Source organism: Sphingomonas sp. Sph1(2015), from assembly GCF_001970915.1.
Classification (GTDB): Bacteria; Pseudomonadota; Alphaproteobacteria; order Sphingomonadales; family Sphingomonadaceae; genus Sphingomonas; species Sphingomonas parapaucimobilis.
Genome location: NZ_MQUI01000005.1, coordinates 1 through 55,444, shown reverse-complemented (window position 1 = coordinate 55,444; position 55,444 = coordinate 1). Strand labels below are relative to the sequence as shown.

Annotated in this window: 59 protein-coding genes and 2 pseudogenes (1 of these 61 cut by a window edge); 34 read left to right on the top strand and 27 right to left on the bottom strand. The window is 62.4% G+C overall.

The window, feature by feature from the left end:
• The 3 genes from BSZ14_RS03455 to BSZ14_RS03445 all read right to left on the bottom strand — a co-directional run.
• Positions 1-800, bottom strand: partial view of an aldehyde dehydrogenase family protein gene (locus tag BSZ14_RS03455; protein WP_241823620.1) — the 5' portion only. 586 nt of this gene lie to the left of the window's left edge; the window shows 800 of its 1,386 coding nt (coding positions 1-800); its start codon is at positions 798-800; its stop codon lies off the left edge, out of view.
• Positions 801-811: 11 nt separating this feature from the next.
• Positions 812-1,213, bottom strand: coding sequence for a RidA family protein (locus tag BSZ14_RS03450; protein WP_158069163.1), 402 nt, complete (start codon positions 1,211-1,213; stop codon positions 812-814).
• 70 nt (positions 1,214-1,283) lie between these two features.
• Positions 1,284-2,498: an MFS transporter gene (locus BSZ14_RS03445; protein WP_076709810.1), complete on the bottom strand. Its 1,215-nt coding sequence runs from the start codon at positions 2,496-2,498 to the stop codon at positions 1,284-1,286.
• 605 nt (positions 2,499-3,103) lie between these two features.
• Between BSZ14_RS03445 and BSZ14_RS03440 the strand changes: the two genes are divergently transcribed.
• A complete protein-coding gene (locus BSZ14_RS03440; RefSeq protein WP_083748075.1) occupies positions 3,104-5,437 on the top strand; it encodes a TonB-dependent receptor in 2,334 nt (777 codons plus the stop codon).
• A gap of 178 nt (positions 5,438-5,615) precedes the next feature.
• Here BSZ14_RS03440 and BSZ14_RS18950 read toward each other — a convergent pair whose 3' ends face one another.
• Together BSZ14_RS18950 and BSZ14_RS19210 are read right to left on the bottom strand one after the other, a co-directional pair.
• Positions 5,616-5,981 (bottom strand): hypothetical protein, encoded by a 366-nt coding sequence (locus tag BSZ14_RS18950; RefSeq protein WP_083748074.1) that lies wholly within the window; start codon positions 5,979-5,981, stop codon positions 5,616-5,618.
• A 248-nt stretch (positions 5,982-6,229) separates the two neighbouring features.
• Positions 6,230-6,436 (bottom strand): hypothetical protein, encoded by a 207-nt coding sequence (locus tag BSZ14_RS19210; protein WP_139330284.1) that lies wholly within the window; start codon positions 6,434-6,436, stop codon positions 6,230-6,232.
• Between the two features lie 39 nt (positions 6,437-6,475).
• Here BSZ14_RS19210 and BSZ14_RS03430 point away from each other — a divergent pair, with 39 nt between their 5' ends.
• The gene (locus tag BSZ14_RS03430) at positions 6,476-6,931 is read left to right on the top strand and encodes a nicotine dehydrogenase subunit S (RefSeq protein ID WP_076709807.1); all 456 of its coding nucleotides are present in this window, start codon (positions 6,476-6,478) and stop codon (positions 6,929-6,931) included.
• A 40-nt stretch (positions 6,932-6,971) separates the two neighbouring features.
• The gene (locus tag BSZ14_RS03425; RefSeq protein ID WP_139330302.1) at positions 6,972-9,170 is read left to right on the top strand and encodes a nicotine dehydrogenase subunit L; all 2,199 of its coding nucleotides are present in this window, start codon (positions 6,972-6,974) and stop codon (positions 9,168-9,170) included.
• A gap of 294 nt (positions 9,171-9,464) precedes the next feature.
• Here BSZ14_RS03425 and BSZ14_RS03420 read toward each other — a convergent pair whose 3' ends face one another.
• Positions 9,465-9,848 (bottom strand): nuclear transport factor 2 family protein, encoded by a 384-nt coding sequence (locus BSZ14_RS03420; RefSeq protein WP_158069162.1) that lies wholly within the window; start codon positions 9,846-9,848, stop codon positions 9,465-9,467.
• An 81-nt stretch (positions 9,849-9,929) separates the two neighbouring features.
• Positions 9,930-10,427: a helix-turn-helix domain-containing protein gene (locus BSZ14_RS20275; RefSeq protein WP_415413985.1), complete on the bottom strand. Its 498-nt coding sequence runs from the start codon at positions 10,425-10,427 to the stop codon at positions 9,930-9,932.
• A 535-nt stretch (positions 10,428-10,962) separates the two neighbouring features.
• Here BSZ14_RS20275 and ndpH point away from each other — a divergent pair.
• The 7 genes from ndpH (at position 10,963) to BSZ14_RS03380 (ending at position 17,108) form a co-directional block, all read left to right on the top strand.
• Positions 10,963-11,715 carry a maleate isomerase gene (gene ndpH / locus BSZ14_RS03410; protein WP_445190532.1) on the top strand — a complete coding sequence of 251 codons (753 nt, stop codon included), beginning with the start codon at positions 10,963-10,965 and terminating at the stop codon, positions 11,713-11,715.
• The gene (gene ndpF / locus BSZ14_RS03405; RefSeq protein ID WP_076709802.1) at positions 11,715-12,536 is read left to right on the top strand and encodes an N-formylmaleamate deformylase; all 822 of its coding nucleotides are present in this window, start codon (positions 11,715-11,717) and stop codon (positions 12,534-12,536) included. Before ndpH ends, ndpF begins: the two co-directional genes overlap by 1 nt.
• Positions 12,529-13,581 (top strand): 2,5-dihydroxypyridine 5,6-dioxygenase, encoded by a 1,053-nt coding sequence (gene ndpE, locus BSZ14_RS03400; protein ID WP_076709801.1) that lies wholly within the window; start codon positions 12,529-12,531, stop codon positions 13,579-13,581. The genes ndpF and ndpE overlap by 8 nt, the downstream gene beginning before the upstream one ends.
• Positions 13,568-14,188, top strand: a complete 621-nt coding sequence (gene ndpG / locus BSZ14_RS03395) for a maleamate amidohydrolase (protein ID WP_076709800.1) — start codon at positions 13,568-13,570, stop codon at positions 14,186-14,188. The genes ndpE and ndpG overlap by 14 nt, the downstream gene beginning before the upstream one ends.
• Positions 14,189-14,239: 51 nt before the next feature.
• Positions 14,240-15,403: a 6-hydroxy-3-succinoylpyridine 3-monooxygenase NdpD gene (ndpD, locus tag BSZ14_RS03390; protein WP_076709799.1), complete on the top strand. Its 1,164-nt coding sequence runs from the start codon at positions 14,240-14,242 to the stop codon at positions 15,401-15,403.
• A gap of 134 nt (positions 15,404-15,537) precedes the next feature.
• Positions 15,538-16,350, top strand: a complete 813-nt coding sequence (locus BSZ14_RS03385; RefSeq protein WP_241823619.1) for an alpha/beta fold hydrolase — start codon at positions 15,538-15,540, stop codon at positions 16,348-16,350.
• Positions 16,351-16,403: 53 nt separating this feature from the next.
• A complete protein-coding gene (locus BSZ14_RS03380; RefSeq protein ID WP_076709797.1) occupies positions 16,404-17,108 on the top strand; it encodes a TetR/AcrR family transcriptional regulator in 705 nt (234 codons plus the stop codon).
• Positions 17,109-17,145: 37 nt separating this feature from the next.
• Here BSZ14_RS03380 and ndpC read toward each other — a convergent pair whose 3' ends face one another.
• A complete protein-coding gene (gene ndpC / locus BSZ14_RS03375; RefSeq protein ID WP_083748071.1) occupies positions 17,146-19,164 on the bottom strand; it encodes a 6-hydroxypseudooxynicotine oxidase in 2,019 nt (672 codons plus the stop codon).
• A gap of 556 nt (positions 19,165-19,720) precedes the next feature.
• Between ndpC and BSZ14_RS03370 the strand changes: the two genes are divergently transcribed.
• The 8 genes from BSZ14_RS03370 (at position 19,721) to BSZ14_RS03340 (ending at position 25,167) form a co-directional block, all read left to right on the top strand.
• On the top strand, positions 19,721-20,635 hold the full coding sequence (locus tag BSZ14_RS03370) for a hypothetical protein (RefSeq protein ID WP_076709795.1): 915 nt from the start codon (positions 19,721-19,723) through the stop codon (positions 20,633-20,635).
• 319 nt (positions 20,636-20,954) lie between these two features.
• On the top strand, positions 20,955-21,695 hold the full coding sequence (gene ccmC, locus BSZ14_RS03365; protein WP_241823618.1) for a heme ABC transporter permease CcmC: 741 nt from the start codon (positions 20,955-20,957) through the stop codon (positions 21,693-21,695).
• Positions 21,696-21,792: 97 nt separating this feature from the next.
• On the top strand, positions 21,793-22,227 hold the full coding sequence (gene ccmE, locus BSZ14_RS03360; RefSeq protein WP_076709794.1) for a cytochrome c maturation protein CcmE: 435 nt from the start codon (positions 21,793-21,795) through the stop codon (positions 22,225-22,227).
• Positions 22,228-22,251: 24 nt separating this feature from the next.
• Positions 22,252-22,374 carry a hypothetical protein gene (locus tag BSZ14_RS20150; RefSeq protein ID WP_274533635.1) on the top strand — a complete coding sequence of 41 codons (123 nt, stop codon included), beginning with the start codon at positions 22,252-22,254 and terminating at the stop codon, positions 22,372-22,374.
• A gap of 94 nt (positions 22,375-22,468) precedes the next feature.
• Entirely contained in the window at positions 22,469-22,798 is a 330-nt protein-coding gene (locus BSZ14_RS03355) for a DMT family transporter (protein WP_076709793.1), read from the top strand.
• Between the two features lie 441 nt (positions 22,799-23,239).
• Positions 23,240-23,977: a heme ABC transporter permease CcmC gene (gene ccmC / locus BSZ14_RS03350; protein WP_241823617.1), complete on the top strand. Its 738-nt coding sequence runs from the start codon at positions 23,240-23,242 to the stop codon at positions 23,975-23,977.
• A gap of 97 nt (positions 23,978-24,074) precedes the next feature.
• Positions 24,075-24,365, top strand: coding sequence for a cytochrome c maturation protein CcmE domain-containing protein (locus tag BSZ14_RS03345; protein ID WP_083748070.1), 291 nt, complete (start codon positions 24,075-24,077; stop codon positions 24,363-24,365).
• Positions 24,366-24,516: 151 nt separating this feature from the next.
• Positions 24,517-25,167, top strand: a complete 651-nt coding sequence (locus BSZ14_RS03340; RefSeq protein WP_198930442.1) for a glycoside hydrolase family 11 protein — start codon at positions 24,517-24,519, stop codon at positions 25,165-25,167.
• A gap of 98 nt (positions 25,168-25,265) precedes the next feature.
• Here BSZ14_RS03340 and BSZ14_RS03335 read toward each other — a convergent pair whose 3' ends face one another.
• A complete protein-coding gene (locus tag BSZ14_RS03335; protein ID WP_076709792.1) occupies positions 25,266-25,745 on the bottom strand; it encodes a hypothetical protein in 480 nt (159 codons plus the stop codon).
• 288 nt (positions 25,746-26,033) lie between these two features.
• On the opposite strand from BSZ14_RS03335, the gene BSZ14_RS03330 reads away from it, so the two are divergent.
• From BSZ14_RS03330 to BSZ14_RS03320, 3 genes are read left to right on the top strand one after another with little or no spacing between them, the layout of a single operon-like run.
• On the top strand, positions 26,034-26,213 hold the full coding sequence (locus BSZ14_RS03330) for a hypothetical protein (RefSeq protein WP_158069161.1): 180 nt from the start codon (positions 26,034-26,036) through the stop codon (positions 26,211-26,213).
• A gap of 3 nt (positions 26,214-26,216) precedes the next feature.
• Positions 26,217-27,035: a hypothetical protein gene (locus tag BSZ14_RS03325; protein ID WP_076709790.1), complete on the top strand. Its 819-nt coding sequence runs from the start codon at positions 26,217-26,219 to the stop codon at positions 27,033-27,035.
• Positions 27,028-27,528: a hypothetical protein gene (locus BSZ14_RS03320; protein ID WP_076709789.1), complete on the top strand. Its 501-nt coding sequence runs from the start codon at positions 27,028-27,030 to the stop codon at positions 27,526-27,528. Before BSZ14_RS03325 ends, BSZ14_RS03320 begins: the two co-directional genes overlap by 8 nt.
• 50 nt (positions 27,529-27,578) lie before the next feature.
• On the opposite strand, the gene BSZ14_RS03315 is transcribed toward BSZ14_RS03320, so the two are convergent.
• Genes BSZ14_RS03315 through BSZ14_RS03305 form a run of 3 tightly spaced genes read right to left on the bottom strand, consistent with a single transcriptional unit; the run spans position 27,579 to position 31,965 of the window.
• Complete coding sequence (locus BSZ14_RS03315) at positions 27,579-29,594, bottom strand: ATP-binding protein (protein ID WP_076709788.1); 2,016 nt, start codon at positions 29,592-29,594, stop codon at positions 27,579-27,581.
• Between the two features lie 56 nt (positions 29,595-29,650).
• Complete coding sequence (locus BSZ14_RS03310; protein WP_076709787.1) at positions 29,651-30,718, bottom strand: site-specific integrase; 1,068 nt, start codon at positions 30,716-30,718, stop codon at positions 29,651-29,653.
• The gene (locus tag BSZ14_RS03305) at positions 30,715-31,965 is read right to left on the bottom strand and encodes a hypothetical protein (protein ID WP_139330280.1); all 1,251 of its coding nucleotides are present in this window, start codon (positions 31,963-31,965) and stop codon (positions 30,715-30,717) included. Before BSZ14_RS03305 ends, BSZ14_RS03310 begins: the two co-directional genes overlap by 4 nt.
• Before the next feature lie 179 nt (positions 31,966-32,144).
• Between BSZ14_RS03305 and BSZ14_RS03300 the strand changes: the two genes are divergently transcribed.
• Positions 32,145-32,387, top strand: a complete 243-nt coding sequence (locus BSZ14_RS03300) for an AbrB/MazE/SpoVT family DNA-binding domain-containing protein (RefSeq protein WP_076709785.1) — start codon at positions 32,145-32,147, stop codon at positions 32,385-32,387.
• Entirely contained in the window at positions 32,384-32,773 is a 390-nt protein-coding gene (locus tag BSZ14_RS03295; RefSeq protein WP_076709784.1) for a type II toxin-antitoxin system VapC family toxin, read from the top strand. Before BSZ14_RS03300 ends, BSZ14_RS03295 begins: the two co-directional genes overlap by 4 nt.
• Positions 32,774-32,816: 43 nt before the next feature.
• Here the strand turns inward: BSZ14_RS03295 and BSZ14_RS03290 are convergent, their stop codons facing one another.
• Genes BSZ14_RS03290 through BSZ14_RS19205 form a run of 3 tightly spaced genes read right to left on the bottom strand, consistent with a single transcriptional unit; the run spans position 32,817 to position 34,265 of the window.
• Entirely contained in the window at positions 32,817-33,317 is a 501-nt protein-coding gene (locus tag BSZ14_RS03290) for a hypothetical protein (RefSeq protein ID WP_076709783.1), read from the bottom strand.
• 31 nt (positions 33,318-33,348) lie between these two features.
• Positions 33,349-33,861 carry a helix-turn-helix domain-containing protein gene (locus BSZ14_RS03285; protein WP_083748069.1) on the bottom strand — a complete coding sequence of 171 codons (513 nt, stop codon included), beginning with the start codon at positions 33,859-33,861 and terminating at the stop codon, positions 33,349-33,351.
• Entirely contained in the window at positions 33,858-34,265 is a 408-nt protein-coding gene (locus tag BSZ14_RS19205) for a hypothetical protein (protein ID WP_139330278.1), read from the bottom strand. The genes BSZ14_RS03285 and BSZ14_RS19205 overlap by 4 nt, the downstream gene beginning before the upstream one ends.
• A 168-nt stretch (positions 34,266-34,433) precedes the next feature.
• On the opposite strand from BSZ14_RS19205, the gene BSZ14_RS03275 reads away from it, so the two are divergent.
• From BSZ14_RS03275 to BSZ14_RS03235, 10 genes and pseudogenes are all read left to right on the top strand, one after another.
• The gene (locus tag BSZ14_RS03275) at positions 34,434-35,609 is read left to right on the top strand and encodes a hypothetical protein (RefSeq protein ID WP_076709780.1); all 1,176 of its coding nucleotides are present in this window, start codon (positions 34,434-34,436) and stop codon (positions 35,607-35,609) included.
• Positions 35,609-36,055: pseudogene (locus BSZ14_RS20270) on the top strand (hypothetical protein); the annotation flags it as partial. The gene BSZ14_RS03275 and the pseudogene BSZ14_RS20270, both read left to right, overlap by 1 nt.
• 6 nt (positions 36,056-36,061) lie before the next feature.
• The gene (locus BSZ14_RS03270) at positions 36,062-37,879 is read left to right on the top strand and encodes a ThiF family adenylyltransferase (protein WP_241823615.1); all 1,818 of its coding nucleotides are present in this window, start codon (positions 36,062-36,064) and stop codon (positions 37,877-37,879) included.
• Positions 37,872-38,555 (top strand): hypothetical protein, encoded by a 684-nt coding sequence (locus BSZ14_RS03265; RefSeq protein WP_076709778.1) that lies wholly within the window; start codon positions 37,872-37,874, stop codon positions 38,553-38,555. Before BSZ14_RS03270 ends, BSZ14_RS03265 begins: the two co-directional genes overlap by 8 nt.
• A 136-nt stretch (positions 38,556-38,691) precedes the next feature.
• Positions 38,692-39,219: a hypothetical protein gene (locus BSZ14_RS19200; RefSeq protein WP_139330276.1), complete on the top strand. Its 528-nt coding sequence runs from the start codon at positions 38,692-38,694 to the stop codon at positions 39,217-39,219.
• A gap of 491 nt (positions 39,220-39,710) precedes the next feature.
• A complete protein-coding gene (locus BSZ14_RS03255; protein ID WP_076709776.1) occupies positions 39,711-40,379 on the top strand; it encodes a recombinase family protein in 669 nt (222 codons plus the stop codon).
• Between the two features lie 68 nt (positions 40,380-40,447).
• Positions 40,448-40,717, top strand: coding sequence for a hypothetical protein (locus BSZ14_RS03250; RefSeq protein ID WP_076709775.1), 270 nt, complete (start codon positions 40,448-40,450; stop codon positions 40,715-40,717).
• Between the two features lie 201 nt (positions 40,718-40,918).
• Complete coding sequence (locus BSZ14_RS03245) at positions 40,919-41,608, top strand: AAA family ATPase (RefSeq protein WP_314375543.1); 690 nt, start codon at positions 40,919-40,921, stop codon at positions 41,606-41,608.
• A gap of 14 nt (positions 41,609-41,622) precedes the next feature.
• The gene (locus tag BSZ14_RS03240; protein ID WP_089413571.1) at positions 41,623-41,907 is read left to right on the top strand and encodes a CopG family transcriptional regulator; all 285 of its coding nucleotides are present in this window, start codon (positions 41,623-41,625) and stop codon (positions 41,905-41,907) included.
• A gap of 91 nt (positions 41,908-41,998) precedes the next feature.
• Positions 41,999-42,628 (top strand): hypothetical protein, encoded by a 630-nt coding sequence (locus BSZ14_RS03235; RefSeq protein ID WP_076709773.1) that lies wholly within the window; start codon positions 41,999-42,001, stop codon positions 42,626-42,628.
• Positions 42,629-42,726: 98 nt separating this feature from the next.
• Here BSZ14_RS03235 and BSZ14_RS03230 read toward each other — a convergent pair whose 3' ends face one another.
• The 10 genes from BSZ14_RS03230 to BSZ14_RS03185 form a co-directional block, all read right to left on the bottom strand.
• The gene (locus BSZ14_RS03230; RefSeq protein ID WP_076709772.1) at positions 42,727-43,047 is read right to left on the bottom strand and encodes a hypothetical protein; all 321 of its coding nucleotides are present in this window, start codon (positions 43,045-43,047) and stop codon (positions 42,727-42,729) included.
• A gap of 196 nt (positions 43,048-43,243) precedes the next feature.
• Positions 43,244-43,513, bottom strand: a complete 270-nt coding sequence (locus BSZ14_RS19545; protein ID WP_158069159.1) for a hypothetical protein — start codon at positions 43,511-43,513, stop codon at positions 43,244-43,246.
• Positions 43,514-43,583: 70 nt separating this feature from the next.
• Positions 43,584-44,396: a CsgG/HfaB family protein gene (locus BSZ14_RS03220; RefSeq protein ID WP_241823613.1), complete on the bottom strand. Its 813-nt coding sequence runs from the start codon at positions 44,394-44,396 to the stop codon at positions 43,584-43,586.
• Positions 44,397-44,437: 41 nt separating this feature from the next.
• The gene (locus tag BSZ14_RS03215) at positions 44,438-45,085 is read right to left on the bottom strand and encodes a hypothetical protein (RefSeq protein WP_076709769.1); all 648 of its coding nucleotides are present in this window, start codon (positions 45,083-45,085) and stop codon (positions 44,438-44,440) included.
• Entirely contained in the window at positions 45,075-45,377 is a 303-nt protein-coding gene (locus BSZ14_RS03210) for a hypothetical protein (RefSeq protein WP_076709768.1), read from the bottom strand. The genes BSZ14_RS03215 and BSZ14_RS03210 overlap by 11 nt, the downstream gene beginning before the upstream one ends.
• Positions 45,378-45,379: 2 nt before the next feature.
• Complete coding sequence (locus BSZ14_RS03205) at positions 45,380-46,594, bottom strand: nuclease-related domain-containing protein (protein ID WP_083748085.1); 1,215 nt, start codon at positions 46,592-46,594, stop codon at positions 45,380-45,382.
• The gene (locus tag BSZ14_RS03200; protein WP_076709766.1) at positions 46,591-47,367 is read right to left on the bottom strand and encodes a type IV secretion system DNA-binding domain-containing protein; all 777 of its coding nucleotides are present in this window, start codon (positions 47,365-47,367) and stop codon (positions 46,591-46,593) included. Before BSZ14_RS03200 ends, BSZ14_RS03205 begins: the two co-directional genes overlap by 4 nt.
• 97 nt (positions 47,368-47,464) lie before the next feature.
• Entirely contained in the window at positions 47,465-50,713 is a 3,249-nt protein-coding gene (gene mobF, locus BSZ14_RS03195; protein ID WP_076709765.1) for a MobF family relaxase, read from the bottom strand.
• A gap of 2 nt (positions 50,714-50,715) precedes the next feature.
• Positions 50,716-53,088, bottom strand: a complete 2,373-nt coding sequence (locus BSZ14_RS03190; protein WP_076709764.1) for a type IV secretion system DNA-binding domain-containing protein — start codon at positions 53,086-53,088, stop codon at positions 50,716-50,718.
• A complete protein-coding gene (locus BSZ14_RS03185; protein ID WP_076709763.1) occupies positions 53,078-53,365 on the bottom strand; it encodes a hypothetical protein in 288 nt (95 codons plus the stop codon). The genes BSZ14_RS03190 and BSZ14_RS03185 overlap by 11 nt, the downstream gene beginning before the upstream one ends.
• 541 nt (positions 53,366-53,906) lie before the next feature.
• Here BSZ14_RS03185 and BSZ14_RS03180 point away from each other — a divergent pair.
• A complete protein-coding gene (locus BSZ14_RS03180; protein ID WP_062127239.1) occupies positions 53,907-54,125 on the top strand; it encodes a hypothetical protein in 219 nt (72 codons plus the stop codon).
• A gap of 179 nt (positions 54,126-54,304) precedes the next feature.
• Here the strand turns inward: BSZ14_RS03180 and BSZ14_RS03175 are convergent, their stop codons facing one another.
• Together BSZ14_RS03175 and BSZ14_RS03170 are read right to left on the bottom strand one after the other, a co-directional pair.
• Positions 54,305-54,886, bottom strand: coding sequence for a hypothetical protein (locus BSZ14_RS03175; protein ID WP_076709896.1), 582 nt, complete (start codon positions 54,884-54,886; stop codon positions 54,305-54,307).
• Between the two features lie 91 nt (positions 54,887-54,977).
• Positions 54,978-55,316 (bottom strand): annotated as a pseudogene (locus tag BSZ14_RS03170) (integrase core domain-containing protein); the annotation flags it as partial.
• Positions 55,317-55,444: the final 128 nt, after the last annotated feature.

The window sequence follows — 55,444 nt, the reverse complement described above, 5'->3', positions numbered from 1 at the left end:
TGACCGGCGTTCAGGAACACGGTGGCGGCCAGACCCCGCGCGGAGGCCTCCACATCCGCGTCCGCAAGAACGATCGCCGGGTCGTTGCCGCCGAGTTCCAGGGTCACCCGCTTCATATCGTCGGCGGCACTCCGCATGACCGCCTTCCCGGTATTGGTGGAGCCGGTGAACGATACCTTCGCCACGTCCGGGTGACCGGTCATACGGGCACCGAGATCGTTGTCGTCGGCCACGATGTTGAAGACGCCGCGCGGAAAGACGTCGGCCGCGAGACGACCGAGTTCCAGCGTCGTCAGCGGCGTCGAGGGCGCGGGCTTCAACACGACAGTGTTGCCGGTGATGAGGGCGGGCGCGTACTTGTTGCTCGCCAGGATCATCGGGAAGTTCCAGGGGGTGATCGCGGCCACAACTCCGAGCGGACGCCGCTCGACCTCGTAGGGCCCCGTGGGATGATCGCGCACCTCGGCCTTGAGCTCGACGTCCGCGTAGAACCGGATCCCACGCACGGTCGCATCGACCTCGTAGCGCGCCTCGCCCCATGGCTTGCCCTGCTCACGTACGAGCAGGCTGGCGAAGGCGTCCGCCTCCTCATCCAACCGCCGCGCGAACTCGACCAGGCACTTACGACGTTCGGCCCAGGATGTCGCCGCCCATTTCGGGAAGGCGCCAACCGCGGCCTGCACCGCCTCGTCGAGCTGCGCGCCGTCGGCCACGTAGGCCTCCGCGAACGGCTCTCCGGTCGATGGATCGATCACCGGGATCGTGCGGGCCCCTTCGACGAGCTGGCCGTCGATAAGCATCCTGTAAGCGGTCATTGCTGATCCTGTCGCTCTGTGTGTGATGGAGAAGTGGCGGACGCGGGTCGTCCCGCCGGGATGTGCGCCACGCATGTGACCTCGACGCGGATCGCGGCGCTGATGAAGCCTGCGACCTGCACCCCGGCAACGGAGGGCCCGTCGCAATCCCGGTAGAACTCCTTCCGGTACGGAAATAGACGCTCGGCGTACTCTTCACCGGTGCAGGAGTAGTAGATGGTCTCGCTGACGACGTCGGCCGCCGATCCCCCATGAGCCGCAAGCACCCTGCTCATCTGTTCGTAGACGACCTTGAACTGCAGCGCGGCATCATCGTGGTGCAGTTCGTTGCCCGATGCGTCCACCGCGGTGAGGCCGCCTATGAACACGAGGTCGCCGGCGCGGACGGCGATGGACATGCAGTAGTCGCGCTCCATCGAGGGCATGAGGTGGAATGAGGTCGAAGGCATGTGCGGTTCGCTTCCGGATTCAGTAGATTGGGCGCGGCGGCGGGGATGCCACGCGGGCCTGACGGGTCGAGGACACCAGCAGTGCGGCGAGCAACGCCGGCAGCGGCGTGACGACCAAGACCGCGGTAAGTGAAGCGCGCGCGAGCACCAGAGTGCCGATCGCAGGACCAACCGACTGGGCGGCCACGTTCACCACGTAGATCATTCGCGTGTAGCGATGGCTCGGATCGTTCTCCGCGGTCATTGACATGTAGAACGCCAGTCCCATGCACCAAGCGGATGCGTAGATCGCGAAGGCGACGGTGAAGAACGCAGTGGAATGCGCGAGGTATATGCCGAGGATCGACGCCAGGAACACGGCCGTCGTTACGCCTACCCAGCGCAGATGACGCCCGGTCTCCCCGAAGATCGTGGGAATTAGGCTGCCCAACGCCGAGAAGATGTAGCCGAACGCCATGGCGTTCGCGACGGATCCCTGATCGAGCCCGTTGGTGAGGCCGATCCGCTCTATGAAAGCGTAGATCACGTTGACGCTGACGCCGAAGAGCAAAAGTCCCAGCAACGCAACGCGGCCGGCATTCCGAGCGCCGCCCCTCATCTGCGGTACGTCCTCCGGCAGGACCGGGTCCGAGGGACCATCGAGACCGCGCGGAAGCAGCAGGGCAAGCACCGCGCCGACGCCGAGCCAAAGCGCTCCCGAGCCCAAGGCGGCGGCATCTCCGAAGTGCGTACGCAGGGCCTCAAGCAGCCAAATTGCAACCGCCGAGAGCGTCATGCCGAGAGCGAGCCCGACTCCGTAGGCACGCACCGGGACGGCGGCCTGAGCCAGCACGCAGGCGGTGACGGTCGTGATGAGCACCACGCCGAAGCCGGCGACGAAGCGGATGACGCATAGGGCAAGATAACCATCGGCGAACGCGGTCAATGCGTTGCCGAGAGTGGCGACGAGCGACGCTGAGACGATGATCGTCCTCCAACGCGCTCGAGGCATGAGGAAGAAGCCGGCGACCGCGCCGAGCACGCCGCCGGCTTGATCGACCGATTGCACGAGGCCTGCCTGACTAAGGGGCAGGCCCAGATGATCGACGTACAGTCCGATGAAAAACGGCGCGATGTCGATCAGTATGAGCGAGAAAGCATACAGCACGCAGGCGATGACAAGGGCGCGCCCGGAAACCGCGCTGGTGACCTGGGCGAAGTTCCCGCCAGGCGACTGGCTGACCGCCCCGCTCACAGAACCCGTTTCCACTCGACGGCGCAATGCGCAAAGCGGCACCCGTTGCTGCTCATCGCAACCGGACGGACGGACACGGCGATCGGCTCCGACACAAAAGAAACGGATCTCTCCAAGCTCATGCCGTCATCTTCCTAAATGGGCAGCTTCGTAGTTGCTTGGGTCGCCGAGCCCCATTGCCGTCCGTGGTGCGCACGGATTGCCATCGAGAGTCGCGTGGCGGCCGCCTTGACCATAGCCCGCCCGGCGGAGTGAGCAACATATTTATACAGGTGCACATTTTCAATGCGAGCCTCCACCTTGTTGAACATGCTGGCGCCAGATGCCCCCTGCCCCTCCCTGAACGAAATCAGGCTGCCCTTTCCTCGAAAGTCAAGGCGAACCCGGTGAGCGACGGAACCGCCACCAACGGTCCTAGAATTATACGAAGCAATAATTATTGACCGAATTGAAAGTGTCTCATAGCAATGATCATCCGCCCGGATCGCATCCGGCCTGGACAGCTCTGAGCGAAACATCGCGGAACTGTCGTCGAAGCTGGTGGCGAAACCAGGTTCCAGGAAGCGGGAGGACGTCTCAGGACCAATCTAAGGGGAGAGCTTTTCATGCATGTTCCATACGCTCCGCGCCTTCCGCTGGCGGTGCTCGCGACCGCGCTCTGCACTGTTTGGCCGATCGCCGCGCAAGCCCAGAGCGCCTCAACACCCGGTGCGGCAACGCCGAAGGCCATGACAGATGGCCAAGCTCCAGTCGAAGCCCAGGCCGCTGATTTGCCACAGCAGCGCACTGACGGCGCGGACAACGGCGATATCGTCGTCACGGCGACTCGGCGTGCACAGCGGATCCAAGACGTGCCGATTGCAATCTCAGCGCTCGGAGCGGAAGCGATTCAGGAACGTCAGGTGACCCAAGTCTCGGACATCGTCAAACTGTCTCCGAACTCGCAGGTGAGCTATCCATACGGCGAGGGTGGGCCGCCGAACTTTGTCATCCGCGGCATCTCGTCGACCGACTATTCACCGAACCAGAGCAAGCCGATCGCGATCTACATCGACGAAGGCATCCGCAATCTGCAGGCCTTCGAGTCGATGCCGGTCTTCGACGTTGAACGGGTGGAGGTCCTTCGCGGTCCGCAAGGAACGCTTTACGGGAAGAACGCGACCGGCGGCGCCGTCAACATCGTGACGATCAAGCCCGGTTTCACGTCGGAAGGCTATCTGACCGGAAGCTACGGCAACTTCGATCGGGTACGGCTGCAGGGCGCAGTCCAGACGCCCTTGATCAACGACGTGCTCTCGCTCCGGGTCGCCGGGCTGTACGTTCACGACACCGGCACCTTCCGCAATCTAGCTCCCGGGGCCGGCGACCTCAATCAGACCGACCTTTTCGCGATTCGCGGCGCACTGCAGTTCGAGCCTGCACCGGATTTCGAGGCGACGCTTCGCTACAACCACGTCAAGAGCGGAGGGCGGAACTACGCTCCGATCGCCTCGAACATCAACTTCAACGACCCCGCCATTCTCTTCCCGGGCAACAACCTGGGCAACCTGCCAGGCTCCAACAGGGACGGGCTCGGCTTCTTCGAGAATTCGCTTACGCGCACGCCGAAGCGCGATATCCGTATCGACGGCGTCAATCTGGTCATGAAGTGGAATGCGACGGACACCATCACGTTAAACTCTGTCACGACATATGACTGGGGCAAGTGGGTGGACGTCGTCGACTCTGACGGTCTTGAAATCGCCGTCGAGAGCCCCTTCGTCACGCGCGGTAAGAATCTGAAGCAGTTTGTTCAGGAACTCCGGGTTGCCACGTCCTTCAAGGGGCCGTTTAACGTCCAGGCTGGCGCGATGTACACGTGGGACAGCGCCGACGCCGGGTTCGACTTTCGTCTGTTCACTGATCCGGGATGCGGCGCGGCGTGCAGCCTGGGGCTGACCCCGACGGGGCGTGGCCTGACTCAGACGAACGACTTCCTGCAGAAGCGCGACAGCTACTCGGCTTACGTTCGTGCCGAACTCAAGCTCGCTCGGACGGTCACCGCAACCGGCGGCGTCCGGTTCAGCCGGGACAAGGTTGCGGTCAATCGCTACAACGCCTTCCTAGGCGACACGGCCGATACCTTCGCCGTCAACACGATCGCGAACGTCTCCGACCGGCGAACCTTCAACAACACCAGCTTCGAGGCGGGTATCAATTGGAAGCCCTCCGAGCAGGTGCTGCTCTACGCTTCGATGCGTGAAGGCTACCGGACGGGCGCAGTGAACGCCCAAGCCTTCAGCGACCCCTCGGAGGTGAACTTCGCCCCGCCCGAGACGGCGCGGACTTTCGAGGCGGGCTTCAAGTCGACGCTGCTCGATCGAGCCCTGACGGTCAACGGCTCCGTCTTCCAAACCGATTACAAAAACCAGCAGGTCATCGTGCCGGAAGGCCTGCTGCTTCCCCTGCGCTCGATCAGCGATGCGCGGGTCCGCGGGTTCGAAGGCGAGATCACCGCTAAACCGATCGACCGCGTCACCCTCGGGGTCGGCGTGGGCGTGCTCGACCCGAAATACGGGGACGACGCTGTGGTCACGGGCACCAGCGGCGTCGTGATCGCCGGAAACCAGATCGCGAACGCGGCGAAGTTCAGCCTCAACCTCAACGCCAACGTGGTGCTGCTCAAGCTGCAGGACGCGACCGTTGAGCTGAACGGCGACGGCGTGTACACTTCGCGTGTCTTCTACGACAATGCCGAAGCCCTGTCGCAGGATGGCTACTGGTTGGCGAATGCCCGCGTCGCCTACAACGCCGATCGGTTCTCCGTAGGGGCGGGCGTCAAGAACCTGTTCAACGAAAAGTACGTCTCCTACGGACTGCAGCTGAGGGCGCTCGGCTTCGACTTCCTCCAGAGGGGCGTACCGCGGATGTACAGTGCCGACGTGACCTTCCGCTTCTAACGCCCTTCGTTCTATCCGGCATCAACGGTGCGGACCGATCGCAATCGGTCCGCGTCTTTTTCTTAAACCGGCTCGAACATTCAGGAACGCATGCCCTTGATCTCGCAGTGACGGTTCGCTTGCGTCTTTCTGAAGCGCGTCTCCCTCAAAGCCCGCTGGCGGAGGAGAATGTCGATCCTCAATGCCTTTTGGAGCTCGGCGCTATCTTCTTGGCGGCCTTTCCGAATGTCATTTCCCGCGGGGAAAGTTGCTCGTCATGCGACGCATCTAGCGTCTTGGGCGGTTTCGCAGCTAGTTCCCCTAAGGTCACGAAGCCATCGTGATTTCGATCTAGCTTCTTGAAGTTCGCCACCGGCATGCTCTGCAGTCGCCACTCCGTGCTTGAAATCCGCCCGTCCCGGTCAGCATCCATTTTAGCCAGGAGCTTCTTTGCATTGATCGGCGACGTCGAGGGAGGACCATTGGCGAACGCGCCGGGACTGGCCGTCGCGGAGAGCAGCAGGCAAATCGCGAGCCGCCATGGCGGTGAGGGTTGAGGAGTCATGACGTACGCTCCAGTTCAGTCTGTTTCAACGCACCAGAAGCGCTCGCGGACCAACGAAATTCATCGACTCATAATTTCCCGCCGAAGAGGCTTCGCCTGTGCATCCGTTACGAACCGTTTGAGAGTTAAGGAGCGCAAGATGTCTTTCTTCAGAGTCGGCGCTCGCTCCCAACCGGCAATCCCTCATCATCAATGAACCTCACACACCAGCTATTCTGCACATGAATAATTTCTTGACGACGGAGATGTCACGTGCTCAAAACAACGTTCTGACTTTGCAGGAAAGTTGGCGCGAAACAGCCGGTCCGGTGAAGGAGATCGGCCGCCCCAGGGTCGGCCTTGTCGAAGGTGAGAACGGCCACCAAAGCAGGCGATGCGGCGAACGCGACGACAGGAGACGGTTTGATGACGGGATTAATGGGATCGGATGAGACGCTACAGCGGTTCTTCGCCATGCCGTTCCCCATCGTCAGCGGGCGATTGGACCGAACTCTATGAAGGTAAACCTGACGATCAATGGTGCGCTGACGACCGCCGAGGTAGACGACGACACCCCTCTGCTCTGGGTGCTGCGCGACACACTCAAGATGAAGGGCACGAAATACGGCTGCGGTATCGGACAATGCGGCGCTTGCACCGTCATCGCCGATGGCCAGGCGACCCGCTCCTGTTCCCTTACGGCTTCGGCGGCAGTCGGACTCGACATCACGACGATCGAAGGTCTTTCACGCGACGGTGACCAGTTCGTCCAGAAGGCCTGGCAGGATCTGCGGGTGCCGCAATGTGGATACTGCCAGTCCGGCATGATCATGGCGGTGACAGCTCTCCTCGCGAAGTCGGTCGATCCTACTGACGACGAGATCGATCGGGAGATCACCAACATCTGTCGTTGCGGCACCTACGAACGCATACGCGCGGCGATCCACGCCGCGGCCAACAACCGGATCTGACGACGGCATGCACACCGATCGGCGTACCCTGCTGAAGTCCGTGGCGGCGGTCTCCGCCGGCGTCGTGTTTCCCGTGGCGATGTCCGGCTGTCGAGTGGCCGACTACGGCCCAGCCACGCCGGTCGAACTCATCTCCTGGGTCGTCATAGAGCCGAACAACACCGTTCGGATACGGATACCTCAGAGCGACATCGGCCAAGGCGTCATCACCACGCTGTCGCAGGTGCTCGCCGAGGAGATGGATCTGGACTGGTCGCTCGTCCGACCCGAATTCTTCGATCCGCTGACCAACCTGAAGCGCGGCAACGTCTACGTCTACACGTGCACCGAGAGCAGCTGGTCCGCGGACAGGCTGTTCGACCCGATGCGAATGGCGGGCGCGCAGATCCGGCAGATGATGCTTATCGCGGCCTCGCGCCGCTCGGGGATCGCGATCGAGGATCTGCGGACCGAGAACAGCAGCGTCCTATCCGCAGGCGGCGGGCGTCAGAGCTACGCGGAACTCGCTCTGGCCGCCTCGCACATCAAGCCACCCGAGCCGGCAAAGGTGAAGCTCAAGGCGGCGGCCGACTACCGCCTCATCGGCAAGCCCATCAAGCGCCTGGATCTCAAGCAGAAGACGAACGGCACGCTCCAGTACGGCATCGATGTCGACCTTCCGGGCATGCTCTACGCAGCCGTGCGTCAGTCGCCGGTTTACGGAGGGAAACTCGTCTCCTGGGACGAAACCGCGATCGCTGGGATGCCTGGCGTGGTGAAGGTTGTGCGCATCTCCCGCGGCTCGAGCGGACTGAACGGGCCGATCGCCGATGGCGGCGAGGACTACGGCATGGACGACGCGGTGGCCGTCGTCGCGGACAGCTTCTGGCGCGCGCGCAAGGCCCTGCTGGCCCTTCCCATCGAATGGGACGAGGGGAGCTTCGCGAACGCCAGCAGCGAGGCGATCATGGCCGATCTCACGCGACGTGTCGGTCAGACGCAGCCGGTGGTGCGCGAGGCCGGTGACTACGCGACCGCCATCGGTCGGGCAGCCCATGTGCTCGAGGCGGACTACTCTTACCCCTTCATGGACGCCATGCCGCTGGAGCCGATCAACTGCACGGCATGGCTGCGGCCGGACGGGCTGCAGGTGTGGGCATCGACGCAGTTCGCACAGGACGCTCACCGCCTCGCCGCCATCACTGCGGGGCTTCCACCGGAGAAGGTCCAGTTCAATCTGCCCTACAGCGGCGGAGCCTTCGGCCGGCGGTGCCAGAACGAGTACGTGTCACAGGGAGTGCAGATCGCAAAGGCGATTCCCGGCAGGCCGATCAAGCTCATCTGGACCCGAGAGGAGATGATGGCTCGGGGCTATCCGCCTCCCATCACCGTGTCCCGTTTCAAGGCGGCGCTGGACGAGAACGGCAAGGTCATCGCGTGGTTCAACCGCGTAGTGAGCGGGACGGCCCCTGACCAGAGCTACGGTCCCGCCCGCCTTCCGCACTACGTGCCGAACCTGCAGATCGAATATGCCCGGATCAAGACGCCGCAGCCGTTCGGCTGGATGCGTGGCGTGGCGTTCACCCAGCACGTCTGGATGAACCAGGGCTTCCAGGATGAACTGGCCGTGGCCGCAGGACGGGATCGGGTCGACCTGTACATGGAGCTGCTCGACGAGAATACGGTGCCCGCCGACCTGAAGGATCGGGACGTAGCCGTGAACCGCATCCGCAACATGAGGGACGCGTTGAACCGGGTCACGAAGCTCGCGGGATGGGGACAGCGGTTGCCCCGCGGGCGCGGGCGCGGCGTCTCGGTCAGCGATTTCAGCTACTGGGTGACGTACAGGACCGGCACCGCGTCCGCGGTGGTCGACGTGACGCTCGACGGCAAGGGTGGGCTGAGGGTGGATCGTGTCGTCGTGGTGCTGAACTGCGGACGGATCCTCAATCCGGAGGTCGTGCGCGGTCAGGTGGAGGGGAGCATCTTCTGGGCGATCACGACCGCCCTCTACGGTAAGATCACCCTAAAGGACGGCCGCGTGGTCGAGCGGAACTTCCAGGACCACAACGTGGCCCGGCTGGCGACCGCGTGCAGGAACATCCACATCGAGCTCGTCGAAAGCGACGAGCACCCCGCAGGCGTCGGTGAGGATGCGGTCCCGATAGTGATGACCGCCATGCTGAATGCGATCTACGACGCCGGCGGGCCGCGGGTACGCTCGCTTCCGCTCAGCGATCACGACCTCTCCTTCGTCTAGGGCCACGTACCCGGTAGCCTTGTCATACGATCCGAAGTCGAACGCGTGCACGCACATTCAAGGCATGCCCATTTCGAAGGATCAGGCTGCGCGGACCACCAACATGGTTGGGACACATCGCCCGCCTCGCTAGTGAAAGGGGTCCGGCTCAGACCACAGAGCCGGTGCGATTCCGCGCCCGTGAGACGCCCCATGCGCCGCCTCGGCCCGCCGCCGGACGTTCTCGCGGTCAGGCGCACGCCAGCAGGTGGCGGCGGCAGGACGGCGAGAACGTGTAGGAAGCGGTATCTGAGCCTACGATACGCTCCGAATGGCCAACGCTTCGGCCTTGCAGAATGCGTTCTTCGACACGAGCCTGCCGGCTTCGAAGCGCAGGATGTCGAGACCGTCCACCGACGACACCGATCCGTCTGCTGCGGTCATGACCATCGTCCAGGTGACGAGGGCACGTTGGTCGGACTCGTCGAGGATGGTCGAGGACACGTCGTAGCTGACGCTGCCGAGCGAACCGTCGAAGATCGACTTCAAGGAAGCTCCGATCGCGTCGACGCCACTGTGCTCGGCGCCGGCCGGGTCTACGTAGACGGCGTCGGGTGACAGAAGGCTGACCATCCGATCAAACTCTCCGCCGTTGAAGGTGCTCATGAAGGCGGTGGTGCTATCGGCAAGACTGGACATCGTCATTTCCTCGTTGGTGTCAGTGAAGCTCTTCTCAGGCCATGGTCGGGGCGCACGCCCGCTGCATGATCCGGAGACGGGTCAGGGTTTGGGCGATCCGACTGTGTCGGGGTTCAGTCCGAGCCTCGCGCGGAACATGCGAGGCGAGCAGCTCGCCCACCTCTTGAACGCGATGCGGAAATTGCTCACCTCGGAATAGCCTGCACGATCCGCGACGTCGCAGATGGTCAGCGACGCGTCTGCAAGGCATCGCTTAGCGAAGGCGAACCTCGCGTCCGCCAACGTCTTGGCATACGTCGTCCCGAGTTCACGCAGCCTGCGGCGGAGAGTCCGTCCGGATAGACCCAGCTCACGCGCGATGTCCGCTTCCGCAGCGTCGAAGCGGGGACCGTCCAGAACTGCGCTCTTCAGTCTTCTGACGAGCAACGGGTCTCCCTCGGAACGACTGGTGGGCGGAACGCAAGATCGATCGGTGCGAGAACAGCGCTCGGTCCCCTCCTCGGCATCCCCGGTCGCGGCTGGAGCGCCGGATCGGGGTCGTTCGAGCCCATCTGCTCGAAGGTGCCCGATCGCCGCCATGACGAGCGATAAGGAATCGCTTTCGACGATCCTCCAAGGAGCAAACGTACGCGATTCCACAGCGGGGGGACGAATAGGCAACTCGTCGCAACCCGCGAGATCCGTCGGAACCGGCCACCTCGCTGATGTAAACGCCATGCTGCGGCCTTCTCTCTCCTGACCTTCCAACAGTCGCGAGCTCGCGGCCCAGCGACGGGGCGAGTCCGCGCGTCGTCAGGCACGATCCGCCAGGGAGAGGTCGCTCGCGGGCATTGCGACGGCAGTTGATCGACCGGCCTGGCGGACCTGACGAACTGTGGACGAGGGGGGAATCATCCACCGGCACCTCATCAATTATACGAATGTAGAAATCAAGTGGTTTTGATCGAATGTGGTCTCCGTGACTGACTCTCTCTGGGCCTCACGTCGTGCGCTCCCTGTGGAAGCGGAGATCAGACCATCGGCTGATGTGCTGGACGTTAAACCAAGAACGAAATCAAGCTTGTATTTAGTCGATTGCAGAATTAGCGTTCGGTCAGCAGCAGAGGAGAGGGCGTTGAGAGCCTATCGCATAGGGCAGATCGTGCCGAGTTCGAACGTGACGATGGAGACGGAGATCCCCGCGCTCCTTCGGGCCCGCGAGTCCATCTCACCGGAGCGGTTCACCTTCCACTCGGCCCGGATGCGGATGAAGCACGTCACGAAGGAGGAGCTGTCGAAGATGGACGGCGCCAGCGACACCTGCGCGGTGGAGCTCTCTGACGCGGCCGTCGACGTGATGGGCTATGCGTGCCTCGTCGCCATCATGTCGATGGGCAAGGGCTACCATCGCGAGTCACAGGCACGCCTGCATCAGGCGACAGTCGAAAACGGCAATCCGGCTCCCGTCGTCTCGTCCGCCGGTGCGTTGGTGGATGGCATAAAGGCGATCGGGGCGAAGCGCGTGGCCATCGTCGCGCCGTACATGAAGCCGCTCACCGAGCTGGTCGTGGAGTACATCCGCGCCGAAGGCATCGACGTCGTCGAATGGCGTGCGCTGGAGATCTCAGACAATCTCGCTGTCGCCGCGCACGATCCGAGCCGCCTTCCCGGCATCGTGGCTTCGATGGAGCATATCGCCGTGGTGGATGCCGTGGTGCTCTCGGCCTGCGTGCAGATGCCTTCGCTGCCGGCCGTGTCCGTCGTGGAGGCGCAGGTCGGGAAACCGGTGTTGACGGCCGCGATCTCGACAACCTGGGCGATGCTCAAGGCACTCGATCTCGACACGCGCGTCCCTGGCGGCGGCACGCTGCTGTCAGGAGCATACTGATGGCACCCGCCGGCTTCGGCTACAACGTGCATGCCAACGGCATACGACATCATCTGGTGCGCTACGGCGCTCCGGGATACCCAGTCATGCTGCTGGTGCCCGGGATCACCTCGCCGGCGGTCACCTGGGAATTCGTCGCCTCCCGGTTGGCGGACGCCTACGAGGTCCACGTCCTCGACGTGCGCGGCCGAGGCCTGAGCGAGGCGGGCGATCTGGACTACTCGCTCGACGCGATGGCGGACGACGTGATCGCGGTGTCCGGCGAACTCGGCTTCGATCGACCGTTGATCCTGGGACATTCCATGGGTGCCCGCACCGCGATCCGGGCGGCCCGCAAGGCACCGGGAACGTTCGGCGGCCTCATCCTGGCCGATCCACCGGTCAGCGGACCCGGCCGCCGGCCGTACCCCTCCGCCTGGCCGTGGTACGAGGATTCCATCCTGCTTGCGCAGCGGGGATGCTCTGCGGAGGACATGAGGGCGTTCTGCCCGACATGGACCCAGGACCAGCTCGCCCTTCGTGCGGAGTGGCTTCACACCTGCGAACTGCGCGCCATCGACGCGGCGTACAGGGGCTTCCATTCGGACGACATCCATGCGGATCTGCCGCAACTGGACCTGCCGATGAGGCTCATCGTCGCCGGTGGATCGCCGGTGATCGAAGCCGACGACGTCGCCGAGATCCGCGGCCTCGCACCGGCGATCGAGATCGTCACCGTCGAGGGGGCCGGGCACATGATCCCCTGGGACGACCTTGAAGGCTTCCTCCGCGCAGTGGCGGACTTCCCAGCCAACATCGATGAGGCTCCAGCACATGGATAGGTCCAGCTTCACGGAGATCTGCCTCCATCAGCTGAGGATGTCGGGAGTTCGGGCGGACGAACGGGTGGTCGTGCTGACTCAAGGGGACGACCGACTGGACTATGCCGACGCGTTCCTCGCCGCGGGTCGCGCGCTGAAGGCCAACATCTACCACATGCGCCTCCCCGCGCCGCCGCCGATGGGCGGCTGGGCCGTGGGCCAGACGCCGCTGTCGAGGATGCCCGAGGCGGTCGAGGCGCTCAAGAACGTCGACATGGTGATCGACTGCATCTTCCTTCTTTTCTCACCGGAGCAGATGGCCATACAGGCAGCGGGTGCGCGGATCCTGACGGTCGTCGAGCCGCCGGAGCTTCTCGCCCGGATGCTCCCATCGAAGAAGCTGCGTGAGCGGGTCGAGACCGCGGGAGAGCTGCTGGCCCGCGCCAGAATGATGCACATCACCTCGCCTCACGGTACCGACGTCACCTACAAGATCGGGCGCTATCCCACCGTGACCGAATATGCGTGCACGGACGAGCCGGGGCGCTGGGACCACTGGCCGTCCGGCTTCGTGTTCACGGGCGGTGACGACGATGGGGTCGACGGACAGATCGTCGTGGCCCCCGGGGACGTCCTGCTGCCGCAGAACATCTACGTCCGCGAGGCGATCACCTACACGATCGAGAAGGGCATCGTCACTTCGATCCGTGGCGGCTTCGAGGCCGAGATCGTCAAGTCCTACATGGCCGACTTCAACGACCCGCGCGGCTTCGCGATGAGTCACATCGGCTGGGGCATGAACCCCGACGCGAAATGGCACCGCATGACGCCGGGCGAGTTTCCGGGCGGAATGGGGATGGAGCCGCGAAGCTTCCTCGGCAACGTGCTGTTCTCGACCGGCCCCAACAACGAGCTCGGCGGTGCGAACGACACCGACTGCCATCTCGACATCCCGTTGCGCGGCTGCTCGCTGTTCCTGGATGGCGAACCCGTCGTCCTCGATGGCCGCATCGCGGCGAAGGATCTTCTCGACGGGACTCGCGAGGTGTTCGATGTCGCAGGATGAGGTCTACGACAAGGCGGGGTTCGGTCGCACCGTGCCCCGCGGCGAGCGCCCCGGGGTCGTCGTCGTCGACTTCAGCTACGGGTTCACGGACACCAGCTACCCGACGGCCGCCGACATGAGGGATCAGATCGCCAGGACGCGGAAGATAACCGATCTGGCGCGCAACCGCGGCTTTCCGGTGATCTACACGACCATCGCGTACCAGCCGTGGGAGGCAGAGAGGCTGCCCTGGCTCCGCAAGGCGACGGGGATGAAGGCGCTCCTCGTTGGTACGAGGCTGGTGGACATCGACGAGTCGACCGGCATCGTCGACGGCGATCCCGTGGTCGTGAAGCACGGAGCCTCGGCGTTCCATGGCACGAACCTCGCCGCGCTGCTCACGGCCGCGGGCGTGGACACGCTAGTCGTGACGGGCGCCACCACGAGCGGATGCGTGCGTGCCACGGTGGTCGACGCCGTACAGTCCGGCTTCACCGTCCTGGTGCCGCAGGACTGCTGTGCCGACCGCGCGACCGCGCCACACCATGCTACCCTTTACGACATAGATCAGAAGTACGGAGACGTCACAGACGCCTCGGACGTCATGGAATGGCTGGGACGGATCTAGAAGCGACAACCGCGGCGCGCGGCGCCGGGACCCAAGATGGAGACGGATGGAATGGCTAAGCATGTGATCGTCGTCGGTGCGGGACCGATTGGCCTCCTCACCGCCTTCGGGCTCGCCAAGGAGGGCACGCGCGTGACCATCCTCGAAGCGGAGGACAAGTTCAACGACAAGCCCCGCGCGCTCGTCTACCACTACCCCGTACTGCCGCACCTCGAGCGGCTCGGCCTGCTGCAGGACTGCGTGGCGGAAGGCTTCCTGCGGCAGAGCTTCGGCTGGCACATCCACAGCACCGGCGAGATGATCGAGTGGAAATGGTCTCCCGAGGGCATGGGCGGTCACGCCCTGCACCTGCACCAGGGGCTGCTATCGAAGATCCTGGCACGACACGCCTCCGCGTTACCGAACGTCGAGATCCTGCTCCACACGAAGCTGACCTCATGTTCTCAGAACGACGCCGGCGTCATCGCTGAGATCGAAGGTCCGGATGGCCCCGCAGTGCTAGAAGCCGACTACCTCATCGGTGCGGACGGAGCGAACAGCACCGTGCGCCGGCAGGTGCTGGATCTTCAGTTCCTGGGGACCACGTGGCCCGAGCGGTACGTCGCCACCAACACGCGCATCGACCTGTCCTCGCGCGACTACCCCAAGTCCGTCATGCAGCTCGACCAGAAGCACGGCTCGATCATCTGCAAGATCGAGGAGCCCGACGTGTGGCGCGTCACCTTCGTGGAGGATCCCGATCTGCCCATCGAGGGGATCGAGGGTCGGATCGACGCCATGTTCGCCGACCACCTGCCGGACCTGCCCTACGAGGTGCTGGCCTACTCCCCCTACCGCATGCACCAGCGGATCGCGGACCGCATGCGCGTGGGCCGCATACTGCTCGTCGGGGACGCTGGCCATGTGACGAACCCGACCGGCGGCCTCGGCCTCACCGGCGGCATGTTCGACGCCTTCGCGCTTATCGGAGCTCTGAACCGCGTCATCCATGACGGTGCAGGCGACGAGATGCTCGAGTTCTACGAACGCGACCGCCGTCGCGTGTTCGCCGAAGTCACCTCGCCCCGCGCGTCCGCCAATCTGCGCAGCCTCTACCACCTCAAGGAGGGTCAGGAGAAGGAGGACCGGATCCAGTTCCTCCGGACCGTCGGGGGCGACGAGAGGCTCCTGGAACGCGAACTGAGCTTCACCAAACAGATGGAGACGCAGTTCTGAACGACCAACGGCCCTTCGAACTCGCCGACTTCGGCGGTACCTTCCTGACGTCGGGCCCGGTTGCGGCTGGCGGTCATGTCTCATCCGGCATAAACGCCTACGTCCAATGGTTCATCCCGGTGGATCGCCGCCCCTTGTCAGTACTCCTCGTGCACGGCGGCGGCGGTCAGGGCGCGGATTTCATCAGCACGCCGGACGGCCGGCCAGGGTGGGTGCACAGCTTCCTGCGTGCTGGTTACGCAACCTTCGTCCTCGATCGGCCGGGCCATGGACGATCTCACTGGAACGATCGGGTCCTCGGGCCCATTGCACCAGTTGCAGACTACGAGGCGCTCTACTCGCGCTTCATCGAGCCGGAGAAGCACGGTTTGTGGAAGGAGGCCGTCGCGCACAACCGATGGCCGGCCGATCCGCTCTCCGGAGATCGCTTCATGGCGGGCCAGGGTCCGATGGCCGCCAGTCTCGCATCCAGCCAGCGCCACGTGGAAGCCATCGCGGAACAGCTGTTCCGGACGACCGGGCCGACGATCATTGTGAGCCACTCGATGGGTGCGCCGTGCGGTTGGGCGCTGACGGCCCTAGGCGGCGAGAACGTTGCGGCCGTGGTCGCAGCGGAACCATTCGGCTACCCCGGCATGGTCCATCCATTGGGCACCTTCGACAACGGTCTGGTTCCGACGTCCTACCATGGGCGCCATGATCCCTTCGATCGACCGGTCGCAGTGGTCACGGGCGAGGCCACCTGGATGCGGGAGACGAATGCCCTCGCGGCCGACTTCCTCCGCGTCCGCGCGCCGGTCTTCGAGCACATCCTCCTCGAACAGTACGGGATCACCGGAAACGGACACATGCTGATGAGCGAGAGCAACAGCGGCGAGATCGCCGAGCTCGTGATCCACTGGCTTGACCGCAACGTCCGGAACGACAGGGGACAGGTCACTTCCTAGCCAGCGCGTTCCCCGCTAATGTCTGCTGCTAGCGACGATGTGGAACGGGGTGGATGGAAGCCGAAGTGATCGACGCCGAGGAGGCGCAGGAGAAGAGCGTACCGGAGACGGCGCGCAGGCCGGGCCGCCCGCGCAAGGACGGCAACCACCGCGAGACGATCTTGAACAAGGCGGAGATCGCGTTTGCGGAAGGTGGATACGCCGGTATCAGCATCCGCGACATCGCGGATCGCGCAGGCGTCAATCAAGGGCTCATCCGCTACTACTTCGACAGCAAGCAGCAGCTGTTCGACGAGGTTTACCGGCGACGCGGCGGCCTGCTTTCGGGTCACCGGCATGTGCTTCTCGACCGCCTTTTGGATAGCGGCGAACCGCTGACGGTGAAGTCCATCATCCGCGCATACCTTCAGCCACAGTGGGATCTGAAGTACAGCGGCGAGGCGGGCGCTGCTTTCGTACGCCTGCAGGCTCGTCTTCACGCCGAGCCGGAGGAGCACGCGCTCCGGTTGCGACGCGAGGTCTACGACGCCTCCGTCAAGCGCTACGTCGATGCCCTCAGCATAGTGCTGCCCGCCATATCGAAACGCACCATCGGACTTCGCATGGCGTTCCTCGTCGGCACCTACCTCTTCATGCTGAACGACCTAGGCCGCATCGAGGATCTGACGGAGGGCAAGATACTGCAGCTCTCCAAGGACGAGATGCTCGACCACATGGTCGAATTCCTCACCGCCGGCATCCAGGCTCCCAATCCCTGAAAAGGAAGGCCGGGCGCAGCCCCGCCTTCCTGATCGATCACTTGGTCGTCGTTCCGAAGCGCATGCCCGCCTTCCTGCCGTCGTACGTCGCCTGGGCGATCTGCCCGGCACCAAGGCAGTCGCCGATCCGCTCGACCGAACGGATGAGGCCCGCCTCACGCTTCTCCACCAGCTGATGATACAGGCCTTCCTCAGACACCTGTCCCGTCACCAGCACGACCGCATCTGCGGCGATCTCGCTGTCCGCGCCGTCAAGCAGGCGGTTCACCTTCACGGAGCCCTCCGAGATCGACGCGATGGACGTTCCCACGACGATCGAGATTCCTGCCTCGTTCATCGAGTTGATCACGTGGACCATTTCAAGGGTGTTGTGCGTCCACGGTGACGGATCGCTTGCGGTCGTGACGTAGGTGACCTTGCACCCCGCCTTGGCCAGGCGATCGGCCACGACGGCGGCCATGTAGTAGTAGTCCTCGTCGTAGACCACGACGCTTCCGGACTGCGGCAGTCGATCATCAAGGATGTCCTCTGGCGTGAGGACGTGGGGAAGATCCTGACCGGGGATCGGTTCGTCATGATGGCGCCCGACGCCGCCACCCCGCCACTTCGCACCCGTGGCGACGATCACGTGATCCGCCTCGAAGCCGGCGATGTCGTCGGCGCCCAGCGGGCTGTCGAGGTACATGTTGACGTTCGGCATCGTCTGCAGCTGACCGACCCGGTAGTCGACCACGCGGCCCCAGGCGCTCAGCCGCGGCAGTCTGCGCTCGCGCACGAGTCTACCGCCCCACTCGCTTCCCGCATCGGCGATCGACACCTGGTAGCCACGCTTGGCCAACGTATGAGCCGCCTCCAAGCCAGCCGGTCCGCCGCCGACGACGAGGATCGATGCGTTCGGATCGTGCGCCGCAGGCACCTTCTCAGGATGCCAGCCACTGACATGCTCCTCTCCCGCGGACGGGTTCTGGGTGCAACGGATCCGCGACGAGGTCATGACCTCGGCGGTGCACGCGTTGCAGCCGATACACTCGCGGATGTCGTCCTGGCGTCCCTCATCGATCTTGTTCGGAAGAAACGGATCGGAGATCGACGGCCGCGCGGCTCCGATCAGGTCGAGCACGCCGCGCTTGATCTGGCTCACCATCGCGTCGGGCGAAGTGAAGCGGCCAACCCCAACCACGGGCTTGCTGGTGACCTTCTTCACGAAGTCGATGAAGGGCTCCTGCTGCCCCTCCTCAAAGAAGCGGCTGCTTCCGCTGTCCCACGCCCAGTCGCTGACGTTCACGTCCCAGAGATCGGGAACATCGGCCAGAGCCTCGACGACGCGTCGGCCGTCCTCAAGGGCGGTGATGCTCGAAGCTCGGCGCCTCTCCTCCACTGCGAAGCGAACCGCTACCGCGCACGTGTCGCCGACCGCGTCCTTGACGTCCGACAGCGTTTCGCGAAGCAGGCGCACCCGGTTCTCGAACACTCCGCCGTATTCGTCGTTTCGCTTGTTCACGCCGCTGTCGAGGAAGTCCTGGAGAAGCGACAGGTTGTGCGCGCAGTACACGTAGACGATGTCGAAGCCCGCCTTCTTCGCGCGGATCGCCGCGTCGCGGTACCAGCGGCGGAAGTCGAGGATGTCTTGGCGGTCGATCGACCTGGCGGCGATCGGGTTGTAGAAGTAGTGCGGGTACTTGGTGGTCGGCGACAGCGGATGCTCGCGGTGATAGATCGCCGGCCCCGAGGCGCCCGCGTGCGCGAGTTCGACGCCCGCCAGGGCGCCATGCTCCTTCACCGCCGCCACGACCCGGGAGAGCGGCTCGATGTACTTGTCATCGTACATGCGCGGATCCGGAAGGGGCGCGTGATCGGAGGTCTCATGGATCATCGTCTCTTCGAGACAGACGACGCCCCAGCCGCCCTCGGCCCGAACCTTGCGGAACGCGATCATCTCTTCGAGTGCGGTCATGCCCATAGCGGTCGCGTGGGGAACCACGTAGAAACGGTTCTTCGTCCGGACGGGACCGATCTGCACTGGTTCGAAAAGGATGTCGTATCTAGGATCGCGCATCTATAACTCCGCCGGCGGCTCGCTTGGGAGCGGATTTCCCGACCTCGTAAGTCGGCGGTTCGTCCATCCCCGCCGGAGTCGGATGGACCAGCCGCATACTAAGGCATTGCGCACGGAGCCGAGTATGGAAAGCGGCCATAAAACAGCACCCCGTGAACCCCTGCGGCGCCGGTTGACGGGTGCAGGGTGGTTGCTCGTCATCGTCAAGATCGTCAACGATGGCGTCTTCCGTCGGCTGTGTACCTAGGGCCGCATCGCCGACTGCCTCGGTCGGACGCGCTTTGGACGGCACAATGCAGGTGGTCGAAAAGCAGATGGCACTTGAGGCTGAGCCTCGGCGTCGCATCAGAGTGCGAAGGCCACCAGCCGACCCGGTCTCAACCGGTCTGCTTCGGCAGGCGAGACGATGCCGATCGGCCCATTGGGGCAGTGATGGACATGTCGAAGAGCCGCAAGCCCGGCTCCGGCGTTTCAACACACTGACGAAGCGTTCTCTTCTCCGTTCGAGCGATGCGCCGGCCGCCTCATCCCGAACATGACCAATGTGAGGACTGCCATGACCCAAGACAGACGCACCGATCACGCGTCCCGCGACGACGGCATCGCCGTCAACACGTATACGACAGTCTCGAAGCGGCCGCAGGTGCCTCACGAGGTATTCGCGACCTACTGGCGCGACGTGCACGGGCCTCTCTGCTCACGGGTCCCGGGCTTGGCCTGGTACGTCCAGTACCATCTCGATCGCGAGCAGGACGCGCACCTGTGGCCGAGACAGGAAGGAGTGCTGCCTTTCCCCGACTACGTGCTTGATGGAGGAGTGGAGATCGGGTTCGCCGACGCTGCCGATCAGGCCGTCTTCAACGAGGCGTCATCCGTATTGTTCTCCGACGAACAGAACGTGTTCGCCGCTACGGTCGCCTACTCGCTTCCACGAGGATCGCAGACGCTGATCGACAGGATCGCCGACCCCATCCCCAACGGCAATGACGCCTTCGACCGGATGCACGTCCATTTCGGACCGGGTGACAAGGATCCGAAAGGATTTGCCGCGTTCATGGCGGAATTCGCCGCAAGGCTTGCTGCTGATCCGGCACTGCTGCGCGTCCGACTGCATGTGCCCGAAGCGTATGACAACGCCGATCCCGCACCGCCAGCGCCGGACGTGGCGCACACCGTTCCCTCGGAACGGGAGCGCCTGGTGGTTCTGGATCTGACCTTCGCCACACCGCTGGCACGGCGGAGCTTCTTCGCATCCGACGGCTTCCATCACACAATCGACGGACAGAGGGAGCATATCGGCCACGTCACCGCCTTTGCGGTAAGCGGCATGTACACCTACGTACGGGACAAGAAGCTGACATTGGCCGGCTTGAGAGGCAGTCGCGCCGCGCAGCTCATCGAACGGCTGGGCGCCGTCAACCAGACCTCTGACGACGTTCGGCACCTGTTGCTGACCGGCAGGCTGGACTAGGAGCGGCGTCGGCGGTGCTTCCAGACGAGAACCTTCGCCGACGCTCCACGCCCCTCCTCGCGGCCTCATCGACTTAAATTCCAGCCGCTGGTCGACCGGACCGATCTCCCGGTCGCTCGTAGCGCCGTTCCCCCCGAACCGGGGGCGACCGTGGATGCGGTCGTCCCGTCCGGACGCCTTCGGCGGATGGAATCCGCACCTCATGGCATGGCCACTACCGATACCGAACTGTGGAACCGGTCCATCTTCGTCGATGGGTGAAGTCATCCATGTCGTGCGGCCACTACGACAATGGATGACGTTGCCGAAATAGCCGCCTATGATGCTCGCAGCCGTGCCGAGCCTCCATGCCCTTGCCAATCCTGCGCGTTTCCTCGCCCTTGCACGTCCCGTCACGCCGTTGCTGCTGTGGGCCGGCGTCGTACTGCTTGCGATCGGCGGCTGGGGGGGACTGACGCAGACGCCGCCCGACTATCTGCAGGGCGAGAGCGTCCGCATTCTCTACATCCACGTCCCCTCGGCGTGGCTCGGCATGGGCGGCTGGAGCGGGCTGGCGATCAGCAGCATCGCGTTCCTCGTCTGGCGCCACCCGCTCGCCAACGTCGCAGCGCGGGCGATCGCGCTGCCCGGCGCAGTGTTCGCAGCGGTCTGCCTGATCACTGGCTCGATCTGGGGGCGCCCAACCTGGGGGACGTGGTGGCAATGGGACGGGCGGCTGACTTCGATGCTGCTGCTGTTCTTCGTCTACTGCGGCTACATGGCCCTTGCCCGCGCCGATGCGGAGCGCGGCGGCGACGGCCGCATTCCAGCAATCTACGGCATAGGCGGCACTGCGCTGCTGCCGATCATCCGCTATTCAGTGATCTGGTGGAACACGCTTCATCAGGGACCCTCGATTGGCCTGACCAAGTCGAGCATCGCCGGCAGCATCCTGTGGCCTCTGGGCTTCACCATGACCGGCTTTACGCTGCTTTTCGCGGCGATAGTACTGATGCGGATGCGGACGACGCTCGCCCGGCTCAAGGCAGAAGCACAACTGAGGCGGATGGCGCGGCCGTGAACGCCTGGCCGTTCGTCATCGCCGCATATTCGATCGCGCTCGGCGCCGCCGCGGTGCTGACACTGCTCAGCTACGTCGCCATGAAGCGCACAGAGAGATGAAGGCCAAACATCAACGACTGACGCTGGCACTGCTAGGCGTCGCTGCTGTGGTCGCCGCGGCGCTGCTCGCCATGTCGGCGCTGAAGGACCAGGCGTCGTTCTTCTATGCGCCCTCCGATGTACGGAAACTGGGCCTGCCCCTTGGCCGCGCCGTCCGCCTCGGCGGCATGGTCCAGGCCGGCTCCGTCCGGCGCGGGGCGGATGGCGTCACGGTCCACTTCGTCGTTGGCGACGGCATCGCGACCACCCCGGTGACCTTTGCCGGCATCACCCCGGACCTGTTCCGCGAACGCTCCGGCGTTGTGGCCGAGGGTCAGTTCAACGGCGACGGCAGCTTCACCGCGACCAACCTGCTCGCCAAGCACGACGAGAAGTACATGCCCCCCGAAGTGGCGGGCAAGATGCACGAAACCAAGACCCTCGAGCCATGATCGTCGAAGGGGGCTTGCCGCGCCGTGGTTCACCGCTGCGCTCGCGCGCTGCAACCGCCGATTGCGGTGCTCGGCCTCGCCTGCGATCACGCCGAGCCGATCGCCGCGGTGCGGCTGATCGCGATCGTGCAGCGCGCTGGCGCGTGAGGCCTCCGACACGCGAACCCAGCTGAAAGCCAACTTCGAAGGGAAGCTGAGCCAGCGCATTGCGGGCAACGAACGGCCCGCCTAGGCCGGGCCGATGAACTACATCTACCTCGCGGTCGCGATCATCGGCGAAGTGATCGCCACGTCGTTCCTGAAGCAGTCGGAGGGGTTCACGCGTCCCGTACCGACCATCGTCATGACCGTAGGCTATCTCGTAACCTTCTACTCCCTGTCGCTTGCGCTGCGCACCATTCCCACGGGAGTCGCATACGCCATCTGGTCGGGAGTGGGCATCGTACTGGTCGCCACGATCGCGTGGATCGTCCAAGGACAGAAGCTGGACGCGGGGGCCATCGCAGGCATGGCCCTGATCGTCTGCGGCGTCGTCGTGATGAACGTGTTCTCAGCGACTAACGGACACTGATGCCACGTCAACGGCTGGTCGGCCCAAGCCACTCGCATCGGAGGCTCTGGCTGCTTCGGCATGCATGGCGATGTACGGTGAGTGGCCGCCATCTGACGGCACCATTTGCCTTCGTAGCGTCAAGCCGTTTCTTGGTGAACGCTAAACGGGCGGGAGCGCGAGGCTTCCTGAAACACGTATTTGGCGAGGAACCGTATGCCGGCGCGATTACCGAGTCCGCGATCTGGTGTACAGTCATAGCGCCATTCCCCCCGAACCGACGGTGGCCGCGGTCGATGGGTCGTCCCAATCGGATGCCTTTGGCGGGTGGAAGCCGCACCTCATTGCACGACCACCACCGATACCGGACCGTGAAGACGGTCCATCTTCGTCGAGGGGCAAAGTCATCCATGTTGTGCGGCTACTACGAGATGGCTGACGTTGCCGAGAAAGCCGCCTATCATGCTTGCAGCCGTGCCAAGTCTCCACGCCCTTGCCAATCCTGCGCATTCCCTCGCCCTTGCACGTCCCGTCACGCCGTTGCTGCTGTGGACCGGCGTCGTACTGCTTGCGATCGGCTGCTGGACGGGACTGACGCAGACGCCGCCCGATTATCTACAGGGCGACAGCGTCCGCATCCTCTACGTCCATGTGCCTGCGGCGTGGCTCGGCATGGGCGGGTGGAGCGGACTGGCGGCGAGCAGCATCGCCTTTCTCATCTGGCGCCACCCGCTCGCCGCGGTCGCCGCGTGGGCGATCGCGCTGCCGGGGGCGGTGTTCGCTGCGGTGTGCCTCGTCACCGGCTCCATCTGGGGACGGCCGACCTGGGGGACGTGGTGGCAGTGGGACGGGCGGCTGACCTCGATGCTGCTGCTGTTCTTCGTCTATTGCGGCTATATGGCGCTTGCCCGCGCCGATGACGAGCGGGGCGACGACGGGAGGATCCCGGCACTCTACGGCATCGCCGGCACCGCGCTGTTGCCGATCATCCGCTATTCGGTGATCTGGTGGAATACGCTTCATCAGGGACCCTCGATCAGCCTGACCAAGTCTAGCATCGCCGGCAGCATCCTGTGGCCTCTGGGGTTCACCCTGACCGGCTTCACGCTGCTTTTCGCGGCAATAGTGCGGATGCGGATGCGGACGACGCTCGCGCGACTCAAGGCGGAAGCACGACTGAAGCGGATGGTGCAGCCGTGAACGCCTGGCCGTTCGTCATCGCTGCATATGCGATCGCGCTCGGCGCCGCCGCAGTACTGACGCTGCTCAGCTACGTCGCTATGAAGCGCACCGAGAGATGAAGGCCAAATATCAAAGATTGATTCTGGCACTGCTAGGCATAGCTGCTGTTGCCGCCGCGGCGCTGCTCGCCATGTCGGCGCTGAAGAACCAAGGGTCGTTCATCTATGCGCCCTCCGATGTACGAAAACAGGGACGGCCCCTCGGGCGCGCCGTCCGCCCCGGCGGCATGGTCCCGGCCGACTCCATCCGGCGCGGAGCGGATCGCGTCACCGTCCACTTCGTCGTCGGCGACGGCATCGCGACCACCCCGGTGACTTACGCCGGCATTGTCCCTGACCTGTTTTAAGAACGCTCCGGCGTAGTAGCCGAGGGCCAGCTCGTGTTGCAATATAAGGATTGTAGCTAATTGCCGGCTTCCTCCGCCGCGCGTAAAAGTAGTCATCTATTAACACTATAGAAGGGAGTAACTGATGAGGCCGACCACATGGTTGCCGTGCATGGCACTCCTCCTCACTGCTGCTGGTGACGACGGGACTATCTGCCGCAACGTGACAGGTGATCGCGACGGGCTGTTTCACACCTTCTGGCACGACAGGGGCGAAGGTTGTCTTACACTCGCCTCAAACGGCAGCTACCAGGTGGAATGGGCGCTCGAGTCACAAGACAACTTAGTCGCAGGTCGCGGCTGGCGCCGAGGCTCTGCCGATCGCATTGTCGGCTACCGTGCCGGGCGTTTCAACCCTGGCTCGAACGGCTACCTGACCTTATATGGCTGGTCGAAAAGTCCCCTGGTCGAGTATTACGTGGTGGACAATTGGGGCGATTTTACACCTCCTGGCCCGAGCGCGGTGCCGCTAGGTACCGTGCAAAGCGACGGTGGCACATACCGCATCTACCGCATGCGCCGGATCGAGCAGCCCTCGATCTCGGGCACCGCCTCCTTCGATCAGTATTGGAGCGTCCGCACCGAACGCCGCCCGATCAGGCGCGACAGCATCATCACGTTGGCCAATCATGTCGCTGCTTGGCGACGGGCGGGGATGACGCTGGGCTCACTCGATTATCAGGTGTTGGCGACAGAGGGTTTCGGCAGCACCGGCGCGTCAGCGGTAAGGCTATGGGACCAGCGGGGTCATGCGCCACGTTGACGACCTTCAATTTGACTTGTCGTCTGGCCTGACCGCCCCGGAGGTGGATGCGAGTAGACCGATGTCGGTCACTGCATTTGTAACGTGCTGCTCGGCGATCAACTTGTGCTTCGCATCGACCGCCAACTGTGCGTTGTAGCCGACCGTGGTTCTGACCTGTCACCATTGCACTTGCACCGGGTTCCTTTAGCAAAAATTTGGCTTTCGCCGCTGGCGGTCAGCTGCTCCAGCATCGCCGCTTGCACCTGTCGCTGCTCACGCACCTTTGCGATCTTCGCCGCCACCGTCTCGCAGTGACCGGGCCATCTGCTATCCTCGCCGCGGTCGATGGCGTTCGGTTCGGTCAGGTATCCCTCGATCCGCTCGTCGGCCACCGCCATGTATCTGGTCAGCTTGTCGCGAGAGAAATTGCGTTCCGAATTGTTCACTGCTGTGAGCCGGGTGCCATCCACCGCCAGCAACTCGCGCCCGAACAGGTCCAGCTTGCGGCACAGGACGACGAAGGCGCGGAACACCGCCTTGAATGCACCCCGGTTGCTGCAACGGAAGTCGGCAAAAGTCTTGTAGTCCGGCTGCAACCCGCGAGGTAGCCGGATTAGTTCGAGAATGTCGCCTCGACCTCACCCGATTGAGGTAGCCTTACAGGTACGGCTTTATCATACCTCACGAGGACAGATGACTCTGACAGCCAACGGCCTTCGCCCCCCATCAGAGTTTCTTCCCAGCAGTGAGGCAAGCCACGGCGCAATTATAAAAGGCAAAATGCCGGACTACATATCAAGCCCTCTGAAGCGCTGCCGCTGCTCGGCATGCCGATTATGGGCCTCCCCATGGACGCGGAAGGATTACGTCCCTATGTTGGATGTGTGGCCACTGTTCTGACCCCTCGTGAACAGCAAGAGACTGCCTCGATCGCGTGGCAGCTCGGCGGTTACGACGACATGTTACGCCTTGAGCGGGAGCTGAAAGCTATGAAGGCTGCGGGCAAGCGCCCTAAGATGGTCATTGATCAGGCAACCGGTAAGCGGAAATTGATCGAGGCCTGAGCTTTGTTCTCACTGACGCTGGCCGTTGTCACCGGCGTTGCGATCCTTCTCCCTGGCTTTTTCGCGATCCTGCTCTGGAATACGCGCGCCCGTCGATACGCCGTTGCGCGCCCGGATTTGCCGGTAAACGCCTTAAGCGTGTTGGCCATCGGGGTTGCCGTTTCCCTAATCGCGCATCTCCTGACCGGGCTCGCTATTGGTTTGGTGCAATCGCTTTTGGTCGACGTGAGCCGCTTTCTGCCGGCACTGTATCGAACCCCTGCGGTCAATCCGATCGGCACGTTGCTGATCATCGCCCAAGGTGGACCTAAGGCGGCCGCCCTAGGCGGCAATGATCTGGTACTTGGAATCTGCGCACCGATTTTCTCGACATTGGCGATCATCATGCTGATGGCAGACGATGCGCTCGATGTCGCGACCGAAGGGTGGGACTTCGGTGGCCATGGCTGGGCCTACACGCACATCATCAAGCCGACGCAGCACGGTCACCGTCCGATAGCATATGTGCTGACCGATCTCCAGCATGATGGGTTGGGGGTTGGCTATCGCGGCGTGGTCGCCGACATCCGTCAAAGCAGCGATGGCCAGACGCAGAGCATCAGCCTTGCATCTCCTGCTCGTTTTCTCTTCGAACTAAAGCCCGGCACGTCGCGGCGTTGGGCGCCATCCAGCGAGCCTGCGCTAGTTCGCTACACAGAACGCCCTGTAGGGGGCATTATCAGCCTCGATCAGAAGGTCATTCACGACATCGTGGTCTCGGCCCCTGCCACGGATTTGCTGCGCGAGTTGCGCGACCTTGATACGCAGCGCCAGCATGGGTGACTTCCTGATCTTCACGGCCTCTAGGGTGCTGGTATGGATCGTGTTTATCGGCAGCATGGTGTTGACCGGTTTGTCGGTTGCGCTCGCGGCATGGGCTATCGCAGGCCCGTGGTGGCCGACGACGCTGGTTCAGAACGGCTTTCGCCGTCGCCGTTCCTGCTGGGCGCTGGGTCAGGCATTCGCTGTCGCTACTATTCCTATCCTGCTGCTGGGCGACTACGGCATCGACGTCGGGACCTTGATCTTCCTGGTTTTCGCTCCGCGATACGTCAACTGGCGGGTTCGCTGCGGTGCCTGGCTCGATGACAACGAGGCGACCCGCACCGCTGCCCGCACAATCCGCAACCGCCTGCGCGATCGACAGGAAGAAGCCGCATTGCCGCCAGATGCTGGCCCATGGCCTGAGTATGTGAACGACGTGGTTCGTTCCGCTCGGGACCAGCTGTACACACCACCGGAGACGGTAGTGCCACCCGAAGCTCTTCCAAACTGATGTAAGAAACGTAGCGGCGTTGGTCGACGTTTGTCCGTAGTCAGACGCGACTAGTTAAGCCCAAGCTTGGCAAAAAAGGCCTCATTTCTCAGCCGGGCGTCATGGAGCAGCTTGTTATAGGGCAGAACTTCAACGACGGCGTTGTGGATCGGCGAGAAACCGAAATACCCCTCCCCGTCCGCGCTTTTATTTTGCGCGATCGACATAGAGACAACCTCGACCAGCTTCGGGGTAAAATCCGCCACGACAAAGCAGATGAACCTAGTGCTGGCCGGAATCGGCTTACGGAACTTGCCGGTGCGATCTTTGAATGCGCCCCCATTCCGCATGATGTTCACATATTCCAGCACTTGTGTCACCGGATTGTCGGCAGGGCCATAGCTCGTGCGGCCAGGCCGCTTGAACTCGACAATGACGATCGGCTCGTCGGTCCCCTCGCGGTCGAACGCCAATGAGCGATCGAACACCATTGCAACGTCAGGTTCACGCGTACTCGTGCTCTCCGTCAGGAAGGTACTGAACGGCTTGTCGGACTTGAGGTACGAATAGAAGGCCAGCCGGTCATCGAGTATCCACAAGTTATGGTCTTCGTAGTCGAGCGCTTCGCCGTCAGAGCGGATCGGGATGATGAGATCGTGGACGATCTCCTCGCGTAAATAGTTCCGCTGTTCCGGATCGACGTACGCCAAAGAGCTGTCGAGGAGATCCAGGATCTCCTTACGCTTGACGACGTATTCCGCCAGCGACGCCTTCTTATCGGAATTGATTGCGCTGGCCACCTTCTGCACCCGGTCATCCACCTCGCTAGCGTTGCCGGCAGATAGTGCTTTGATCTCGCGCTTTGTTTCGCGCTGCTTACGCCGGCGTTGGCGCGCCAACTCAATGTAAATATCCTCTTCGGATTTCGCATTGAGCGAGAGGTGCTCCTCGACAAAACCGGGAATATTACTGGCAACGCTCAGAAATTGCGGATTCTCCCTCACAACGCGCAGCGTTATACTGGCCTGCTTGGTGCGCACCTGTTCGATGTAGGGCGCCAGATGTCGTTTAGCGGCATCGACCGCCGCTTGATGCAGGCTGCGGTAATCGTCTTCACGGAAGGTGAAGTTGGTGCGCTCTTGGTTGACGTGGCCGTTCAAATAGTCGCCAGACACCAGGCCGATATAGACTGATTCACCATTTTCCCCGATGTAGCCAAGCCCTAGTTGGTTATCGATCTTCTCGTCCCGAACAACGCGCCCGTCACCGACGTAGAGGTTCCAGTGCTTGCCGCCATCGTGCAGGCGAAGCCCCTTGTTGAGCAGGATGTGGTACATATCGACAAAGATCGGTTCCTCCCCGGGCTCAAGGGCGACCTTCAATGTCTCTGGCGTGTCAGACTCCACAGCACCGCTATAGAAATCGAGCAGGCTGATGCGCTCGGCGCGATCCACAAGCGTGAACGACGGCACTTCATAACTGGCAAAGTTGCGCAGGAAGTGACCGATGATGTGGGCCGCGATCGTGTCGGCCTTGCGCGGGCAATGCGCGCTATAGGATTGAACGTACGGCTCGAGCCTGACTTTCGTGCCCACCGTCGGACTCGACCCCGCCGGCCGCAGCTCATGGCCAATCAGCGGGCTGGTGTCATTCTGGGCAACCGCGAAGTCGAAGGAGCGGTGCAGCGTTGCACCGCCTTCGGTGAAGCTGCTGTTGACGTGCGTATTCTGAAACACCTTCAGCCAGGACAGTCGACCGACGCCTTTACCGCCGCGGCTGATCTTGCTGGCGGTGTCCGCCGTGCGGAATGCCCGCCAGTTGTCGATGTTCAGCCCGATCCCGTTGTCCTCGATCAGGAAACCGGTAACCGGTGGGTTCTCGTCGTCGGAGGTGCTGCGCAGGATCGTCACCGTGATGACCCCCTTGGCTGCCGCCTCGCGATCCCACCTGGCTTCGATGGCATGGAACGCGTTGGCGATCGCCTCGAATAAGGGGAACAGCGCGTTCAGCGGTGATGGTGCGAACCCAAGATTGCGGACGCGCCCGGCCAGGCTGAACTGGAAGTCATCAGATGTGTCGGTCTTCACAGCGCCCCCTTCTAACGATGCCTATGCGACATCCTCTCCAACGCCAACCCAGACCGTCAGGCAAACCCTTCGCCCGCATGGTTCCGGAACGCCTCCTGATCACGAACATATTCGCTGAGCATCTCGAGCGACTTATGCCGGCTGTGTTCTTTCATTTTGAACAAATTGGCACCATGCCGGCCTGCCTCTGTCAAAAAGCCTGCCCGTAAGGAGTGGCCTGAGAACAGCGTCGGATCATAGCCGGCCGCCGCTGCCCGCGCCTTGACCACCAGAGCCACGGTTTGCGGCCCGAGCGGTTTGGTGGTCAGGCGGCCGTGCGGCGTGAGCCGTCGGAACACCGGGCCTTCGGTGATGCCGGCTGCGTCCAACCAGGCGCGATAGTGGCGCACAGGCTCCATGCGCCGGCCGTCGAGGACCGCGACAGTCTGCCCCCTGCCCTCCTGATCCCCTTTCGAAAAGGGGATGGTGACCAGCAGCCCTCGCGGGTCCTCGGCGACATCGCCAACCTCGATCGCGACAAGCTCGGAGCGCCGGAATGCGCCCATCATGCCGATGCTCAGCAAGGCGCGATCCCGGTAGTCGATGAGGGTCGAGCCGGTGATATGGCGCACCATGTCGCGCAGAACGTCGCTGTCCGCTGGCCGCTTCTTGGCTGGGCGATCGCTACGTTTTGCGTTGCGAATGCCCCGCATGACCCGATCGAGCGCGGCAGCACCGGCTTGCGTCGTCGGCGGTTCCAACTCGGCCGCACGATGTGCAAACACGATCGCGGCGAGCCGACGCCCGATCGATGACTTGGATAACGGTCGCCCTTTGGAATACGCGCTACCGTCGCTCGCAAGTTCGCTCAGGAATGCCGCGGTGACGATGGGCGACGCGGGAAGCGCCGGGTAGCCGCGCGCGTCGCACCATGTGGTGAACAGCCGCCAGTCCGATCGATAGGCGCGCAAGGTTGCATCGGCCGACGCACGGCTGAGGAAATGGTCGACGCGGTCGCGGTCCCCCCGATCCAGCTCGGGGGATAGCAAGGTGCGCGAAGGCGGCTGCCCGAGGATTAGGTCCGCAGAGACGACAGCGCGGCTTCCTTGTGCGTAAGCGTCGTCGCGGTCATCATCGCCGGTCATACCGGACCATCACGCGCAGGGTCGTAGATTGTCATGTCCTGGTGCCATGACACTGTGCCGTCGTGACGCAGCCAATGACCAAGCGGTCGCTGACGGCCGCCATCTCCAAAGGGAAAGGTGCCGGATGTCTGCTCAAAGATGGAAACACTGGTCCAGCTTATGAGATGCGCAGCGGTTATCGCCCGCTCACCAAACGCGATGGCATGGTCATCGTCGTCCTCGCGCTGATGATGCATCAGGAATTCCGGCCGCGATCGTCCGCTTGGCCGACTGAAGATAAAGTCATAGCCATAAACGGCGTCACCCTGTCCATCGTTCACCGGACCGTTGATCGCGAGGTGTTCATCCTGTTTATCATCGCAGGTCAGGCAACGGCCAGCGGCGATAACATTGCCGACGCACTCAGGGTACACACAGTCGCTACGATCAACGGTCGTCGTGGTGGCACAGACGACGCAGTGTAGTTCCGTCTCCCCCGGTTCTTTACGCCTGAACTGCGCGAGTTTGGGCAGATTGATCGCGTAATCGGGCGGCGTCGCCTCGAAGCAGGCGGGGCACAGATAGGCGCGCTGCCTGGGGTCGTACCCGAAGAGGGCGATGGCTTCTGCCGGTGAGAGGAAGCCGATCGCGCACGCCACCTGCCCGACGACTGCGCTATAAACGTGATCATCCAGACCGAAGATCGCAAACTTGCTCGCCCCTTCCACGGCGTACAAGCGATCGACCCATGATTTCTCGGCAAAGAGCGCGTTGGCTGCCAGCAGGATGGTGCGGATCACCTTGCCTGCGGTGAAGGTCACGCTCGGGGCAGAATGCATGATCTGATTGCGATCCTTGCGGACCGCCGTCCAGAAGCTGTTGAACGCGGGCTCGAGTGCCGGCGCCACGACGCTATTATGCACGGCCACGAGCTTCGACGCCTCAAGGCTCGGCAATTCGCCAAAGGACGCCGATCCTTTGGCACCCTTTGGTGCCCACTCACCGGGATCACCAAGCAGCAGGTACGGCGACACGCGCGCGATCCGTCCCTTGAGCCCGAGTTCCATGCCCTGCTGGATCAGGCTGTAGGCGTTGGCGAGCGCCGGCTGCACGCTTTGCCAATATTCATCAGCCGCCTCGGCGTCGCCGCCAGCACCGATGCCAACCTGCAACGCTTGTTGCGCATCCATCGTGATCGTCCACGCCAGATGCAGCAGATTGACGCCTGCATCATGGAAATCATCTGGCGTTGGCACGTCCTTGATCACTGTTTCGGCTCCGTCACGAGCGCCTTTTGTGCTGAGTGGTGTTGCTAGCAGGAATCAGGCTTATCGCTAGTAACTATTGTGGCTGGTGGGTTGGATAGCGACACGCACATGCCCCTCGCCCTTTACCGACTGTCAGGCCATACGTGGCTTTCCATACCATATCATGCGGATGCTGTCATATGACGCTACAGGTCAACATTACACCGAATGGGCGCATGAGCCTGCCAGTGGGCATTCGCAAGCGTCTGGGGCTTGAGAATGGCGGCGCGGTTCTGGTCGAAGAAACGCCTGACGGCGTTATCCTCCGCACGGTCGAACAGGCTGTGGCCAAGGCGCAAGGAATTGCCAAACGCTATGTCCAGCAGCCCGGCGCGTCGGTCGATGACTTTCTGGCGGCCCGGCGTGAGGAGAGCGGCGAATGACCCATGTCGTTCTCGATGCCTCAGCGATCCTCGCCCTGCTAAGAGGCGAGCGCGGGGCCAGCAAGGTTGCCGGCGTAATCGCCAATGCTTCCGTATGTGCGATCAATCACGCTGAGGTCGTCAGCCACTTCGTTGAACTCGGCGCGCCACTTGACGAGGTTCGCGCCATGCTGGGCGCCCTTCCCTATAGCGTTGTCGCGGTCGACGACGCGCTGGCTTGGGAGGCGGGCAGCTTACGGGCGGAGACCGCGTCAGCCGGACTGTCGCTGGGTGATCGCTTTTGCCTCGCGCTGGCGAGGCAGCTCGGCGTCTCAGCCTATACCGCCGACAAGACATGGAAAGACATCGCGAGCGATGCCGGTGCCAAGGTCGTGGTAATTCGCTGACCGATAGGGATGCGGCGTGTATCGCCGCATCCCCACAACTCGTTTACTTGGCAGGCAGACGACGACGTTTGGGCGTGCCCACAGTCTGCGATCCTTGCTCGAGGACCGCCGCTGAATCGATTGATCGAGGCGCGAAGCTCAGCACCGGTAATGGCTGCATCATAAGCCCGGCTTGCCCGGTCAGCATCGCGACCAGGCTGCGGAAATAGGGATACGTCGCGACCTTGCCGACCCGCTCGATAAAAAGCTCGCATGCACCTTCGTCACAAGCGCCTTGGATACGATAACTGGCGAGATAGGTCGCACCGATCGACAGAACGCGCTTGCGACCGTAGCGGCAAACGACCTTGAAGCTGAAAACGCCATAAAGCGAGCCGTTCTCATGTTCGAGGAAACTGTCGAGCACGCCCGCAACGACATTGTTGCGCCATGCGTCAGGATCGAGATCCAGCGCCTCGGGCTTCATATCGAATTCGCTCGTGGTCATACGAATGCTGCGCAGGTGCGCGCGTGCAACCAGGCTATTGTAGACGCTGGGGTCCATGCTTGCGGCATCTTGGGGCAAGGTCTGGATCCTAACCCGCAACCGCAAACCGGCGAGGGCGTCGGGTATCAGCTTCTTCAGCCCGCGCCCAACGATCCACCAAACGGCCGCGATCTGGCGACGCCACGGCAGTGTCATCATGCGTTACGATGATGTTTGAGCCAATCTGAATATCGTTGATGAGCCCCGAAACCGTCCAGTGCTGATCACTGTCCGCAGCGTCACCTCGCGCAAGAGCAACCATATTTTCTAGCTGACATTGTGTCGTGAGGACAGGACTCTGACCTAAATGATAAAATATCTTTGCGATGGTTCGAATAGTCAGGTTTTTGGCCTGCTCGCCAAACATCTGACTGACTCTCGCCTCAGAGACATTCAATCGCTTCGATAAATCACGAGCACGAAGGCCTTTTTCGTTCATTACGCGCTGTATTTCCGACTGAACCGCAACAATGAATTCCGCTTCTGCGAGTTCGACGGCAAGCGTGTCGGCATCGCACGTTACCGCGCTGCCTGCCATTATGCCCGCTCCTATTTCGGTCATCGTTCACGCTCCTTCTGTACAACTATCTCGAGGGGCAGCATCGCTTGCAGCGCCGCGACTGGCTGGAGAACCGGATCCACCGCGCGGGCAATACGCACCTCTGTTACGAAAAATGTCTGACGCGCCTCGTCAGTGCCACGACGACCGACCACCTGAATGTCGGTCGCGATAAACTCCTCCAGACGACCATGCTGGTCACCCGCTACGCGTCGAAAGGCCTGTTCAGGGAGATGATCACAGCCATTACAGAACCGGCGGAACAGCCCCATCAGCCGTGCGAACACCGTCACAGGTATGGCATGGTGCAACCGCGCCCAGTCACTGGCACGCATCGCGATGCAGCGCCGAGGCCCATCGACCCGCACCTCGGCATGCTCGGCTGGTGATCGCTCGGCTGAGCCCATCTGCACCTCATCACTTAAGGTACGTGTTAAGCTCGAACGCGTCCACTATCATTCTTGTCACGATTGGACGTCTTGAATCTCGATGGCATGCTTAACATATAGCTAAAGCTGGCGCGGCCATTCGGGGACGTGTTCGTGTCAGGGTTCAGGTAGGAAGGACACGACACAATGACGGCTGCCATCACGTTTTACCCGGTCTGCAATGGCGACATGACGCTGCTGCGGTTCGACAACGATCAGACGCTGCTGATCGATATCCACATCCGCAAGGGTGCCGACGACCCGGATGATGACACACCCGACGTCATGAGCCTGCTGCGCGAGCAACTGAAGCGCGACGAGAAGGGCCGGCTCTTCGTCGATGGTTTTCTTAACACCCATCCCGACAAGGACCATATCTGTGGCCTGTCGAAGCACTTCCACCTTGGGCCGCCCGACGACTGGGTCAAGGCCGACGACAAGATCCTGATCCGCGAGGTGTGGTCGTCGCCCATCGTGTTTCGGCGGGCATCGATGACGCACACGCTGTGTGACGATGCCAAGGCCTGGGCAAAAGAAGCCCGGCGCCGGGTAGCGCTGTATCGTACTACCAAGGCGATCGGGATCGAGGGCGATCGTATCCAGATTTTGGGCGAGGACATCAAGGGTAAGACCGATGACATCTTGGGGATCGTCGTAAAGACCGACGATGTCGTGTCCAGCCTCAACCGCGTCACCGCTGGCGCCTTTGAAGCTCGTCTCCTGGCTCCAATGCCGCAAGGCGACGATGAAGAACTGGTGGAGCTGCTGGCGAAAAACCGGTCGTCAGTCATTCTGCGCTTTTCGATCCGCGGGGCCGGGTATGCCGACAAGTGCCGCTTCCTGACTGGCGGAGACGCGGAGGTGGCGATCTGGGAACGCCTGTGGGATAAGCATGGGGCAGCGCATGCCGACTGGCTGAGCTACGATATCCTGCAGGCACCGCACCACTGTTCCTGGCATAGCCTGAGCTATGACAGCTACTCGACCTGGGGAGAGGACGCCGAGGTATGTGAGAGCGCCCGCACCGCGTTGGCGCAAATCCGCAAAGGCGCCGTTATCGTCGCCAGCTGCGAGCATATCGATCCTGAGGATGCCGATCCGCCGAGCGATCGCGCCAAGCGCGAGTACATCTCGATCGTTGAGGGCAAAGATGATCGCTTCCGGTGCGTCACCGATGTTTGGGAGGATGAACAGCAGCCGCTGCGCTACGAGATCGGTGCCAGCGGCATCGTCAAGGCCGTCAAGAATGCCGGCAAGGCGGCAGCAACGGCGTTGGGGATCGGCGCGACGGCGGCACAGGCACGGCCGCACGGCCGCGCCTGATGGCCTCCCCGAGATCAGGATCACCGGGCGATGACATCCTCCGGGTGGCGACATGCCACCCGGAATTCGTCGGTGGCGAAGTCATCGGCGATGATGAGGTTCGCATCGATCTGAGGGTTGAGATGCCCCTCCACTGCCAGGCGGATGGGATCAGCGACACCGGCGTCCGGATCGTTGAGCCCGTTACGCTGCGCATCCCGTCTAAATATCCCTGGCGCTCTCCCCAAGTGCGACTTCGCGCCGACTTTCCGCGCAACTTCCCTCATCTTCACCCGGGCGGCGCTGACGCACCGCCCAGGCCATGCCTTGTCGATGGCGATCAGGATGAATTTTTTCTGCAGTTCGGCTTGGTCGAGTATGGCGTGTTCCATCTCCTCGAACAGGTCGCCGTCTGGCTGCGCAAGGCTGCGGTCAATCATCTGATCGACCCTGTACAAGGCTGGGAGCCGGCCATGCGGCGTGGCTTGCGCGATACAATCGCCTTCGACGCGGAGACCATGCGTGCCACCCGCCTGAAGGCCGGCGGCTATATCGCCTGGCGTGGCCGCTTCGGTCGAACGGGGGCCGATGATGCAACGCTGCTTGATGGTGCGTCGGTCTGGATCAATAGCGATGGCGTCAAAACGCCGCTCAGTACGACGGACAAGTCGCTCTTCAGCGTTTCGCCAATGTCAAATGGGGGCACGCTGGGCAAAACCGTCATCGGGATTGTCTGGGCCGACAAGCCTCCCTCTGGTGGCACCTACGTTAGCGACCGCTACACCCCCGATGACGTCACGACAATCGATGAGCTTCGTGCGCGTGCAGATACGCTGGGCTGCCGTCGCGGTCTCGATCTTTTCCTCAGCAATCTGGAACGGTCGTGGCAGGGCTGGCACCTCAATCAGCCAATCCCGATTGGCATTGTGCTGTGCGTCGAACGCCCCGTTCATCTGATTGGATCAAATTCCGCGATCGAATTACTGCCGTACGTCGTTGAAATCCGTCCTTATGACCAGCGAACGACTGGAATCGTCCGTGGAGGCGATGAGCCGGTCAGACCTGCTCTGCATTATCAGACCTTGAACGCGCCATTGCTGCGGACGCTGGCAGGGGTACCCGAACGGCCCGCGCTGGCGCTGCTTGGCTGTGGCAGCGTCGGCTCGAAACTCGCGCTGCACGCCGCGCGCTCCGGGCAGTCGATCATCGCAATAAGCGACGAGGGGTGGCTACGGCCGCACAATATGGCGCGACACGCCCTCTCCCCTACTGCGGTGGGCCAGCCCAAGACTGCCGCGCTTGCTGATGAGCTGGCCGGGTTCAGCTTGTCGCCAACACTCTACCAGGATGACATCGCGTCAGCCCTGCGTGACGAAGCGATCCGGGCCAAAGTTATTCCCGCAGGTACGGGCATCGTCGTCAACGCCACCGCGTCGCTCGCGGTGCGTGAAGCGTTATCCACCGCGATCCGCCCGCATGATCGAGCCCGCTATATCGAGGCGGCGCTCTTTGGCCGCGGCCGCATGGCTTACCTGCTGGTCGACGGAGCCTCACACAACCCAAATCACAACGATCTGATGGCTGAGATGTACGCCACGCTGGCCGATGGTGAGGCTATAGCGCTGCTTGCCGATCCTGAAACCGGTCTCGCTGAAATCCAGATAGGCCAGGGCTGTGGATCGCTGACGATGACTATCGACGACGCGCAGCTCTCGATGATGACAGCCGGGCTTGCCAAAGAGATCGATCACGCGGCTGACCATCCGAACGCCGACGGCCTGATCGTCACTGGCGTCTGTGACATCGATACCCCCACAACGCGCTGGACCCGCCAAACCGTACCGTCCTTCGAAACCGTCGTGATCGAGGGTAGCGATGGCTGGGAGCTGCGGATCAGTCAGCGCATTGCAGCAAAGATCCGGTCATCGGCCGCAGCCTCGCCGCATGCGGAGACCGGGGGTCTACTCGTTGGCCTTAGCAGTGCCCGGATGAAGACGGTCACCGTGGTCGATCTGCTCGATGCACCAACTGACAGCACGTGTTCTGCCGGCCTGTTTGTTCTCGGCACGACCGGCCTTCAGGATGCGATTGAGAATCGCCATCAGGCCAGCGGACGGACGCTCTTCGATGTTGGCACCTGGCACAGCCATCTTGCCGACGAAGGTCCATCAGCGCTCGACTGGCGAACGGCGACAGAACTGGCGGCGGGGCGTGCCCCACCATCGGTATTGCTGATTGTGACGCCGCTTCGCTTTCACGCACTGATCGCGAAGGATACGAACGGTGGCTGAGACGAAATCCCTCAAAGAGCAAAATGCTTGGCTCATTCGTGCCGCCATCATCGCCCATGCAACAGCCTTTCTCGTGGCGGCGGTAGAACCGGCCAAGCTCATCAAAGCCCGCTCGGTACAGTTAGTCACAAAGCTCGAGGCAATGGCCGTGCCGGGATCGGCATCGCTTGGCCTGATTGTCATAGCCTCGTTGATTTTGCTGGGCTTGATTCCACCCAACTGGCGCGATCGGGTGATCCATTTGCGATGGCGCCATCCCCTGCCCGGATCACGGGCCTTTACCGTTGTCGGCCCCACTTCGTCGTACGTGGACATGACTGCGTTGGAAAACAGGCTGGGCCCCCTGCCCTCCGATCCTACGACGCAGAATCAACTGTTTTACCGGATCTACAAACCTCTCAGGGATGACATCAGTGTCTGCGATCCGCATCGCCGATACCTTGCTGCGCGGGATATCGGCACGATCACAGCGCTTTTGATCTTGCCACTGCCGATTATGGCGTTTGTCATTAACGGCAACGTAGGTCGATCCGCGCTGTACGGTGCCTGTCTTATGTTGACCTATATCCTGTGCGCCGTGTCAGCCAAGAATTACGGTTGGCGGATGGTGCAACATGTGCTCGCCCTCACTGCGGCTGGCGATGCAAGCCCGCCAGCCCCGGCACCACAAGTATAACAATCACGTTTCCCGGCCGCACAAGACGCTTACACCGGTCCTGATATCAGTTTGGAGGGCATGACTTAGCCACCTATGCGGATTATGCCGTGCAAAAGCGACATGCCTACCCCAACGAAAGACCGATACCCGCCTGATGAACGAAATAGAAGTGGACGGAGTTCTTCGGGACCTTCGTCATCTCAAAAGCTTCGTTGTCACGCTGGCGGGCAAGGGCCGTGATGCCGGTGATTTGCGCGTGAAAATTACGCTTGGCCTTCATACGATATCACAAGGTTGCGCGCGCGGGCTGCATAACCTGGAAGACGAGAACGGCAAGCCTAGAGTGTTCTGCGAAGATCGATATGCCTTTTCGCTCGGCCTACCCGAACTGGCCCGACGAATGGTCGAACAGAATTATTACTGCTGGGAATCCATCGATCGCAATCGTGCGATAAACTACGCTGTTATCGATGTCGCTCCAGGGCGTGTTCGCGAACTTACAGACGGTGAGCACCAGGTCGTATTTTTCTATTTGTATCCCAGCAAGGGAGACCTAGCGGACGTTAATCTGATGATCACGAGTTGTCATGCGCGTGAGGTTATTTTCAGCAAAATCAAGCGGCGCTATAACATACATACGGCTTTGAGGACCTGCCTGTTTCAGCGCAAGCGTGTCCCCTAACGGAAAAGGGCCCCCGCTTTAGGCGGGAGCCCTTTATGGTGCGGGTGTGCCTTACCGTGGTGTACCGGCCGTTGAGGCGCACATGCTGCGGCGACCGTGTTACTGGAAGCCCCGCTGTCCGTAGCTGATGGTTCAATGCCATGCGGTGGTAAAAGTTTCAATAAAAAGTTGAAGCAAATTCCACCTTGCCTCCCACGAGGCGAGGGTCACGAAGTTAGGTCTGACCATGTGATAGCAGGCTCCTTGTCACGATGACCGGGAGCTCGGCGCCAAAGTCTCCTTCCACCAAAGCCGTTCACAGGCGGAGCCAGCGCTCCTGAGGCTCCCCCCTCCAGCTTTAGCTCGCGTACGACAGGGCACTCTGTGAGCAGCTCGCCTTGCACCGCTTTAGGTATACCCCTGGGAGACCGGGTGTTCTCTGGTCTCTTTTCCGTCGGCGCCCGCTTCAAAAAGGACTGGACATCGGCGGACTGGTTATAAAAGACCTAAGCATGTTCGTTCGAGCCTATTTACGTGCATCAACCGCTGAACAGGACGCCACCCGTGCCCGCGCAGCGCTGGATGCTTTCGCCGCGACACATGGGTTTCGCATTGCCGCGCGCTATGTCGAACATGAGAGTGGCACACGCCTTGCGCGCCCTGAGCTGTTCCGGCTTCTGGACGATTGCAGCCCAGGTGACGTGTTGCTGGTCGAGCAGGTCGATCGGCTGTCTCGTCTGAGCTCGGCCGACTGGGGTAAGTTGCGATCGGAGATCGAGGGCCGCCAGGTTCGGATCGTATCACTCGATCTACCGACCTCCTGGAACCTGATCGCCACCCCCGACGACTTCACGGCTCGCATGTTCGCGGCGGTGAACGCGATGATGCTCGACGTCCTAGCTGCGGTCGCACGTAAGGATTACGACGACCGTCGACGCCGCCAGGCGGAAGGCGTTGGCCGAGCTCGAACTGCTGGCCTCTACAAAGGCCGCGTCGAGAACACTGCCCGCAACGCCGCGATCACCCGCTCACTGCGTGACGGGCAAAGCTGGAGGGAGATCATGAGCGCCACAGGCTGCAGCCGAACGTTGCTGGCCAAGATCGCACGCCGCCTGAAAGAGGAACGGGTGGACGGCGCGAGCGATGTAGCCCTCCCCTGCCCCATGCCAGAGCGATCCTGATCCAGGAACGAGCCATTGACCTACAACCGGTCGTCTCGCAATTTTCCGTATCGCCTGACGGAGGCCCTATGGCATCGAAGCCGCCCATCAAGCTGTCAAAGCTTTTCGAGGAACTCGATCGTCTCACCCCGGCAGAGGCCCAGCGTGTCAGGAATACGCTCGCTGAAATCGGCGAAGGCCACCTCGGCGAGGCCTACCTGGAGCTAACCGAGCTGGTCGGCCGCGACACGGCTTTAGCAATGCTGTTGGACGAGATGCTCGGTCCTGTAATCCTGCCTGACGGGACCATGGTCGCGCGAAACTCGATTGCTAAGATCGCTCCGAACAAGCTCAACTAGCCTCGAGTCAGGGTCGATGCCTCCTCCAGTCGGCTCTCCGGGTGCTGGCTACAGACCACGACGTCGGCGGACCCTCTGTAAAACTGGGTTTTTACCGTGGTCTGCACTGTCGGTACGTGCCTTTGGATATGGTTTTAATATTAAATCCGCTTGGCGTTAGGTTGGTCGGCATTGCCTCCGCCCTTCAAGCCATGTACGCACGTGGTATTAATATCCTTTTGGGGTGCTTCCGTGATTGTCACGATAGGAAATACAAAGGGTGGCGTGGGTAAAACCACCTTGGCCGTACAGATCGCGATCGCGAGGGCTATGGCTGGCAGGGACGTGTGGCTCATCGACGGAGACCGCCAGGGGACCGCTGCTGCGGCCATCGATATTCGAGCGCAGGCTGGCCGCCTTCCTGGCATTGCGTGCGCGAAGTATGACGAAGGTCCTGCCTTGCGTGCGCAGATCCAGCAGCAGCGGGACAAGTGGCAGGACATCATCATCGACGCCGGCGGGCGCGACTCCACAGCCCTTCGAGCGGCTCTCGTCCTGTCAGACGTTCTGCTCGTGCCGTTCGCACCACGCTCGTATGACGTCTGGGCGCTCGACGACATGGCGAAGCTGATCGATGACGCGCGGAGCACGCGAGACGGCCTGCGCTGTTTTGCCATCATGAACCTTGCAGATCCGGGTGAAAAGTCGACCGACAACGCCGAGGCGGCCGACGCGGTGAAGGAGTTCCCGCAGTTCGAGTACCTCCCCTTCCCTATTCGGCGCCGCAAGGCCTTCAGCAACGCAGGAGGCTCAGGTCTCGCCATCTCAGAGATGCCGGCCAAGGACACCAAAGCTGCGGCTGAGCTAGACACATTGATTGCATCGCTTTTTAATATTCCTTCGCGATCCTGATAGGAGCCAGAACAGTGGCTATCACACGTCGACCAACGCCTGCCTCGAGCGCCGCATCGACCGCTGCGCAGGATGCCTTCATCAACGGTGCGCCTGACGCTTCACCGGTCACCAAAGATGCCGTGACGGAATACGAGAAGGGCATCAAGAAGGGGAACAAGCGTCAGATCACATTAACGATCGCGCCCGAGCTGCTCGAACGCGTCGACCAGGTCGCGAGGCGCACTGGGCAGGCGAGGGCGGCTGTCATCAACATGGCCATCTTCCAGGCCATCGAGGGCGATCTATTCCGCTCATAAGGAGCTTGGTTCACAGTGGTTTTAATATCCATGGTCGATCCATTGCCAATCGGATACCATTGGCCTTCAGCTTTAAAGGCACCTGTCTTCTATGTCTGAGCCACAGCTATTTTCGCCGCGCGATGGAGCCGACTACCTTGCAATCGGCAAGGATGAGATCGTCTGGTTCAAGGACGCCGAGGTATATAGCGACGACCCAGACGAAATCGTCCCGCCGGCTTGGAGCGTCCTTGTCTGTGGATGGCCGCGCAGCCAGAGATTCCGCAACGTCGATCTTCCTGCTGATGAACTCAGCTCCATCGCGGAAGGGATCATCGCCGATCCTCTCGCGGGCTACCCTATAGCCCGTGTTGGCACTCCGCCTATGCCGGCCGCCATGAACGATCGCCGCGCGAACGGCGTGACGTTCGATCTCACTACGCCGCTTATGGACCCGGACCTGCCCGGCCTCTTCCAGGTCAGTTATATATCTGGAGCGACGGGGCTGGCGTACTCCGATGGCATCCAGGGCTATCAGATTTTTGTGACGGTGCCGCGAGGCTATGTCATCATCGTCGTGGCCTGCGACGACGACGCGGTCAGGGTAGGGGCTGTGCTCCGCCCTGCTGATAAGCCTGACGACCTGTCGATGATGGGTTTTCTCGACCTCGCGATCGAGGCGCTCGGCATCGACAAACTTGACCACAACCTCGATCTACGGGTGCCCAGCGCTTCGTTGTAAATCAATATCATTTTAATATTAATAGCACTGCGCTTCGAGGTGCTTTAACGAGTCATAGGATTAACCGCGTCTAGCGCCTAAACTCCAAAACAAGCCACTTAGAGGTGTAAGCCGATCACGACCAGTCCGGTAGCCAGGCCGCCCGCGGCGATCTTGGCGCCGCCCAACATGCGTGCTCGAGGGCCATAGCGAGTGACTTTCCAGGTCCGGTCGATCGCTGTCCTCACGCTTAGCGCTCCGTCGACGAGGAGCAGCGATCCGATGACGAACAGCAGGATTGTCACCGCCTTGGCGAACGTCCTCGGCTGCATTTCCGATAGGACGAATGACAGCACGAGTAGCATCGTCACGATGCCGTAGCCGGACCCGATCAGTTCGATGACGTTGCGCAGCTGGTAGAGGCCGGGATACCGAACCATCCTCACGAGCGTCAGCGGCCGCGAGCATCGCCAGCACGGCTCGATGGACCAAGGTGGCGGCAGGGTCGCCACGATACTCGAGCAGCACGGGCATCGTACCTCGCGCCTCTGGATCAGCTCCGACGCCCGGCTGGTGGACGCGATGAGGGCTGACTCAATGCGACTGGATGTCGCCATACCCGCTTCCCTCATCGCCCTAGACGATATCGTCGTCGTTTCTGGTATCGACCGGGGCAGGGGGGTCGCCCCGGAAGCAGGCTGCGTCGCAGTGTAACATCGGACGTTTGCGACAGAGCATCTGCTTACCTCCGTCCATGATCGGCCAGTTGCCAAGGCGCTGGCATGGATTGTTATGTCGATCGCGAAAACCGCAAGGCACAGCGATAGGCAATGCCGCAGGGTCGGCCACCTCCTCGATAGCGTCCGTGGCCTCAGCTTTTTCGAAAAGATCGTTCTGCATCAACATGGAGGTGCCTATCGATTGAAGGGGAGGGGGATGCTTCGGCCTATGACCACCCTTCTCCTCCCCCTTTTCTCTATCGCTGCGGCACGCCTGCCGGCGCAGCTGCGGGGACCGCTGTGCCTGGCGCTGTAGGCGTAGGCGCGGGCGCTGCCGCTGCCGCTGCCGGCGCCAACCGTCCCTGTGCCTGTGTCATCAGCTTCTTGAGCGCATCGAGCATCGCCAGAGAGGTGATCTTGCCCATGTCGGTCGATGTGTACGAACCGCCGAGCGCGCCGATCCCGGAGTTAGTGAGCAAGCCCCCGCCCAAGATCGAAAGGTCCTTCTTGCGCGCCGAGCCGGTCGCAACGGCTTGTTGAATGCCGGTTTTGACCTCGACCAGCGTCAGCATCGTCTGGCTCGCCTTGACCTTCTGCTTGAAGCCCAAGCCGCCCGGGAACATCGAGCCGAGCCCACCACCGCTGCCCCCGGAATCGTTGTCGGAGTAGAGTACCTTCGCCTGCAGCAGGTAGTCGGCCGCCTTCAATGTCGCCTGATTATTAGCGCCGGCGACAGAACCGCCCGCCGCGAGCTGCCGTTCGCGCTGGAGGGCGTCGAAACCCTCGCCGCGGTCGACGATCTGGAAACATCCGCTTTGCGCCACCAGCAGCTTCAAGAGGGGCAGGGGGTCTACTCGCTGGCTTCCTCCGTTCTGCGCCTCTGCCATTCGGATCAGCGCTGCCATGCCGGCGGGCATGCCATCGGTCGGACTGGCTGCGCTGCGTTCCTCCACCAGGGCGACCGTACCAAGTGATCGATCGCACCTCGGCACCTCAATCGTCTCGTCGATGCCGATTCCGCCTTTGCCCATTTTCTGAGCCGACGCTGACGTTGCGGCAGCTGCAAGCATTCCTACAATGGCAATCGTTCTATACATTGTCATTCCCCTGCTCAGTTTAGTGGTTCTGGGTCGGTAATGTTGATCTTCGTTGGCAGATTTCCTGCCGGACTCCGGTGCAGATTGATGGTGTGGTAGCGTAGACGGGTGAAGGTCATAGGACGGACAACCGTCTCGTAGGTCGTTGAAGGACCAAACCACTTGTTCAAACCATGCCACTTGTCGCCTTCGATGATCTTCACTCGGAACACGCCGGGTGGCACCGGTACAGACGTCTCCTCGGCGCGTTTGACGTAGACGGAGATCACATGCGCTTCTGTTTCACTGTTGAGTAACTGCACCACCGCATTTGCCGGTCCGGCGATTACGTGGATCCTCGACGTCACAGATCGTGGGTCGACGCTGTCGTTGACGGTTACCGTCCCGGATGAGGGGAAGGGCAATTCCACTCCGTAATCTGGAAGCCATCCACTCCGCTTCGCGTCCCGATAAGCTGGCACCGCAATTGGCAGCGCACAGAGCAGCAACAGCAGGCCATTTCCTCCATTAGCCATCCAACCACGGCGTCCGCTTCGTGGCGCTCGCCGATCGTCGCGGTACTCTCGTCTGAACTTGAGATCGTTCCACCAAGTGGTGGCACCCGCCTGCTTTTGACGCTGCCTGTACCGCGCTCGCATGTAGTCGCGATCATCAATGCCCACGCGACGCGCTCCCGGCTCGCTGCGCCCTCCGGCGCACGGCCCTCTGGTGGATGCGGCGGAGTTGCTGCGCGAAATCAGCGATCACGTAGGAAAATTCGTCGGCGACCTCCTGCTCGGCCGCGCATGTCGGCGCGATCGAGGCCGCTGCCAGCACCAGGTGGGCCGCGGCGATCGGGTGAGCCTGCATTAGGTGGAAGGACTGGGTGCGAAAGTCGTCAGCGAGATCCGCGTCCGCTTTGTGATCTGGATCGCCGGAGCCCGGCGAACCGACCTGTTGCTCGCGTTGGGCCATCCTCAAGCCTCCCGCGCTTGCTGGTTGACGGCGGTCGGCGATCTCTCTGCAGCCACCAGCGAGCGTTCCCGATGTTTCGTCAGGAGGGTCTCACGGACGACAGCAGCCTGATCGGGGTCCGTAAGCCAATTCCGGTAGCGCGGATTCCATCGGCCCAAGCCGTCGCATGCGCTCTTCAGTCGGTCACCTGCGCCCTCCGTCTCGTCGGAGAGAAAAGCGATGCGGCCATCCGGCAGAGCACGTTCGTGGATGCCGGGGACGACTTCAATCTTCGCCGATGCCTTGCCAGCGCGGATCGGGTTGGAGGGGACGGGGGTGACCGTTTCGGCCTCTACAAGCGCTACAGGCGCGGCCTCCACGACTTCGATGGCAGTGCGCGTTGGCTCAGCCTCTTCAGGTGCGTCTGGAACGCTCCCAAGGTCGACGTCGCTGGGCGGATCAACCTCCGGCTCTGCGGCCGAAGCTGTTTCAGCCGCCAGAACCGTTGCGGCGGAAGGATGCTCGTCCTTTCGCGAGGGCAAGCCGACCAGCTCCTCGAACGTGCGCGGGTCCGGTTGGTGGCTGGCTGCCAGCTGCTGCGCGATCGCCATCAACGACTTGGCCGCAACGCCTGACGAGAACAGGCGACCAAACGGGGAGACGCCGCCAAACTCCGCCCAGGCTGCGATGAAGTTATCCGCTTTGTAGATCGGCAGGTTAGCACCGATCTTTGACCGATCGATTGAGCAGTCCGGTGGAATGATGACGAAGGCGGCGACCTTTTCAAAAGCCAGGTCGTGGCGACACGCCTTTAACCAGGCACGAAGCACCTCTTTCTGACGCTCAGCCTGTTCAATCGGGTTCGGGATGTCTTTTGGACGTCGCTGACCGTACCAAACCACCCATTCATTATGCTCGTTCTTTGAAAGTCGACCGCTATAGTTCTTAACCTCAATGATGCTCGCGGTGCGCGAAAGCCTCGATAGGATGACGTGATCGAATTGCGCGAAACTGCCGATCCCATCCGCCAGCCGTAGATCGTGCAGCAGGACGTGATCTGCCTTGTTGTGAAAGTATCGATCTAGGATGTGCGCGGTTGAGCGCTCCCCTTCGGCACCGCGGCGTCGGTTAAATGCGGCCTTCCTCACGCGCTCGGGCATTTTGTCGAAGGCCGAGCTTGCTATGAAGGCTGCGAAGTCGGCGCATTCGTCCGCTTTGGTCGTGTGTTTTACGATCATTGCGCTCCCCCCGCGGCGTCGGCCCATCCGGACGCGGCCGCGTTTCCTGTTGATCTATTGGCCGCCGGCTGAAGGTCAGCGCCGGACATGCCCCGCAGGTCGCCGTCATCGTAGGCAAGCAGGGCGACGCCACGACCTGCACCACGCTCGATCTCAGTGATCCTGGCGATCGCAGCGGCCACCGAGCGGCAGGCCCCGTCATCGACGCCGGCGCCGGCGGCTATGAAGAGGATCGTTCGGGCGTCGCCGGCGAACCAACGGCAGATCGAGACGGGCGGCATCGTCGATTGGCGGCCAGCGAACCGACCGGCGCATTCCTGCAGGAGCGCCAAGGTCATCCAACCAAAGTGGGTATCCTCTGGATCATCCAGATTGAGCCGCACATGCTCAGCCAGCCCGGCGTAGGTCAGGGCGCGGACCTCGGCCGAGATCTCACGCAAACCCGCACCTGGTTCGCTGGAGAGATACCAGAGGATCTCCGCCAGCACGATGCTGGCAGCATTGAACACCCGTTCCGGTACATCGGTCTGATGCAGGATCGCCTCGCTTGCCTCGGCAAGCTCCAGACGCTCAATATGATCGGCGAAGATGTCCCAGTTGGCGTGCCCCGCATCGATCAGCCGGTCGCGGTCGTAGTCGATATGGCGTCGGACCAGCTGATTGCCCTCGTCGACGATGACCAAGCGCTGCTTCCCGGAGCGCGCGGCTCGGATGTGTGCGGCAAGCACGTCTGCAGGGATCGTGTCGGCGGTGCCGCGAAGGATCAGCGTCATCGGCTGACCTCCGACCAGGCGGCGTGAGCGGCATAGCCGCTGCGACGGCATTGATACCCGAAAGCACGAAGGGCGTGGTGCGTAGCTAGCGTCATCATCACATATCCAGGCTGAGGTTTTTCTCGGGAATGCCGCGCAGCTGCTCGACGGCGTCGGACATCGCAGGCCGCGAACTGAGGTCGTCCATGTCGAGCGGAGGCAGGCCAAGTTGGTCGTCTTTGTCAGGGCGACCCGCGTCACGATGCGCGGCGTCGTCGCTGGTGCCGATCGGCGGCATGCCGTCTTCCATGCCCTTCATGTCGGCATAGTCGTTCTGCGATGCCCCCACAGGCGGGAGATCCGTCATGTCGAGGCTCGCCGGATCGATCAGGATCGGCTCCTTGATCTCGTCTAGGACGGCCATTGCCTTGCTCAGGGCGTCGTCGGCATCCTTGGTGTTGCGTCCCGCACCGTCGATTTCCAGCCGGCCAAGGCTTTCCAGGGAGGAGGTCTTGTAGCCGGTGTTGCGGTCTAGCTGCGCCTCGAGCCTCTTCTGATCGTCGACGACCATGATGAGGTCGTCGCGAACACGCGTGACGATCACGTTGGTCAGAAGCTGGTTCGAAAGGTTGCTCTCGAAGCTCTGCATCACGCCGATCGCCTTGTCGGCGGTGACGCCCTGCGCCATGTGCGCGTTCAGCGCATAGGCTAGGTCGAGCCGCGAGAGCATCGGATCGTTGGCCGCGAGCGTCACCGTCTCCTTGGAAGCCAGCTCGACGGTGACACGGCCGCCCTCGATCGAGGTTATCGTCGCCATCGCGGCATTGTGCATGCCGCGCTCCTTGTCGGTTGCGGTCCAGCGGATTCGATCGCCCTCAAAGACCCTGACCGTCTCGAGGGTGGTAAGCTGCATCCGGTCGCTATCGATCATTGGATCGATCCGCTGCGGCGAGAACTTCACGTTTCGACCGGTGCTTTCGAGCTTCACCACGACCTTGCCGTTGGCGAGCACCTTTTGGACCTCGGCCGCCCCATGGCTAAGCCCGATCTCGGGAACGCTGCCTCGGACGTGCAGCGTCTGCCCCGGCTTGTAGGACTGCTGATAGCGCAGCTGCTCGCGGAGCATGCTGACGGGCTGATGGACGGTGAGGAACAGCCCGTCGCCCTTCAGCGTGCCATCTTTGATAAGCCCTTCCTGGACGGTCTTGTTGATCGTCTCGCGCGATTCCTTGCCGGACGCGAAGATGGCGGTGACGGCACGCTCCTCGGGCGGAAGCTCCAACCACATCGTGGCGGCCTTCTCGGCCGGTTTCTTATCCTCGACGACCTTCTCGCCGAGCACGCGCAGCGCCTGTGCCGCCTTACCGACGTTGGTAAGTGCCGCGACCGTCCGCAGCTGGTCAGTGCGCTGGCGGATGTTCTCGTCCATCCGCGCCGTGGTGATGCCGGCGGCCTGTTGCACGGAAAACGACTTGCCGCGATCGATCGGCTGCAGCTGCCGGCGATCGCCGATCTCACCGAGACGCTCGTTGCCCAACGCGTCGGCGATAGTGAGCATCTTGAGCATCAGGGGGTCGGACACCATCGACGTCTCGTCGACGACGATGATCGTGTTCTTCATCTCCGCCCGCTTGGCTTTGGCCTCCGGCGTGTTCGGATTGTCGACGTGCTTCTGGTTCTCCAGCACGAAGGAGTCGATCGTCTGCGCCTCGATCCCAGCCGCCTTCATGTCATCGACCGACATCTCCTGCGGCTTCAACCCGTCCTTCAGGTCGGTGACCATCTTGTTCTGGAAGGCCAGGCCGAGGACGCGCATGCCCTCTTCTCGCGCGACGGCAGCCGTCGCCTGCAGCATGGTCGACTTGCCCGCGCCGGCGACACCCTGCACGGCGACGATGCGATCTGTGCCGGACACCAGCAGTGTCGCCGCGGCAAGCTGGCCGGGATTGAGCTCGAATGGGGAAGCAGCCTGCAGTCGGTCCGGAGCGTCGGCCGCGGCGATGATCGGCGTCGCCCGACCTTTGCCGGCCTCCACCATCGCCAGGATGCGTTCTTCGTTCTGCAGCGCCTCCGGCGTGGTCACCGCTTCGACAGTGCGCCCGTTGACCTGGATGTGACCGGGCAACAGCTTGCCCTTCTCGGTCAGCTGCTGGATGCGCGCTTCGACCGTGTCGATCGTGACGCCCTTGAAGCCGAGATCCAGCGCGGTCTTGGCCACGCGGTGCGTCTCGAAAGCTGCCTCTCGCTGGTTGTGCATCCGGATGGCCGAGGCGACCGCATATTGCGCGTTCATCTGCCCTTCCGTCAGGCCAAGGCGAACGAGGCCACGGTCGACGAGAGGGTCGCGAGGTCGGAGCATATCGGCGACAGCGGCACGGGTGGCACTGACGGCCTCCACGATCGCCTGATAGCCCCTTTCGAGCGGGCCGGCGTTCTCGCGCTCCTGTGCCTTCGCTGCGGCCTCCATGGCGCCTTCCAGGAGCTTCTTGCCGTCGAAGCCGGCAGCGGCAGCGTCCTTCATCCATTCGATGACCAAGCCCGCCTCACGGTCCTCGACGTTCAGCTTGGGATCGCGGGTCGTGACGGTGACGCCGTCTCGTCCTTTGGGTGAGACAATGCCGAGTTCGGCGGCTTTTTCGAGGATCTGTTCGCGCCGCTTACTGAAGGTATCGAGCACCTCCTTGGGCACGCCGACGATCTCGAACGTGCCGTGCTTGCCGTCCATCCGAACCTGATAGCCGAGCTTCTCGAGCTCATCGCGGAGGTAGCTGTGATAGATCGATCCAATGACGGTGTTGCTCGCCCATAGCTTCTGGGCATCGAGCGCCTTCCAGCTGCCGTCCGGCATCTGGGTCATGTTGGCGACGATCGAGTGGATGTGGGCCTGCGGATCGAGGGCGCGGCTCGTGTCGTGCTGGAAGAGCGCATAGACCAGGTTGCCAGTCTTCACCGTCTCGGTCTTGCCGTCCTGCGTCACCCGCGCCGCAGCGATATTCTTCTCGACCCATGCCATGGTCTTTTGCACGGCGAGCGTCTGCGCACCGCCTGGTCCAAGGATGCGCTTATCGCCGGCGACATAGGCCATCACGGACACGGACTTCGGCGCCGAGAAGGTCAAGTCGAACCCAGGCCTTCGGCCCTCCCGCACATCGACCTTCTCGCCGGACGGCAACTCGCCGCTCAGAACCTTGGCGAACGCCTCCTTGTTGACGGCGCCGGTGAGGCCCGCTGCGGCTGCGCCTTCGCCGCCCCACATGCTGACATCACCAGCCTTCTCGTCGGTGTAATATTCGCCACTGACGAAGTCGTCCTTGGCGAAATATTTGGCAGCCCCGGACGCTGATTTGACGGATGCGATCGAGTGCATCGTCAGTCTCCGAAGCCCAGGCCGTCATCCTCAATCCCGTCCGGAAAAGCGTCGCGTGCCTCCCTGATGGACAGGTCTTCCGGCCGATCAGGTGTCGGCTCAGCGGTTGGCGCGCGCGGCGCTCTGCCATGCCGATCGTTCTCGTTGTCGGACGGCGTCGCCTGAGCGGCAAGCGGCGGACGGATATCGCGGCGCTCGCCGTCGGAGGCCTGTCGCTGATCCTCTGTAAGCGCCTGCGGTTCGCTCTGGGTGTGAGCATCGACCGTCTTGCCATCGCGCGAATTGTCGATCTCACCTTCGGTCGGTTGTGACAGGATGTTCGAGGCAAATTTATTGGCCTCGTTCGCCGGTTCCTTCTCGTCCTCCAAGCCGGGCGCCTCCGCCCGCCCGACGTCATCACCCCCTCCACCTTTCGGCTTTCCACCACCTCCGCGCACAACCTTATCAGGCTCGTCCGGCTTGCCGGGTTTGCGCCGGATAAAGCCCTCGGCGACGGTCGCGTAATGCTCCCATTCGAGGCGGACGCGGGCCGCAGGGAAACCATCCGGGAACTTCACGAAGCCATGCAGGCTCGGGAGGTTCATGATGTCGTCGGCGATGACCAGCGGTTCGACCTGTTTGCGGGGGGTCAGCGTCGAGGCATCGCGGGTGTTGTTGTAGCCGTAGCTATACCCCTCATCCATCTGCCGGATCTCGCGATTGCCGATGTAGCGAGCACCCTGCTCGGCGGTGTCGAGATCGGCGGCCGCGAGGATCAGTTTGGTCCGCGCGAGCGACGACAGATTGCGGGCATTTTCCTCGCCGTAGACCTGCACAAGCTTGTCGAACGAGTGGAGCCCGAGGACCATCGCCCCGCCGAAGTTTCGAGCCGTTTGGAGCCCGCTCTCGATGGCCGGCAGTCGGTGCAGTGCGCCGAGCTCGTCGAACACGAACCAGGTGCGCAGCGACCGGGTTTTGCGCATCGTCATGAGCGAGTGGATCGCGAGATTGGACCACAGCGTCAGCAGCGTCCGGTTCATCTCCAGGTCGGTGTAGTTTGAGGTGATGAACAGGATCGAGCCGGGCTTCTTTTCCGCGGTCATCCAGGCCTTGATCGAGTATTGTTGCCCGTCGTCTGGCAGGAAGCGGAGCACGTGCGCGTTGGTGTTGAACACCGCGCGGATCGACTCCGCCATCTTGGCCGCTTCAGGCGCCGTGATCGGGTCGGCGATGGTGTTGGCGAGGTGCTTGTGGACCAGCTTCAGGTCGGCGGTCATCAGGTTCTCTGCAAGCGCCTGATTGGAGGTCAGACCCTCGTCCATCAGCTTCATGCACATCTCGATGAACAGCGTGCGCGCGGCCAGTACCCAGAACGGATCGCCACCCCCGCCATCGGAGGGGATCAGAGCCGCAGCTGCAGCGGTGAAATCGCTGTAGCTGGTGCAGTCGTTGAAGATCGTCCAGGCCGGACAACGCGCGTCCGCCGGGTTCAAGATGGTGTCGCGATCGGGATCGAAGAACGCCTCGACATAGGCTCCCGTCAGGTCGAACACGACGGCGCTGTCTTCGCGTTCGCGCATCTGCCGAAGCAGCTTACGGAAGACGGTCGTCTTGCCCGATCCGGTCGTGCCGAGCGTCAGGAAATGCGACTGTTCAAGCCGGTGCGGGAAGGGGATTCCTGCGACGCTATAGGGGTGGTGGATGCCGCCCATCTTCCGGGCTTTGAAGGGCATGGCAAGCACCTGCGCCGGCGTCTTGTCCGGGAAGATTTGCCCCGCTTCCTTCACGAACTCGATTTTGTTGTGCTCGGCAATTTCAGCGTAGAGCAGGTCGCGTTCGACGAGCATCGCGCCGCGCTCGTGGCGCTCCTGGATCATCGCCTTGCCGCGCCGCGCGGAGAAATCGACATACCAGATCGAGAGGGGCACGGTGATGACCGTGGCGAAGGTCAGCGAGGCGAGCAGACCCTTCACCGCCTTGCCCCAGGCGAGGATCACTTCCGGCACGAACGGGACGTATCCCATGAACGTCGACCGGACGCTGTTGTCGGGCAGCCGAAGGTTGACCCGCTTCATCTCGTCGAACGAAATCCAGTCCCAGAGGGACGACAGGATCCGCATACAGATCAGCTGGACGTTGTTCTCGTCGAGCGTCAGCGAAAGGATGATCGTGTAGGCGAGGAGGAACGTGCCCAGCCACACGAAAACCGGCATCCGTGCACCCTGTAGCCACATGAGGACCTGGGTGTTGAGGAGCTGGCTGCCGCGCGTGAAATTGCCCGAATTTCGAGGCGGTGCCCCGCGCGAGGAGTGATGCTCCTGCGGGATTGGCCGCTTGTCGTTGCGGATGTCCTTGCGGGGCTCCTTGCCCGGCTTTTTGGGGTCATCACGCGCCATGGTGGATCTTCATGCGACGGTCGGTTTCGAGGACGAGCGTGTCGCGCATTTCCGGGTGATCGGCGCGGATGATCGCATCGAGCGCGACCTGCATATATTCTGTCACCCGGAGGTGACGGCGTGCGCTATCCTGGAGAAGTTTTACGCCGTTGAGATGCTGCTCGATCGCCAGCCGGACGATGTCCGACGGCGAGCAATTCATCTTCGCGGCTTGCGCCTCGATGCGAGCGCGCAGGTCACCGGGCACCCGGATGGTAAAAGGGCGTGAGGTACTCAACGAACCAGCCTCCTAGCAGAGAGGCTGGTGGGTCCTTCGGAAGCTCCCTCTTAGCGAGGCGGCCCGATCCGGACAAGGGAGATATTGGCTACGGCCCAAGCACCGTACTACAGTGTCTTACGCTCAAACCCGCAGAAAAGCGTGACTTTCTGAGTGTCTTACAGTGTAAGACAAAGCGTAAGACAATGTGTACGCAATTCCGTGAGAAAAAGCCGTTGTCTTACAACGGGTTAGGCAAGCGCAGCTTGCAAGGGTGTGCACTACTGTAGTCCCGATACCCCCGTGTTGCTCTGATCCCCTTGGCCCCTCGTGGTGATGGGAAGGATCTCCGGGATTCCGCAGGGCAAGGAACCGCCTTCAAGGCGGAATTGAGGATAGATCCTGCGCTTCGTGCGGGGTTCTAGGGCCTGTTCGGCGATGATCGTCATGGGGTCTCTCGGGATCTGAGGGGAGGCGCTGGTCTCGGTCTTTTCGAGAGGTCGTTGGCGGGTTATACAGGGCCCGTTCAGAGCCCGATCAGCCTGACCAAAAGGCAAGACACATGGCGAAGTCACTGGACGCTGAAATGGCCGCGATCGAGGCCGAGGAACGCAAGCTGGCGGAGCGCCGAAAGGCTCATCTGAAGAAGCTGCGGGATACGGCGATCGACAAGGTCGAAAAGGCAGGGTTGCTCAAGCTCCCACTGGATCGACTAGAGCGGTTGATGGAGGCGGTGAAGACGCTCGGTGTCGACGAAGTCGAGACCCGGATCACGGCGTAAGCCTGATCCGTTTCGAGCCCCGATCGACACCAATGGCCGCACCGGGATTGCTACCCAGTGCGGCCATTCTCTTGTTCACGGATCGCGGCGCAGCCGGCTTGACATCCTCAGGCAAAAAAATGGGACGCCAGCCGTCAGGCTGGGCGTCCCATGTGGGTCGGTAAAACGGCTTGGGTCGATCAGACCCAAGCGAGCAGATGGTCACCCTCGACCGGCTTCAAAGCCGCCATGGCCGTCAGGGTCTCGACGCATGTCGCCATCGCAGGATCGTCGTCGAGCCGACGCCTGATCCGCGGGTTGGTCAGCCGGTCACGAAGCTCGGTCATGGCGATGACGCCAGCGTTCGCGCGATCGAGGCCGAGCCCGGCGAGGAGTGCCATCGCGCTGTCGTCTGCGACCGTCAGCTGCGGTGCGCCGTCGGGCGTCAGCGAGAGCCTCATCTTGATGTCGGAGCCGCGATGATCCTGCCAGACGCGGATGCGCCGTCCGAGGTACTGCGCCTCGTCGAGGATGGCGATCACATCCGGGTCATGGTCGAAGCATTTCGAGACGACGGCGAGCGCGAGATGGCAGACCCGTGCCTCCAGATCGAAGGCGTCGTCGCCGGTCGTCTCATGGATCGTCGCGAGCATGGGGAAGCCCAATCGCTGGGACTGTTCGGCGAGAAGATCACGGAGCGCTCCGAGCTGGTCGGGGGTGATGATCGCAGCCTTCGGCGGAAGGATACCGTTGCCATTTTCGACGCGGAAAGTGATGGTCATCGCGACCTCCATCATTGAAACCGCTTCTTCCTTTCTCCCTCCTCTCCGGAGAGGTTTTGAGCAGCCCCCACCGGGTGGTCCGGGTTGATAGTTAGTGCATTGTGGTTTCCGCCGCCATGGTCGGTCGGAGGTGGAGCGAAGCGGAACCGGAGACTGGCCATGGCGGTGTGGCCGCATCCGGGGCCGGTGGACGGTAGCCCAGACTGCTGTGCGGGCGGACGGTGTTGTAGTGGCGCCGCCATGCCTCGATCAGCACCCTGGCCTCGGCGAGGCTGTAGAAGATCTCGCCATTGAGCAGTTCGTCGCGCAGCGACCCGTTGAAGCTTTCGTTATAGCCGTTCTCCCATGGCGAACCGGGCGCGATGTACAGCGTTTTCACGCCGATCTGTCCGAGCCAAGTCTGGACCGCGGTGGCGATGAACTCGCTGCCGTAGCACATTGGGAAGCGCTGGTTCGGGGGCCGCTATGGCCCTGATGAAGGCAAGGCCGCGAAGCGGCCGCAGGCTTCATCAGGGCAAGCCATGGTCGGTCAGCAGGTATCTAAAGTGAGGTTGTCGA

Coding starts and splice junctions, on each gene's coding strand:
- BSZ14_RS03230 (WP_076709772.1), bottom strand. CDS start 43,047: ATGGTTCGGTATCCCGGCCTCTACCAGCTGCGCAACGTCATCGAACTG.
- ccmC (WP_241823617.1), top strand. CDS start 23,240: ATGCTTGCAGCCGTGCCAAGTCTCCACGCCCTTGCCAATCCTGCGCAT.
- BSZ14_RS03295 (WP_076709784.1), top strand. CDS start 32,384: ATGACCCATGTCGTTCTCGATGCCTCAGCGATCCTCGCCCTGCTAAGA.
- ndpD (WP_076709799.1), top strand. CDS start 14,240: ATGGCTAAGCATGTGATCGTCGTCGGTGCGGGACCGATTGGCCTCCTC.
- BSZ14_RS03220 (WP_241823613.1), bottom strand. CDS start 44,396: ATGCTTGCAGCTGCCGCAACGTCAGCGTCGGCTCAGAAAATGGGCAAA.
- BSZ14_RS03450 (WP_158069163.1), bottom strand. CDS start 1,213: ATGTCCATCGCCGTCCGCGCCGGCGACCTCGTGTTCATAGGCGGCCTC.
- BSZ14_RS03345 (WP_083748070.1), top strand. CDS start 24,075: ATGAAGGCCAAATATCAAAGATTGATTCTGGCACTGCTAGGCATAGCT.
- BSZ14_RS20275 (WP_415413985.1), bottom strand. CDS start 10,427: ATGGCGGCGATCGGGCACCTTCGAGCAGATGGGCTCGAACGACCCCGA.
- ndpF (WP_076709802.1), top strand. CDS start 11,715: ATGGCACCCGCCGGCTTCGGCTACAACGTGCATGCCAACGGCATACGA.
- BSZ14_RS03320 (WP_076709789.1), top strand. CDS start 27,028: ATGGGTGACTTCCTGATCTTCACGGCCTCTAGGGTGCTGGTATGGATC.
- BSZ14_RS03285 (WP_083748069.1), bottom strand. CDS start 33,861: ATGACCGAAATAGGAGCGGGCATAATGGCAGGCAGCGCGGTAACGTGC.
- BSZ14_RS19545 (WP_158069159.1), bottom strand. CDS start 43,513: ATGTTGATGCAGAACGATCTTTTCGAAAAAGCTGAGGCCACGGACGCT.
- BSZ14_RS03310 (WP_076709787.1), bottom strand. CDS start 30,718: ATGACCGGCGATGATGACCGCGACGACGCTTACGCACAAGGAAGCCGC.
- ndpE (WP_076709801.1), top strand. CDS start 12,529: ATGGATAGGTCCAGCTTCACGGAGATCTGCCTCCATCAGCTGAGGATG.
- BSZ14_RS03210 (WP_076709768.1), bottom strand. CDS start 45,377: ATGGCCCAACGCGAGCAACAGGTCGGTTCGCCGGGCTCCGGCGATCCA.
- BSZ14_RS03270 (WP_241823615.1), top strand. CDS start 36,062: ATGCGGCGTGGCTTGCGCGATACAATCGCCTTCGACGCGGAGACCATG.
- BSZ14_RS03440 (WP_083748075.1), top strand. CDS start 3,104: ATGCATGTTCCATACGCTCCGCGCCTTCCGCTGGCGGTGCTCGCGACC.
- BSZ14_RS03175 (WP_076709896.1), bottom strand. CDS start 54,886: ATGACCATCACTTTCCGCGTCGAAAATGGCAACGGTATCCTTCCGCCG.
- BSZ14_RS03275 (WP_076709780.1), top strand. CDS start 34,434: ATGACGGCTGCCATCACGTTTTACCCGGTCTGCAATGGCGACATGACG.
- BSZ14_RS03235 (WP_076709773.1), top strand. CDS start 41,999: ATGTCTGAGCCACAGCTATTTTCGCCGCGCGATGGAGCCGACTACCTT.
- BSZ14_RS03180 (WP_062127239.1), top strand. CDS start 53,907: ATGGCGAAGTCACTGGACGCTGAAATGGCCGCGATCGAGGCCGAGGAA.
- BSZ14_RS03190 (WP_076709764.1), bottom strand. CDS start 53,088: ATGGCGCGTGATGACCCCAAAAAGCCGGGCAAGGAGCCCCGCAAGGAC.
- ndpG (WP_076709800.1), top strand. CDS start 13,568: ATGTCGCAGGATGAGGTCTACGACAAGGCGGGGTTCGGTCGCACCGTG.
- BSZ14_RS03290 (WP_076709783.1), bottom strand. CDS start 33,317: ATGGACCCCAGCGTCTACAATAGCCTGGTTGCACGCGCGCACCTGCGC.
- ndpC (WP_083748071.1), bottom strand. CDS start 19,164: ATGCGCGATCCTAGATACGACATCCTTTTCGAACCAGTGCAGATCGGT.
- BSZ14_RS03370 (WP_076709795.1), top strand. CDS start 19,721: ATGACCCAAGACAGACGCACCGATCACGCGTCCCGCGACGACGGCATC.
- BSZ14_RS18950 (WP_083748074.1), bottom strand. CDS start 5,981: ATGACTCCTCAACCCTCACCGCCATGGCGGCTCGCGATTTGCCTGCTG.
- BSZ14_RS03300 (WP_076709785.1), top strand. CDS start 32,145: ATGACGCTACAGGTCAACATTACACCGAATGGGCGCATGAGCCTGCCA.
- BSZ14_RS03200 (WP_076709766.1), bottom strand. CDS start 47,367: ATGACGCTGATCCTTCGCGGCACCGCCGACACGATCCCTGCAGACGTG.
- BSZ14_RS19210 (WP_139330284.1), bottom strand. CDS start 6,436: ATGGCGAAGAACCGCTGTAGCGTCTCATCCGATCCCATTAATCCCGTC.
- ccmC (WP_241823618.1), top strand. CDS start 20,955: ATGATGCTCGCAGCCGTGCCGAGCCTCCATGCCCTTGCCAATCCTGCG.
- BSZ14_RS03255 (WP_076709776.1), top strand. CDS start 39,711: ATGTTCGTTCGAGCCTATTTACGTGCATCAACCGCTGAACAGGACGCC.
- ccmE (WP_076709794.1), top strand. CDS start 21,793: ATGAAGGCCAAACATCAACGACTGACGCTGGCACTGCTAGGCGTCGCT.
- BSZ14_RS03420 (WP_158069162.1), bottom strand. CDS start 9,848: ATGTCCAGTCTTGCCGATAGCACCACCGCCTTCATGAGCACCTTCAAC.
- BSZ14_RS03430 (WP_076709807.1), top strand. CDS start 6,476: ATGAAGGTAAACCTGACGATCAATGGTGCGCTGACGACCGCCGAGGTA.
- BSZ14_RS03380 (WP_076709797.1), top strand. CDS start 16,404: ATGGAAGCCGAAGTGATCGACGCCGAGGAGGCGCAGGAGAAGAGCGTA.
- BSZ14_RS19205 (WP_139330278.1), bottom strand. CDS start 34,265: ATGGGCTCAGCCGAGCGATCACCAGCCGAGCATGCCGAGGTGCGGGTC.
- mobF (WP_076709765.1), bottom strand. CDS start 50,713: ATGCACTCGATCGCATCCGTCAAATCAGCGTCCGGGGCTGCCAAATAT.
- BSZ14_RS03340 (WP_198930442.1), top strand. CDS start 24,517: ATGGCACTCCTCCTCACTGCTGCTGGTGACGACGGGACTATCTGCCGC.
- BSZ14_RS19200 (WP_139330276.1), top strand. CDS start 38,692: ATGAACGAAATAGAAGTGGACGGAGTTCTTCGGGACCTTCGTCATCTC.
- BSZ14_RS03205 (WP_083748085.1), bottom strand. CDS start 46,594: ATGATCGTAAAACACACGACCAAAGCGGACGAATGCGCCGACTTCGCA.
- BSZ14_RS03250 (WP_076709775.1), top strand. CDS start 40,448: ATGGCATCGAAGCCGCCCATCAAGCTGTCAAAGCTTTTCGAGGAACTC.
- BSZ14_RS03355 (WP_076709793.1), top strand. CDS start 22,469: ATGAACTACATCTACCTCGCGGTCGCGATCATCGGCGAAGTGATCGCC.